This is a genomic window from Streptomyces sp. APSN-46.1 (genome assembly GCF_022815725.1).
Classification (GTDB): domain Bacteria; phylum Actinomycetota; class Actinomycetes; order Streptomycetales; family Streptomycetaceae; genus Streptomyces.
Genome location: NZ_JALGRF010000019.1, coordinates 1 through 53,722, shown reverse-complemented (window position 1 = coordinate 53,722; position 53,722 = coordinate 1). Strand labels below are relative to the sequence as shown.

Here is a 53,722-nt window from a genome sequence, read left to right as displayed (position 1 = left end):
GGGGGGGGGGGCGGCGACGGCCCGGCCCCGCCCCCCCCCCCCCCCCCCCCCCCCCCACCCCCCACCCCCCCCCCCCCCCCCCCCCCCCCCCCCCCCCCCCCCCCGGCCCGGCCCGACCCCGCCCCACCCTTCCACCGTTCCCCGGGGCTCCGCCCCGGACCCCCACGCCTCAAACGCCGGCGCGGCTGAAGTGTGCCCGCCCACCCGAACGGAGTTCACCCCATGACCCCGGCCCCCGAGGACGACGTCCTCCACCGCGTCGAGAGCGCCGTCTCGTGGATCACCCTCAACCGCCCCGAGGCCATGAACGCCGTCACCTGGGAGCAGCGCGAGCGCGTCATCGCGCTGCTCGCGGACGCGTCCGCCGATCCCGCCGTACGGGCCGTCGTACTCACCGCCACCGGCAAGGGCTTCTGCGCGGGCGCCGACCTCCGCGGGTCCCCCACCACCGGCACCGGCACCGGCGAACGCGTCGCCGGCGACGTCGCACGCGTAATCCGCCTCGGCGCACAACGCCTGATCACCGCCGTACTCGACTGCGAGAAGCCGGTCATCGCCGCCGTCAACGGCACGGCGGCCGGCATCGGCGCCCACCTGGCCCTCGCCTGCGACCTCGTCATCGCCGCCGAACCGGCCCGTTTCATCGAGGTGTTCGTGCGCCGCGGCCTGGTCCCGGACGGCGGGGGCGCGTACCTCCTGCCCCGCCTGGTCGGCCCGCAGAAGGCCAAGGAGCTGATGTTCTTCGGCGACGCCGTCCCGGCGGCGGAGGCCGAGCGCCTCGGGCTGGTCAACAAGGTGGTCCCGGCCGACGCCCTGGAGGCGACCGCCCGCGCATGGGCGGAACGCCTCGCGCAGGGTCCGACGCGCGCCCTGTGGCTGACGAAGCAGCTGGTCAACGCCTCCCTCGACAGTGACCGGGCGGCCGCACTGGCCGCCGAGGCCACCGCCCAGGAGATCAACATGACCACCGCCGACGCGAACGAGGGCGTGGCGAGCTTCGTGGAACGCCGCACGCCCAAGTACCGCGGAGCCTGAGCCGCCCGGCGGCTGCCCGGACTACCCCTGCCGCGGGTTCGGCTTCAGCAGCGCGAACACCGCCCCCGCCGGGTCCGCGAGCCAGGCGATCCGCCCGACGTCCGGCACGTCCGCCGCCGGCATCAGCACGGACCCGCCGTTCGCGTCGGCCGCCTCGACCGTGGCGTCCACGTCCGGCACGTTGAAGTACGGCACCCAGCGCGCCGACCCGGCGCCGCTCACCTCGTCGCCGAGCGGGGCGACCCCGCCGAAGGAGTTCTGCTGCTGGTCGCCGTCGGCGGTGCTCAGCACGCGGTACGTCATCCCGGGCGCCCGCATCTCCTCGTGACGCCAGCCGAAGAGCCCCTCGTAGAAGCCGATGGCCGCGCCGGGGTCCGGTACGTGGAGTTCCACCCACACCAGCGTGTTGTCGGCGGAGGTGAGCTGGAGCCCGCCCGTCTTGGCCGGCTGCCAGAGGGCGAACTCGGCGCCCTGCGGGTCGGTGGCCTGCGCCAGCCAGCCCTCGCCCATGACGTCCATGGGCTCCGTCCGGATCCTGCCGCCGCCCGCCTTGACGGCCTTGGCGGTGGCCTGGATGTCCTCGGCGTTGAAGTAGACCGTCCAGGCGGAGGTGGCCCCTTCATCGGTCAGCGGCCCGAGTGCGGCGACGGTCCTGCCGCCCAGCTGGAAGAACCCGTACCCGCCGGCCTCGGGCCCGGCGGAGACGAACCGCCAGCCGAAGAGCTCCCCGTAGAAGGCGGCGGCGGCCTCGATGTCGGGGCTTCCGAGGTCGAGCCAGTTGGGCGATCCTTGGCGGAAGTCGGTGCCGAGCATGGGGTCCTCCAGGGTGACGGGTGGATCGGGCCGCAGGCCACGATGCCGACCTCCCGCGGGGCGCCCCGCCGTACGGGCCCTGCCACCCCCGCCGTTTCACCCGTCCGGCCCAAGCCCGGGAGACCTTGGACGTTCCCACCCCTTCCCATCTGACGCACCGTCAGCTTCAATCGACGGTGTGATGGGACATGCGGGGATGGCGGCCACCGTCGTCCGGTACCTCAGGTCAGTCGGCTCCCCCACCTCCGCCGCGGCGGGGCCGGAGCCAATCGAACCCCACCCGCGGCCCGAGCTGAGGGCCGTCGGCGAGGATGAACGCGCGCCCGTCGGTCCCGCCGAATTCCGCGCCGTGCTCGGGAACTTCGCCAGCGGCGTCACGGTCATCACCGCCCCGCCCGGGGAGGGGGAAGACGGCCCGGCCGGGTTCGCCTGCCAGTCCTTCGCCTCGCTGTCCCTCGACCCGCCACTGGTGACGTTCATGGTGGCCCGTACGTCGACCACCTGGCCCCGGATCGCCCGCGCCGGAGTGTTCTGCGTCAACATACTCGGCGCCGAACAGGGCGAGCTGTGCCGGTCGTTCGCCGTCAGCGGCGCCGACAAGTTCGCCGGGGTCACCCACACCCCCGCCCCGGTGACCGGGTCACCGCAGCTCGACGCGGTGCCCGCCTGGATCGACTGCCGCATCCACGCCGTGCACACCGGCGGGGACCACCTCATCGTCGTGGGCCGCGTCGAGGCCCTGGGCGCGGCCGGCGAGGGCGGCCCGCTCCTCTTCCACAAGGGGAAGTTCGGCCGCTTCAGCGACTGAGGCCGTACCGACGCCCCAGCAGCCGCGACTGCTCGGCCTTCAGCCGGGCGAACCGGTCCCGCGTGTACTCCCGCAGTTCCCGCCCCGGGAACGGGATGAGCGACAGGTGCTCCTCGTAGTCGCCCGCCGCCCACCGCGCCGCCGTGATCTCGTAGCCGGAGACGTGCGCGCAGAGCTGGAGCAGGACCTGTGGCATCTCCTCCTCGATGAGGAGATCCGCCTTGCCGACCACCACGTCCCGCATGGCCCGGATGGTCGGGATGAAGACGGTGGTGGCCCACGTGCGCCACTGGGCGAGCTCTTCCTCGCTGGGCGGGATCTCGTGCTGGAACGGGTCCCGGCCGTCGGGCCGCGCGTACGTCGCCGAGAACGTGTCATACGTACGGCTGTTGGACTCCATCAACGCGAACAACGGCCCGTAGAAGTCGCTCAGCTGCTGGTTGACCCGTGCCAGTCGGGCCTGGCGCTGCGCGAGGCGCAGTCCGTTGAGGTACGTCGTCAGGTAGCCCAGGAAGGCCAGCACGACCGTCACGATCACTGTGGCCATGAGGGGTGATCTTAGGTCACGCCCGCCGAACCTGTCCGACTGTCTGACTGGCGGAATGGCGCAGTTCGGGAGGCGCCCGGCCGCCTCCCGCGCGGCCGGGCGCCGCCGGCGCAGGACTCAACCGGTCAGAAGGTCAGGACCCCCCGCGCCACCCGCCCGTGGTGCGCGTCGTCGGCCGCCTTCGCGAAGTCCTCGACCGGGTAGACCTCCGTCACCAGCTCGTCCAGCAGCAGCTTCCCCTGCCGGTACAGCTCCGCGTACAGCGCGATGTCGCGCTGCGGGCGCGAGGACCCGTACCGGCAGCCCATGATCGTCTTGTCCAGGTACATGGACGAGACCGTGAACGACGCTTCCTCCTTGAACCCCGGCACGCCCAGCAGGACCGCCTGCCCGTGCCGGTCCAGGAGGTCGATGGCCTGGCGGATCAGTTTCACGTTGCCCACGCACTCGAAGGCGTGGTCCGCGCCCGTCGGGAGGATCTCGCGCACCGCCGCCGAGGAGTCCGCCACCGCCGACGCGTCGATGAAGTGCGTCGCCCCGAACTGCCGGGCCACCGCCTCCTTCGCCGGGTTCGCGTCCACCGCGACGATGGTCGTCGCCCCCGCGATCCGCGCCCCCTGGAGGACGTTCAGCCCGATGCCGCCCGTGCCGATCACCACGACCGACTCCCCGCGATCGACCCGCGCCCGGTTCAGCACGGCCCCCACCCCGGTCAGGACCCCGCACCCGATCAGCGCCGCCGACGTCAGAGGGATGTCCGCCGGGATCTTCACGGCCTGCACCGCCTTGACGATCGTCCGCTCCGCGAAGGCCGAGTTGGAGGCGAACTGGAACAGCGGCTCCCCGCCCCGCGAGAACGGCTGCCCCGGCATCCCGATCGCCTTGCGGCACATGGTCGGCCGCCCCCGGTCGCAGTCCGCGCACGCCCCGCAGTTCGCGAGCGTGGACAGCGCCACATGGTCCCCCGGCGCCACGTGCGTCACGCCCGACCCGACGGCCTCCACCACCCCCGCGCCCTCGTGCCCCAGCACCACCGGGGGCGGGAACGGAATCGTCCCGTCGATCACCGAGAGGTCGCTGTGGCACAGCCCGGCCGCCGCTATCGCGACGAGCACCTCCCCCGGCCCCGGGTCCCGGATCTCCAGATCATCGACCACCTGAGCCCGCTTGCCGTCGAACACAACGCCTCTCATGCGTTCACCGCGTCTCTCTGGGCAGGCCGAGCACGCGCTCGGCGATGATGTTCCGCTGGATCTCGTCCGAGCCGCCGTAGATCGTGTCGGCGCGGGTGAACAGGAACAGGCGCTGCTCCTCGTCGAGCCCGAGTTCGTACGGGAGACCGGGCGCCCAGTCCGCCGGCCCGGCCGAGGCCGCCGCGCCGCGCACGGCCACCGCCAGTTCGCCGAGCCGCCGGTGCCACCCGCCCCACAGCAGCTTGGCGACGCTGGGAGCCCCGTCGTCGTCGCCCACCGAGCCCAGCGTCCGCAGCGCGTTCCACCGCATCGTGCGCAGCTCGGCCCACTGCCGCACGAGGCGGTCCCGCAGGACGGGGTCGTCGCGCGGGGCGGAGTCCCCCAGGCCGCCGGAGGCCCCCGCGCCGCCAGAGGCCGCGAACGCCGCCAGCACCCGCTCCAGCTCCGCCGCGAATCCGATCTGCTGGACCAGCGTCGATACGCCCCGCTCCAGGGCGAGCAGCCCCATGGCCACGGACCAGCCCTCGCCCTCGCCGCCGACGACCTCCGCCGCCACCGCCCCGTCGAAGAAGACCTCGTTGAACTCCGAGGTCCCGGACATCTGCCGGATCGGCCGGACGTCCACCCGCCCCGGCTGGTCCATCGCCACCAGCAGGAACGACAGCCCCCGGTGCCGCTTGGACCCGGCCTCCGTACGCGCCAGTACGAAGCACCAGTCGGCGTCCCGGGCGAGCGAGGTCCAGATCTTCTGCCCGGTGACCCGGAAGAGCCCGGCCGCCCCTCGACGGGACTCCCGTACCGCCACCGTACGGACCCCCGCCAGGTCGGAGCCGGCGCCCGGCTCCGAGTACCCCTGGCACCACAGTTCCTCGCCCCGCGCGATCCCGGGCAGGAAGCGGTCCCGCTGCTCCTGGCTCCCGTAGGCGATCAGCGTCGGCGCGAGGAGGTTCTCGCCGATGTGGCCGACCCGGCCGGGGGCGCGCAGCGCCGCGTACTCCTCGGCCCACACCACCTGACCGGTGAGGGAGAGCCGCTGCTGTCCGTACGCCCCGGCGGGCACCTCCCAGCCCTGTCCGATCCAGCCGCCGCGCCCGAGCTCGCGCTCCCACGCGCGCCGCGCGGCGACCCCCTCGTGCTCGCTGCCGGGCCCGCCGAGGCCGGTCGCCCGCGCGTACGGGCCCACGAGGTGCTCCGTCAGCCACGCGCGGGCACGGGCGCGCAGCTCCTCGTCCTCGGCCCCGAAGCTGAAGTCCATCCGGTTTCGCCCCCCTTACGCGTTGGGGCGGTCCTTGGCGGCCGCCGCCTTGGCCATGGCCTCCAGCTGGACCAGCATCGGCATCGGGTCCGTGCCCACCGTTCCGGGCAGGAAGTCGGCGATCTTCTCCGGGGTCCAGGAGCCCTCCGCGTACCCGGCGCGCAGCTCGCGCGGCTGCGCCCAGACGGCGATCTTCGGGCCGGCGATGGTGTACACCTGCCCGGTGATGCCCTCGGCCCGGGCGCGCTCGCTGAGCAGGTAGGTGACGAGCGCCGCGACGTCCTCGGGCTCGCCGATCTCCTTGAGCTCCATGGGCACGTTGGCCGACATGCGGGTACGGGCGACGGGGGCGACGGCGTTGGCCGTGACCCCGTACTTGTGCAGGCCGAGCGCGGCCGAGCGGACGAGGGAGATGATCCCGCCCTTGGCGGCGCTGTAGTTGGCCTGCGCGACCGAGCCCTGGTGGTTGCCGCTGGTGAAGCCGATGAGGGTGCCCGATCCCTGGCGGCGCATGACGGCGGAGGCGGCGCGGAAGACGGTGAACGTGCCCTTGAGGTGGGTGGCGACCACCGGGTCCCACTCCTCCTCGGACATGTTGAACAGCATCCGCTCGCGCAGGATGCCGGCCACGCAGACGACGCCGTCGATGCGCCCGTACCGGGCGAGGGCGGTGTCCACGATGCGCTGGCCGCCCTCCATGGTGGAGATGTCGTCGGCCACGGCGACGGCCTCGCCGCCGGCGGCGGTGATCTCCTTCACCACCGATTCGGCTATCTCGCTGGTCGGTTCCCCGCCCTCGATGCCGACGCCGTAGTCGTTGACGACGACCTTGGCCCCCTCGGCGGCGGCGGCGAGCGCCACGGCCCGGCCGATGCCCCGGCCCGCGCCGGTGACGGCGACGACCTTGCCTGTCAAGAAGTTCCCCACGTTCCCCACGTCCGGCCCCTTCCCGCATTTTCTGACGGACCGTTAGATTCTATGGGCACCTCGATACGCGAGCACAAGCCCTCGTTGCCGTTTCCACGCAAGGAGCTGTTGAGGCCCATGTCACTGCCCGCCGAGTTCCACGACATCGCCAAGCGCGTCAACAACTGGGGCCGCTGGGGCGCCGAGGACGAGATCGGCACCCTGAACCTGATCACCGACGAGGTCGTGCGCGCGGCCGCCTCCGAGATCCGCACCGGCCGCCGGATCCCGCTCGCGCTCCCGCTCAAGGAGGACGGGGTCCAGGCCGGCCTGATCCCCGGCCGGATCAACCCCCTGCACACGATGGTGCAGATCAACCAGGAGATCTTCGGCCCGGGCACGGTGGCGTGCAGCGACGACGCCGTGACGATGGGCCTCCAGGCCGCGACCCACTGGGACGCGCTGACCCACGTCTCGCACTCGGGGAAGATCTACAACGGCCGCCCGGCCGGGACCATCACGGCGCACGCGCGGGCGCGGTTCAGCGGCATCGACAAGGCCGGCCCCATCGTCTCGCGCGGCGCCCTGCTCGACGTGGCCCGCGCGAAGGGCCTGGACCGGCTCCCCGGCGGCCACGCGGTGACCCCGGAGGACCTCGCGGAAGCGGAGGAGTTCGGCGGGGTCACCGTCCGCCCCGGGGACATCGTCCTCGTCCGCACCGGCCAGATCCAGGTCTACCTGGCGGGCGACAAACACGGCTACGGCTTCCCGTCGCCCGGGCTGTCCGTCCGTACGCCCCAGTGGTTCCACGCGCGGGACGTGGCGGCCGTCGCCAACGACACCCTGACCTTCGAGATCTTCCCGCCGGAGATCGACAACCTCTGGCTGCCGGTACACGCCCTCGACCTGGTCGAGATGGGCATGCACCAGGGCCAGAACTGGGATCTCGAAAAGTTGTCCACAGCCTGTGCGGAAGAGAGCCGCTACACGTTCCTGCTCTCCGCGATGCCGGAACCCTTCGTCGGCGCGGTAGGCACCCCGGTCTCCCCGGTCGCGATCCTCTGAGACCCCTCGGAGTTTGATCGATTGCGCACAAATCCCTCGGCCTGGCGCGTTGTTGAGCTTCCCTGACAAGTCAGTGCGCTCCACCGCCGGGTACGCGTACGCCCCCGCCTGGGCGTCGCCGGGGATCGGTCGCAGCGCGTGCGCCTGGACCTCTGCGAGGCTGCATCTGAAGCTTTCATGACAGGTGCGGTTCGGTTCCTCGGCGACTCGCCCCGGAGCGGTGGAATGCAAATCTCGGCGCCTTCACTCTCCCTAACATGAACAGATCCGGCGATACCGTCTCCGTGGCGTTCAAGGGGCGGCCGACTGGCGCCCCACGTCGTACGCGACTGGGCATCGCCGTGGGCGCCGCAGTGCGGGAGAGGAGCGGTTCCGTGGATGATCGCCGCAGCTGGGAGCAATCGGGGGCGGGGAGCGGGCTGCTCGCGGCCGTGATGTTCGTGGTCGCGTTCATCATGTTCATGCTTACCGATCCCACGGGTGGCACGCCGTACCCGTCGGTCCAGAACGCGCAGACGGTAAACGACTTCTACTCCGAGAATCTGAACCATGCCAGGCTCCAGGTGTTGTTCACCACCTTGGGGATCGCGCTGTTCCTGTGGTTCCTGGGATCGTTGTGGAGGGTACTGCGGGAGGCCGAGGGCGGGCCGGCGCGGGGCGCGACGATCGCACTGGTCGGGGCGGGTGTCGGTTCGGCGTTGATGCTGGTGGCCCTCGCACTGACGTACGCGGTCCTGCTCACGACGAGCCCGGCGCAGGCCGACGCGGTCCCGGCGCTGTTCACCGCTTCAGCGGTGCTTTTCGCGCTCGGCGGCGGTGTGCTCTCGCTGTTCTTCTTCGCCGTGGGCAAGGTGATCCTGCACACCGGAGTGATGGGCCGCTGGCTGGGATGGCTCGCGCTGCTCGCCGCGGTGCTGTCGGTACTGGCGTTCATCAGCCCCTTCTGGGTGAGCGGCATCCTCAACCCCGCCACCGGGGCACTGGGCCTGTGGGCCTGGTGGGCCGCGTTCGTGGTGTGGGTGCTGCTCGCGAGCGGCGTCCTCACCCTCCAGGAATACCGCAAAACCAAGTCATCCATGGCGAGTGAGCCGGCACCGCCGCGCTCCACGACCGAGGAGGCAGGAGCATGAAGGGGTTCTGGCATCGTCTCTGGCGCGTTCTCAAGCCGGTCCTCGAAGTGGCCGTCGCCATCGCGGTCCTCGCCGTGCTCATCATCCTGCCGCTGCTGAAGGGCGCCACGCCCCAGATCAAGAACAACCTCAGCGGGTTCGCCGAGAGTCCCCTGGCGAACACAGGGCCGCTCGTGGGTGACCTGAACGCGATCCCCAAAGAGGTCGCCTGCATGAAGACCTACGCGGCCGACCCTGCCAACAACATGGCGAACTACCCGCCGGTGATCGGGGCCCCCGAGCACACCGACGCGATCCACAGCGGCGTCTACCCGTGCGCCACATGGACCGGCGACTCCAGCGGACCCAACCAGGTCCTCAGGTACAAGTCCGAGACCAACTACCCCGGCGGCATCGTCTTCGTCACCTTCGGCAGCCCCAACGACGCCTACCTGATCGCCGGGAGCAGCGGGCTGGAGGCCTACTCGCCCGGACCGTACGTGTCGAAGTTCAACCCCTCGACCGGCAGGGAGATCTGGCGTCAGCCGCTGCTGAACATCAACGTCAACGGCCAGTGGAACCCCGCCCCGAGCATGGCCGTGGGCAAGGAAGGCGTCTACGCGGCGTACGGCCCTCACGTCTACCGGCTCGACCCCGTTTCGGGGGCGATCCTCGCCCACGAGGAAGTGCCGATGCTCGACGGGCCGCAGACCGACGCCAACTTCGACGGGTTCCACATCGTGCCCGACGCGCAGGGCCACATCCTGATCAAGACCCAGAACCGCGTACCCGGATGCCGCACCTACGGCAACTTCGCGCTGGGCGCGTGCCCCGGGGCTCCCGACGCCAACCCGAAGACGACCATTGCGGTTCTCGACCCGGTCACGCTCGCGGTCGTCGACGAGATCAAGCTGAGCCAGGCCATCGTGGCCCGGACGATCGTGACGACGTACAAGGGCAAGATCTACGCCTACCTCTCCGGGACCGAGACCCTCATGCGCGTCCGCTGGGACCCGGAGACGAAGAAGCTCACCGAGGACACGTCCTGGGCACCCAAGTACCTGCTGGAGGGCCAGGGCCCGGGGGCTGCCCCCGCGGCGGTAGGCAAATGGATCATCGCCAACTCCAACGCCAACCCGTCGAAGACGGTTCCCATCTGTGCGTTCGCGGTCAGCCAGGACGACCCGAACGTCTCCGGCCGGCTGTGCCCGTGGGGCGAGAAGATGCCGGTCCGCGGCGCGAGCACGAGCAACACCCTGGCCTCCTTCTCCACCGACCCCGAGAACAGCCTGATCTTCATGCAGGACTGGCTCGTTCCGGGCATCTGGGCCGTACACATCGACCAGACAACCGGTGAGATGAAGGTCAAGTGGCAGCGCGACGACATCACCATGGGCGACTACTTCGTCACGATCGGGCCGGCCGACCAACGGGTGCTCCTCACCCAGAACGTCCTCGACAACACGCCCGCGAAGGCATTCGCCGAGGACTCCAACTACCAGGAAACCCTGATGTGGCTGGACGAGAAGACCGGTAAGACCCTCGCCCAGGGCGACGCCACCCCCGCGACGACCTCGGGAAGCCTGATCAACATCGGCTACGGCGGCCGCGTGTACATGATGGGAACCCAAGGCTCCCTCTTCATCTACCAGGTAGCCCCCTGCAGCGGCGGCGTGTACATCCCGAAGTCACTCGGCGGATCGACCTGCCCGAGCACCGCACCATCGTCGCCACCACCGTCCCCAACGCCAAGCGGCTAGCACCGGCACATCAACCTCCTGGGCCGCCACCAGTTCGACATCACCACCAGCGGGCCCGGCCGGGGCCGCGCCCGCGGGACCCGGACGCCCCCGAGGACGACGAGGAAGAGGAACCCCACGGGGCTCCGGCCGCGGCCGGGGCCCCGTGTCGCGTGCGGAGGGCAAGTGCAGCACGGATGACGGTAGGCCCCCACAAGCCCAAGAACCGCATTCCGCCCCATGACCTCGGCGCCGACCTCTTCCGTCCCGGCGGGGGCCGCGCCCCCTCAGCCGGCGAGTCTGAACCACACCAGCTTCCCGCCCTCACCTACGACCACCGACCAGTCGTCGGCGTAGGCCCCTACGAGCGCGAGCCCGCGGCCCCGCGTATCGAGCACCCCACCGCCCGGACCTTCCCGCGACAGCCGCCCGACGGGCCCGCTGTCACACACCCCAACGGTCACCTGCCCGCGCATGACGGCGACGTCGATGGCGATCAAAGCGGTTCGCGTATGCCGGTGGGCATTGGTCACCACCTCAGAGGTGCACAGCCGCGCCGCCTCCACGAGATGCTCACACCCCGCGCCCCGCAGGACCAGCGCCACCCACTCCCGCGCGATCCGAGGCGTATCGGCCCGACTGGGCGCGACCATCCGATAGCTGAGCCCTAAGTCGCTCGCGTTCATCACGTTCATCTCCCAACGCGGTCCGGATTCGCGCTGCCTGCCCTTGCGTGGCATTGGCCGCCCCCAGGTGACACCCGCCCCAAGGCGCGTGTCAGCGGCTGCACTTCGCTCGATCGGCGTGCGGCGCGGTACTGAGCACGACTGTAGCGGGATCCGTAACAACTGTTTTACGGTTTCGGATAATTGATGCGACGCAGTGGACCCCACGCGAGCCGACGCGTCACACTGGGAGCCGACAGGAGGGGACGCCGATGCCACCGAGGAAGGCTCCTACCGCGCGGCAGCGGAGGCTGGGCGCCGAGTTGCGGAAGATCCGGGAGCAGGCAGGAATCTCACTCACCGAGGCGGCGGCGCAACTCAGCACCGACCGAACCGCGATGAGCAACATCGAGAGCGGTCGGTTCGGCGTCAGCAGCGAACGCGTCCGCACCTGGGCCAGCCACTACGGGTGCCCGGACCAGGCTTACGTCGACGCACTGGCAGCCATGACCGAAGAACGCGGCCGCGGCTGGTGGGACGACTATCGCGACGACCTCTCCGCAGGGCAGCTCGACCTGTCCGAACTCGAACATCACGCCGTCGCGCTCCGCACCGTGCAGATCATGCACATGCCGGGCCTGTTGCAGACGGAGGACTACGCGCGGGCCGTCTTCGAGGAGGCCGTTCCGCCCCTGCGGCCGATAGACCTCCGCCGGCGGCTCTCACACCGGATGAAGCGCCGCGATGTCCTCGACGGTCCGGACTCCCCGGCCTGCACCTTCCTGATTCACGAGGCGGCCTTGCGCATGACGTACGGCGGCCGTGCGATCGCGTTGCAGCAACTCGACTACCTGCTGAAGCAGTCGGAACGGGACAACCTGACCGTACGGGTGATTCCCTTCCGGGTCGGAGGTTTCCCGTACGCGGGAAGCTCGACACTCTATGCGCACGGCCCGGTCCCGCAGCTCGACACGGTGCAGACGGACACCGCAACCGGCCCCGCGTTTCTTGATGCCGAGACGCGGCTCGCCAACTATCGGGCGGTCCTGGACCGGACCGAAGAGAAGTCGTACGACCCCGCACGGTCGCGTGACTTCATTCGCGAAATGGCGCAACAAGTATGAAGGCGTGGGAACAGTGGATATTCAGTGGCGCAAATCCTCGAAGTCGACGGACGCCGAAGGCAATTGCCTCGAAGTGGCCGTCGTGGGCAGCGAGGTCCTCATCCGGGAGAGCGACGACCCCGGACTGATCATCAAGACCTCGCGAGCCAAGCTCCGGGCGTTCATCGACGGAGCTGCCGCCGGCGAGTTTGACGACCTCGCCTAAGCGGTCCGCAACCCACGGCTCCCTGCCCTCTTGTGGGCGGGGAGCCGTTCTGTTGCGCGTACCACGCGTTGGCATATGCCGTCTCACTCTTTAGACGTCAAACAGTTGATACGGACCTCCGGCTGACGCTACCTTCCAAGCACGCCACCTCCGGTATCGCGCACCACGCGGCGCAGACCAGAGGCTGGCAACTCCCGCCAATCCTGCGCCAGTTGACGGGAGATCAACGCCGCCCCCTCTCGGTCGCTCGTCACGGCCCGGAGGGGGCGGCCCCGCCGCACCGGCAGGAGTGATCCGCATGCTCGCGCGACACCACACCCCGTCCGCCGCCCCGGCCCGTCCCGCCCGGGACGCCACGGCTGCGATCCGCTCCGGCTACTGGTTCGAGGCCCTCTGCTACGCCGACGCGTACGCCCAGCCCCCCGAACTCCTCGACCGCGTCATGCTGGACACCCCTGAGGAGGCCGTCCGCCTGATCCGGGTCCAGATCCGGACCACGCACCCCTTCGCCCTGTCCCCGACCGAGGTGGACCGCGCCCTCGCATGGTCCGACGGCGGCGGCCGCATCCAGGCCCTCGCGGCCCTGCACCGCGGCGAGGTCGCCGGCTTCAGCATCGTCCTGCGCAACGGGATCCGCACCGAATGGCGCGTCCGCCCCGTCGACTACCTCTCCCTGTCCATCGCGCACCCGTCGCTCTGACGTCCGCCGAGCGATGAGGCCGACGCCCTAGAGGTCGAGGGTCAGGCGGGGGGATTTTGAGCGGCCTACGCAGATCATCATCGTGGTGCCGGAGGAGCGTTCCGCGGGGGTCAGGACTGTGTCGTGGTGGTCCGGGGTGCCGGCGAGGACCTTGGTTTCGCATGTGCCGCATATGCCCTGCTCGCAGGAGGAGGGCACCGACGGGACCGCCTCGCGGACGACGTCGAGCAGGCTGCGGTCCGCCGGGACCTGAAGGACCCGGCCGGTGCGGTGCAGTTCCACCTCGAAGGCGTCCGGGGTGGGGGCGGTGGGGTCCGTGGGGGCGGTGAAGCGTTCCACGTGCAGGGTGGCGGCGGGCACGCGTCGCTCCACGGCCTCGATGAGGCCGTTCGGGCCGCAGCAGTAGACGGCGGTGGTGTCCGGCAGGCCGCTGAGCGCGTCGTCGAGGTTCAGGAGTCCGTGGGTGTCCTGGGGGGCGAAGGCGACATTGCCGCCCGCGAGGCCCGTGAGGGCTGAGAGGGCCGTGAGTTCCTCGCGGTAGGCCATGGATGCCAGGGTTCGTCCGCCGTACAGCAACTGCCACGGGGGCGAGGAGGCCGCCGCGAGTGCGCGGACCATGGGCAGGATCGGGGTGATGCCGATCCCGCCGGCGATGAAGAGGTACCCGTCGGCGGGGACGAGGGGGAAGCGGTTGACCGGGCCGCGCACGTCGAGCAGGCGTCCGACGAGGGGGGTGGTGTGGAGCTCCTCCGATCCGCCCCTCCCGTCCGGCTCGCGCAGGACGCCCAGCCGGTAGCCGCTCCGGTCCCCGGGGTCGCCGCTGAGCGAGTAGTGGCGTATCCGCCCGGACGGAAGGCGGACTTCGAGGTGGGCCCCGGGTTCCCACGGGGGGAGTTCCGTCCCCCAGGGGTCCACGAGCACGATCCCGAGGACGCCGTCGGCCTCGGGGACGGCCTCCCGGACCTTGAGTCGCAGCGAGGGAACGGCGTCGAGCATGGGAACGGGGAACCTTCCGTCGGTTTCAGATTCAGGTTTCAGGTTTCAGGAGTGGCCGGGTCGCTGGAGCTGCCCGGGTTCGGGCCATCCGAGGCACAGCAGGCCGTACACGGCGGCCGTCAGCGCGAAGGAGACGGGCAGGCTGAGATCGACGCCGCCGGTCAGCTCGGTCAGCGGCCCGACGTAGAGCGGGTTGTTGACCCACAGCGCGCCGATGACGGATCCGGCCGCGAAGGCCGCCACCGCCCGCGCGTTGACGCCGCGGGTGTACCAGTACAGCCCGCCCCCGCCGGTGGTGAAGGCCCGCAGGTCCTGGGCCCGGTAGTGGCCCCGGTGGAGGCGGTAGCCGACGGTGAGCACGGCGGCCCACGGGGCGACGACGGTCAGCAGGAGCGTCACGAAGGCACCCATGGACTCCATGGCGTCGTACGCCACGGCCCCCAGGTACAGGACGACCAGCGCCAGCAGGGCGACCGCCGCCGTCACGACGGCACGTGAAGCCCGCCAGAACATCGAGTTCGCCGACAGGCCGGCCGCGTACAGGCACACGGCGCCCTGCGGGATGGTCCCGGCGAAGCCGAAGACGACCACGACGACGGCGAACCAGCCCGGCACCGCTTCGGTGAGCCCTTGCAGCCAGGGCGCCTGCGGGCCGGAGAGCAGGGTGCTCACGTAGGCGCCCGTGCCCAGGGCGGCGACAGTGCTGACGAACATGGCCACGCCCGAGTACCGCACCAGCTTCCCCGGCGCGGTGGCGGAGGGCATGTAACGGGTGTAGTCGCCCTGGAACGTGGCGTAGGACAGGGGGACCGTCGCCGAGGCGGTCGCCGCCAGGAACCAGGTGTGGAGCGGGCTGGCCAGTGCGTACTCACCGCCCGCGTACCCGGCGTCGAACTGGGGCGAGAGCACCAGGACCGTGCCGATCAGCACGATCCCGCCGATCACCGCGGTGATCTTGTACGTGCGCACCAGTACGGTGTGCCCGCGCACCGCGACGAAGGCCACCACGCCCGCGGTGACCACCATGGCCACGGTCAGCGCGCCGGGCCCCGTCGGGGTGGAGGCCATCCGGTTGCCGGCGACCATGATGGCGGTTCCGCCGGTCCATACGGCGATGGCGAAGAATCCGAGCGCGGTGACGATCGTGATGGCGTTGCCGATGATGCGGCCGCGCACCCCGAAGTGCGCGCCGGACGCGATCGGGTCGTTGGTTCCGGTACGGGCGCCCAGGCGGGCGAGGGGAGCCAGCAGGGCGGTACCGATCGCGACTCCGACCACGATGGCGCTGATGGCGCCCCACCAGCCGAGGCCGAACATGACGGGCAGGGCGCCCATGACCACGGTGCCGAAGGAGAACTGGGCCGAAGGCCAGATCCACCCGAAGTCCGCCGGCCGGGAGGTGCGTTCCGCCTCGGGTATGGGCTCGATGCCGTCCACCGCGGGCGGGGACGGGCGGGGCGGCACCGCCGTCGGCGCCGCCCCTTCGTGGAGCGCGCTCACGTTCCGTCCCGCCCGGTCTCCGGCCCGGTCTCCGGCCCGTCCTGACCCGCCGGTACGTCGGACAGCGAGTCCAGCAAGTCCGCCGGCCAGTCGGACAGCGACTCCGGCAGCGTGTCCACGATCCGCAGCGGGTCGCACGCCGGCCCGGCGGTACGGGCGCCCGTGGCCAGGTCGAACGTGGAGTAGTGCAGCGGGCAGGTGATGGTCAGCCTGCCGCCGTCGACGCGGGCGAACTTCAGCTTGCCCTGCCGGTGCGGGCACCGGGCCGCCGCCAGGACCTTGCGGCCCGCCACCTCGACGAGCACCAGGTCCTCGCTGATCTCCCGTATCTCTCGGATCCCTCGGATCCCTCGGATCGAACCGTCGGAGCCCATCAGGAGACCTTCCGTGCCCGGGTGATGGCCGCCTCGGTGGCGTTCCCGACGATGTCACTGGCCAGCCGTACACCGGCCCAGATCTTCGCCAGATCCGGCTCCTCCAGCGACCGGATCGCGGTACGCATGTGGTTGCTGTGGTACGAGTCGATGTACAGGTGCTCGGTGTAGTAGGCGTCCCGCTGGATGCCCAGCCGCTTGGCCGCGCGGGCGAAGGACTGGAACCCGTACAGCACGCTGGTCTCGAAGTAGCCGTAGGCGCCCAGGAAGTACTGGGGTGAGCCGGCGCGGCTGGCCAGCCAGTGGAACATGTTGACGTAGGCGTAGCTCTCCGGCGACGTGCCGTCGAGGTAGCTGTCCAGCTCGGTGCTCATCTCCAGCTCGTCCAGGAGGTCGCGGTAGAGCTGGGAGTGGGACTTCTCGTCGTTGCCGCAGCCCAGTTCGTCGATGAGGACCCGGAAGACCGCCATACCCGACCGGTACGGCAGCCGGGGCACGACGGGCAGCAGGGATTCCGACTCGGTCAGCCCGTCGAGCGCGAACTCCCGCACGATCACCTTGAACTGTTCGAGGGTGGCCTCGTTCGCCAGGAACCGGTGATTGTCCGAGATATCGGCGAGCTGCGCCTCTTCCGCGGCGAGGAACTCCTTCAGCCCCTCCAGCAGCTCCGCCGTGGAGGAGAACCTCGGGGCGTCGGCCTCGTAGGCGCGGGCCATCGGCAGGATCCACTGCTCCTCGATGGCGAGCATGGTCCCGTAGCCCTCGACGTCGGGAACCTGCCGGTACAGCTCGTACAGCTCCCGCTGCGTCTTGTCCCGCTGGAGCCTTGCGGCGACGGTGGTCGGATTCATCGCAGCTCCCTGTGGACCGCGGGGGTGGCGATGATGCCGCGGGCGTGCAGCTCCTTCTTGACCCACCGGTACCAGTCGTCCTTGAACACCCCGTACTTCTCGCACGTGGCGTTGACCTCGGCCTGACGCTCCGGCGAGGGGTCGACCAGGATGGCGTTGCACAGGGCGGGTTCGAGGTTGGCCAGCGGGCCGATGAAGCCGTTGATCCCGGAGGCGGCGGAGATCAGGTTCTCCCAGCCCTCGAAGACCGGTACGCCGGTGCCCGCCTCGGCCATCTTCACGGTGAAGGACGCGTCGCCGCTGGACTCCTTGATGCCGACGATCCCGGGCATCTCGCACAGTCTCAGCAGGGTGTCGAGCTCGATCTTGTTGCCCGAGAGGGCTTCCTCGTTGTAGAGGAAGATCGGGGCGCCGGTGGCGCCGCGGATGGCCCGGTAGTGCTCGACGATGTCGTCCTGGGTGACGCCCTTGCCGAAGGGGGTGGTGACCACCACCGCGTCGGCTCCGATGTCCATCGCGCGGCGGGCGCGCTCGATGATCGTCGCCGTGTCGGGGAGCTGGATCCCGACGAGCACGGGAAGGTCGCCGGAGTGGCGGACGGTGTAGGTGACGATGTCCGTCCACTGCCGCTCGTCCAGCTTCCAGCCCTCACCGGAAGTCAGCGCCGGCATCAGCCCGTTGACCTCGGTGCGGACGTGGTCGATGAGGCGGGCCGTGCTCTGCTCGTCGACGGTGTCGTCTTCGTCGAACGGGGTGATGAGCGGGACGATCGTGCCTGAATACATGGCCGTGCTCCTCATAGCGTGTGCGATGCGACGGTCAGGACGAGGGAGTCCTGGTAGAGCTTTTCGAGGTGCTCGGGGAAGGTGTCCTCGCCCTCGCCGTCCCGCGCCGCCGGGACGGCGGCGACCGGGAGCCCGTCGCGGCCGGTCAGGCGGGTCAGTCGGGGGCTGGCGGTGTACAGCAGTCCCGAGTGGGAGATGACCTGGCCGAGGACGAGCCGTTCGTGGCTGGGCAGCCCGGCCAGCTCCGGCAGCGTGAAGGCACGGCCGGCGTCCTCTTCGGTGTAGCCGGTACGGACGATGGTCATCTCGGTGTGCAGGACGTCCATGAACGGGTAGTACGCGTCCTGGACCTCCCGGCTGTAGCCCCACACGAGGTCGTCGCAGCGGCCGACCTGCTCCCAGCTCATCGTCACGCCGCCGCCGGTGAGCCGGCCGGCGAAGAAGCGTTTGCAGGCCCTGCGGATCGCCTGGTCGTCGCTGTGCATTCCCATGAACACGGTGGCGTCGATGAAGACGCCGGAAGAGTCAGCGGGCATAGCGCTCAAGCACCTTCTTCGTACGGTCCATGGCGCCGGCGAACACCTCGGGGTTGCGGGCGAGGGCCATGCGCACGTACCGCTCACCGCGCGCCGGGGTGTTCCAGTAGAAGAAGGTGCCGGGCAGGACGTAGACCTCCTCGTCGAAGAGGACGGCCTGGAGCTCGGTGGCGGTGACCTCGTCGGAGAGGATCTTGAACCAGGCGACGGAGGTGCCGACCACCGGCTCCTGGAATTCGAGGATGGTGCCCTGCATGGCCTCGCGGGCCGCCGCGCCGTTGGTGGTGATGATCTCCTTCACCGAGCCGAAGCCGTCGGCGATGGAGTCCTCGACGTACTCGGTGACCATGTTGAGGACGAACGGCGAGACGTTCAGCAGGACGCTGGTGTGGAGGTTGTAGACCTCCTCCTGGATGTCCAGGCTGGCGGTGATCATGGCGCACTTGGCGTCCTGGATGGGCCAGGTCTTCCCGGTGTCCTCCATCACCATGTAGGTGACGCCGGACTCCTCCAGCAGCTTGTAGATGTCCACGCGGCCGATCGAGTCGTCGCACAGCGCGAAGGAGGCGAAGCAGAAGTCCATGACCAGGATCTTCTTGTGGTCGACGCAGTACCGCACGACCTCGCGGAAGCCCTCCAGCTCCTGGGCCAGGAGGGTGAATCCGGTCGGGTTGTTGGGGTCCACGAGGTAGATCGCGTCGGCCGTGACGTTCTCCACCAGCGAGTCGTAGATCTTCGCGGTCTCGTGGAGCGCCTGCTCGGGGAGCGGGGATATCGGCACCTGCATGTTGCGGAGCAGGTCGACGAGGTTGTCGAAGCACGGCTCGACCAGCGCCACCGACATCTCGCGCTTCTTCAGGTACATGCCGGCGACCATGGTGGAGACGCTGGCGGAGTACGAAAGTAAGGTGCGGCCCATGGCGCGGGCGGTGGGCTGGCGGTGCAGGCGGAAGAACGCGTCGATGAACTTGGCCTCGAAGTGGGCCTGCTGCTTGGACTCCGACTCGTACCAGAGCTCGGGGAGCCGGGCGACGATCGCGTCCTGACTGGGGGACTGGCGCTGGTGCGTGTGCGCGTCCGCCAGGTTGTACCGGGTCTTCAGCGCCTCGATCTCGTGCTGGGTGAGGTCGACGAAGGTACTGACGTCTGCCTTCCCGGAGCCGCTCTCGGACGACACGACGGTGGTCTCGTTCTCGGGCATGAGAATTCTCCCTGTGGTTTCCTGCGGAAAGTCCCGGTCGCCGGGCGGATCGAATGAACGCCTTCAGCAACGCATCGGAAACGCTACAGAAATCACTCGAAAGCATGAATCACATGGGGGTTACGAATCTGATAATCACCGTGATGTTTTACGCGCGACAAAAAGCGGCCGGGAACTCCAGAACCTGGAATTCTCGGCCGCTCTCCGAACTTCTTCTGTTGTTCGCCCGATTGGCCCCGCTCAGCCCGTTGCGGCCGCCAGGAGAAGGTCCTCGTAGATCTTCGGGTCGTCGGATTCGATCACCGGGAAGCCGATGCCGTAGGAGCCTTCCCAGCGCACGTCGATCCCGGGGTTGGCCCAGTCGGTGCCGTCGGGCAGGAACAGGTGCGGGCTGCAGCTGACCGCCTCGGTACGGGCGATCGCGGCCTGGCCGGAGAGGGTGCTGCGGGCACGGCCGTCGTCCAGGGCCTCCGCCAGCGCCGTCACGTCGACGACGCCGGTCTCCGCGGCCACGTCGAGGATGACCTTGCGGTGGCTGACGGTGCGCGACTCGGCCCAGAAGGCCTTCCGCAGGCCGAGGTCGAGCTGTTCGGACGCCGTCAGGGACTGCTCCTTGGCGGCCTGGATCGCCTCCAGCGCGGGCAGCGTGGTGGAGGGGTAGAGCCAGTCCTTGGCCTGCCAGAGCTGCCAGCCGGCGGCCGGCTCCAGACTGGCCATCCGGCCCACTTCACTGTCGGTTCCGGGGCGGGGGCTGGGCGCGTCGTTGAGCAGCTCCAGGGGGAAGGCCCGCAGGTCGAAGCTGACTTGGCTTTCGAGTCCGAGCCGCTTGCGCGTGGCGTGCAGACGGTGGATGCCGATGTGCGCGAAGGAACACCAGATGTCCGAGAAGACGGTGATGATGCCGGGCGGCGGTGTCAGGGATGCAGCGGTCAACGGGGACTCCGAGGGGTGTCGGGGAAAGAGCGGAGTGAGTGGTTCAGGCAGCTCGGCTCAGCAGTGGCTCAGGGCCGAGGGCTCAGGCAGCCAGGGCTCAGGCAGTCACGGCGGCTTGGCCGGCTTGGGCGGCTTGGGCGCCGTGCGCGTCCAGGGCGGCTTCGAGGTCGATGTCCGCGCCCGGAAGCCACGCCGGCAGGAACGGGATGCGGGCCATGGCCTCCATCAGGGAGGTGACCATCCGGCCCTCCACCGTCGGCCCGTGGGCGGACAGCAGCCGGGCCGGGGAGAGGGAGGACACCGCCCGGACGGTGCGGAGGAACTTCTCCGCGTCGACGAGGGCTGTCCACGGGGCGATCGCCCGGTTCAGGACGTCGAAGCCCTCGAAGAATTCTTTTACGTCGGCATCACCGAAGTGCTGCACGGTTTCAGGTATGACGGTGCCGAAACTGTCCGAACTGAAAAGCGTGCCGGCCTCGTGGTCGAATAGTGCGAGCGTGCCGGGCGAGTCGAACGTGGGCGGCCGGTGGAAGCTGAGAGTCCGGTCACCGATCGATATTCGGCTCCCGGGGTTCACCGTCACCACCCGCTCACGCGGGATTTCGAATTCCTCGGACAGTCGGGTGAGCGATATCCCGTTCGTGACGACCTTGGCGCCGGGAGCGCGGTCGAGTATGCGCGCCAGGCTCCCGGTGTGGTCCCGGTCGTCATGGGTGATGGCGATCCACCGCAGATCGGCGGGGTCCACCAGGGACCACAGGGCCTCTTCGAACGCGTCCCGGTCCACGGGCATGCCCGTGTCCACCAGCATCGGCTGCTCACCGCGCAGCAAGTAGGCGTTGACCGGCTGCAGGCCCAAGTCGGGTATCGGCAGTTCAGAGGGCAGCGCGTGCAGTTCGGGCCCTATGGCGTAGGTCTCCACGAGGAACAGCCTTCTCTCTCGGGTCTCTCGGGTCTCTCGGGTCTCTCAAGGTCGGACGAGCGCGAGCTCAGACGAGTTGGATGGCCAGCGAGCCGGCGAGCAGCAGGCCGAGTCCCGTCAGACGCGGCACGCTCAGCACCCGGGTCGGCAGCCGGAACATGCCCCGGTGGTCGATCAGGGCGGAGGTCAGCTGCTGGCCGGTCACGGTCAGCCCGATGGTCACCGCGGCGCCGATCTCGGGGATCAGCAGGAACGTGCCGGTGACGTAGCCCGCGGCGCAGGCTCCGCCGAGCCAGCCCCACCAGGGCATCGCCTTCAGCGGGGTCAGCTGCGGCTTGGGGGTCTTGCCCGTCAGGCGCAGCACCAGCAGGACGACGGCGATGGTGAGCGTGGCCACCGTGAAGCTGAAGGCCGCCACCGTGATCGGGGCGCCCAGACCGTGCCGGAGCTTGGCGTTGACCGCGCCCTGGATCGGGAGCACGCCGCCGGCGACGATGCCGAGGACGATCCATCCGATCCGGCCCGGCCCCGACATCGTCGGGGCTCCGGGCGGGGCGGCCGCCTGCTGTCCCCGGATGATCACGATGATGCCGGCGAGGACCGCGAGGGCGCCGAGCGCGATGCCCGGGCTCAGGCCCTTCTTCTCCAGGCCGAAGAGGCCGCCCAGGTCGAGGACGAGTGAGGAGAACATCTGCCCCGTGACGAACAGCCCGACCGAGGCCAGGGCTCCCAGCCGGGGGAAGAGCAGGATGCCACTGGTGATGTAGAGGGGGCTGGCCAGGCCGCCCAGCAGATGCCACCACTCGACGTCGGGGATCTTCCCGAGCGCGCCGAGCGAGCCGGTCACCGCCGCCAGGACCACCAGGAGTCCGGTGGCCACGCTCAGTTGGACCGTGGAGGCACCGTAGGGGGTTCCCACGGCCTTGTTCAGTTGCAGGTTGACCGACGCCTGGACGGCCAGGAGGCACCCGACCAGGAGGGCTGCCGCGAGCAGCGCAGCGTTCATCTTGTTCTCCCACACATCAAACGGACGGTCGTCTCACTTAACATAGACCTGAGTATGCCAAACGGACAAGCCGTCCACTTAAGGTTTTGGGAAGTAAGGTGACCCGCATGAGTAACGGCGACGAGCATCCCGCCCCGCCCGTAGTCCTCCGCGGTGATCTCCAGGCGGTGCCCCGGGGCGCCGCCGCACCGCGGCAGCGCGCCGACGCGGTGCGCAATCGCGCGCAGATCCTCTCCGCCGCCGAACTGCTCTTCACCACGCACGATCCGCGCACCGTCACGATGGAGCAGATCGCGAAGGCCGCGGGCGTCGGCCGCGCGACCCTCTACCGCTCGTTCCCCGACCCGTCCGCCGTCGCCACCGCCCTCCTGGACGAGCACGAACGCCGGCTACAGGGGCAGATGATCTACGGCCCGCCGCCGCTGGGGCCGGAGGCACCCCCCGCCGAACGACTGGCCGCGTTCTACCTCGCCTACCTGGACCTGCTCCAGCGGCATCTGCCCCTCGCGCTGGGCGCGGAAACGGGGCCCGCCCGCTACGTCACCGGCGCCTACGCCTTCTGGCGCCTCCATGTGCGCACCCTGCTCATCGCCGGCGGGGCCCCGGACCCCGACGCGCTCGCCGACATCGCCCTCGGCCCCCTGGCCCCGGAGCTCTACCACCATCAGCGCAACACCCTGGGCATCCCCCACGAGCGCATCGCCCAGGCCCTCTGCGTGTTCGCCCGGCGCCTCCTGGATCCCGGGCGGCCCTGAACCCGGACGGCCCGGACCCGGGCGGCCCGGACCCGGACGGCCCTGACCCCGGACGGCCCCGGCCGGACCTAGACGGCCCCGACGTACACCTGCCCGCCCAGGATGGGGAGCAGCAGGCCCCAGATCCGCTCCAGTCGCACCTGGGCCGCCCCGTCCAGTGAGCCCGCCTCCCCGAGCCAGGGCTCGTCCGCGGGCAGCGGTGCCCGCCGCATGGCCAGCTCCACGCCGCTGACCACATAGCTGACCAGCGCCGCCAGCGCCGTGGCGTCCGCCCCCGGCCGCAGCAGCCCTTCGGCCTCCACGTTCCGCGACAGCCGCGCCACCTCCCGCCGCCACGGGCACTCCTCGTCCGGGTTGCCCTGCGGTTTCAGCTCCCTCGACAACCGCTCACCGGCCCGCACCGACTCGTCGGTCTCGAAGAGGTCGATCAGCGTGCGCGTGACGGCCACCAGCTGGTCCACGACCCCCGACACCTCGTTCGCCGCCGACTCGACGGCCTTGCGCGTCACCGTCCGGGACCGCTCCCTGACCGCTTCGGCCAGAGCGGCCTTCGTACCGAAGTGGAACACCACGGCGCCTGTCGTCACCTTGGCCCGCTCGCCGATCCGGCTCAGCGAGGTGCGCTCGTAGCCGTCCTCGTCGAACGCGCCGGCCGCGGCCCGCAGGATGATCTGCTTCGTTCTCGCCGCTCGCTGCTGGATTGCCACTTGACACTCCCCCTGCGTCTGTAACGGCCAACTCGCCTTTATCTACACTGCGTTGAACGTTCCAGCGCAGCGAAGCATAGACTACGGGAATGAACTCCAGCGTCTAATGTATTGGACGAGACGTGTTGGACATGGATCAGCTCTCACAGTCGCTCGCCCGCAACCTCAAGCACTGGCGCACCCGTCGGGGCCTCACCCTCGACAGGCTCGCCGCCCGCGCCGGGCTCAGCCGCGGCATGGTCATCCAGGTCGAGCAGGCCCGCACCAACCCCAGCCTGGAGACGATGGTCAAACTCGCCGACGCCCTCGGTGTCGATATGACGGCCCTGCTCGACACCAACCAGGTGCCGCGCGTACGCCTCACTCCCCCGGAGCGGGCCATCCGCGTGTGGTCGACCGAGTCCGGGAGCTCCAGCACGCTCCTGGCCGGGAACTGCGACCAGGGCGCCTTCGAGCTGTGGACGTGGCGGCTCGAACCCGGCGACGTGAGCCTCTCGGCTCCCCATCCGCCGGGCACCACCGAACTGCTCCACGTCACCGCGGGCGAGCTCACGCTCATCGTCGACGGAGAGATCCACCCCATGCCGACCGGCTACTCGGCGACACTCTCCACCGACGTCTCCCACGGGTACCGCAACGACGGCGACATCACCGTCGAGATGACCCTCGCCGCCTACATCCCCAGCGCGCGGCCTTCCGATTAGGCCCGACGCCGGCCACGCGCAGACTCCTCCCCCTCGGGAGGAGGATGCTGCGGGTGGCGGCGTGCCTCCGTGCGCGCCCCGAGCGCGGCACGGCAGCCGCCACCCCACGACCCGCACTCGTCAAGGCAAGGACCCTTGGCGTCCCCTCGCGACGAATCGTTCACCACCAGGGTGATCAACACATGACGGTCCGTCAACACCTCGTTAGAGGTACACGCGCGGTTCCCGGATCGGCCCACAACTTTCCGACGCCTCGTCAGGACGACTCGCCGCGCAGTCGACCGCGCAGTCCGACGCCCAGTCCCCGGCGCGGTCCGCGGCCTTCTCCGCGCGGTCGACCTCGCACCAGATCCGTTTGCCCGCGCCCTCGTGCTGCCACCCCCAGCGGTCCGCCAGGCCGTCCACCAGCTCCAGCCCGCGCCCGCCCGTGTCGTCCCCGGCGGCCTGCCGCCGGGCCGGCGCCCGGTCGCTCGCGTCGGCGACCTCGACCCGCACCCCCGGCCCCCCGAACAGCATCCGCAGCACGGCCGGACAGCCCGTGTGCACGACCGCGTTCGTGACCAGCTCGGAGATCAGCAGGATCAGCGTCTCGGCGAGCGGTTCGTCATCCCCTATGCCGGATCCCGCCAGCCGGGAGCGCGCCCATCGGCGGGCCCGGCCGACCTCGGCGGGGTCCGGTCCTACCTCCAGCTGAACCTGAAGCACCTGCACCGCTCACACCATCCGACCCGGCGGACACTTCGCCTCACGAAGGTACGGGATCACGATCCGTGACCCCCTTGCGAAGCAGCATGGTTGACATACAGTCACCACAACAAGCGCTTCGGGCATATTCCAGCGCGAAGGAGTAGGCGTGGTGCATACTGCGCGACGCACGCGCCGCTGGGCCGCTCGCATTCCCGGGAGCGTACCCGAGCAGGCCCCCGACTCCGGGCCGCAATGAGTCGGGCGTAGGACACAAACCGATATCAACTCTCTGCAATCGGACATGCGTCCCACACCCTCCCTCCCCTCACCGTCAGCGACCGCCCTCAGGCCCGCCCGCAGCCCGCCCCGCTACCGCGCATCAGGACCGGTCGCGCTCAGCAACAGCTCCGCCGCCAGCAGTTCCTCCGCCTCCGCCGCCGTCCGCCACTGCTCGGCCCGCACCCACGCCCGCTTGAGGTGCAGGTGCACGTCCGCCTCCCAGGTGAACCCCATCCCGCCGTAGACCTGGAGGCAGTCCCGGGCATTGCCCACGGCGGCCTCGTCGGCCAGCAGCTTCGCCGCCGCGATCTCCCCGGCGTCAGCCGTGACCGCCGCCGCGTACACCGCCGTACGGGCCACCTCGGCCCGCACCAGCATCCCCGCGCACAGGTGCTTGACCGCCTGGAACGCCCCGATCGGCTGCCCGAACTGCTCGCGCTCCCCCGCGTACCGCACCGCCAGCTCCACCGTCCGCAGCGCGCTCCCGAGCTGGAGCGCGGCCGTCAGCAGCGCCCCCGTCTCCCGGTACGCCGAGACGTCCCCGGCCGAGGCCACCCGGTGCAGCGGAGTCAGCGGGTCCGCCGAGCGCACCGGCTCACCCGAAGGGAGTAACGGCGCGCCGAGCACCGCGTCCGCCTCCCCCAGGTACGCCACCAGCGACCCGCCGCGCCCGCCCAGGCCGCCCCGCCCGCCCCGCCCGCCCAGGTCCCCCAGGTCGCCCAGCTCCCCCAGGTCGAAGGCCGTCACCACGGCCGTCCCGGCCGCCGCGCCCGGGACCACCCCGGCGGCCAGGTGCGTGGCCACCAGCGGTCCCGGCAGCAGCGCCCGCCCGGCCTCCTCGAAGAGGAGCGCCGCCTCCGGCAGCCCCAGCCCGACCCCGCCCTCGGCCTCGGGCAGGCGCAGCGCGAAGAACCCGGCCGCGCCGAGCTCCCGCCACAGGTCCCGGTCCACGGCGGTCCCGCTCTCGACGGCCGCCCGCAGCGCCTCGCGCCCGTACCGCCGCGCGAGCAGCTCGCGTACGCCCGCCCGCAGGTCCCGCTGGTCCCGCGTCGGCTGGAAGTCCACGGCCGCTCACCGCCCCTTCGGGAGGCCGAGGACGCGCTCGGCGACGATGTTGCGCTGGATCTGCGAGGTGCCCGCCGCGATCGTGTACGAGAGGGACGAGAGCCGGTCCGGCATCCACTCCTCGTCCAGTGAGAGCGAGCCCGCGCCCAGCACCTCGGCGGCGGTGTCGTACAGCTCCTGCCGCGCGTGCGAGTACGCGAGCTTGAAGACGCTGCCACCCGCGCCCGGGACCCCGCCGGAGCTCTCCGACGCGCTGACGTTCCACTGCGTCAGCCTCCAGAGGGCGCCGAACTCCCCGTGCAGGCGTCCCAGTTTCCGACGTAGCACGGGATCGTCCCAGCGGCCGTTGGCCTTGGCCGTGCGCGCCAGCCCGGCGAGGGTCCGCCGGCAGGCGACGACCTCGCCGACGAAGGCGGTGCCCCGCTCGAACGACAGGGTCACCATGGTGACGCGCCAGCCGTCGTTCTCGTCCCCGACCCGGTTCGCGACGGGCACCCGGACCTCGTCGAGGAACATCTCCGCGAACTCGGTCGATCCCGCGAGGGTGCGCAGGGGCCGGATCGTGACCCCGGGCGCGTCCATCGGCATGGCCAGCCAGGAGATCCCGCGGTGCTTCGGGCCTCGCGCGTCGGTCCGCACGAGCAGCTCGCACCAGTCGGCGACCTCCGCGTGCGAGGTCCAGATCTTCGACCCGGTGACCACGTACGCGTCGCCGTCCCGCACCGCGCGCGTACGCAGCGCGGCCAGGTCGGAGCCGGCGTCCGGCTCGCTGAACCCCTGGCACCACACCTCGTCCCCGCGCAGTACGGGCGGCAGCCAGCGGGCCCGCTGGCCGGCGGTGCCCTCGGCGGCGATCGTCGGCCCGGCGTGCAGCAGCCCGACGAAGTTCGCGCCGACGTACGGGGCGCCCGCGCGCTCGGTCTCCTCCAGGAAGATCAGGTGCTGGGTCGGGGTGGCGCCGCGCCCGCCCGCGTCCACGGGCCAGTGCAGTCCGGCGTACCCGGCGTCGTACAGCCTGCGCTGCCAGCCGAGGTCGTAGGCGCGGCGGCCGGGCCAGTCGTCGGGGGAGGGCTTGGCGGGCAGTTCGGGCAGCACCTTGCCGAGCCAGGCGCGCAGCCCGGCCCGGAACTCCCGCTCCTCCTCGGTGTACGTGAGGTCCATCAGGTCAGGTCCAGGCCCAGCATCCGGATGGCGTTGCCGCGCATCAGTTTGTAGACCGTCTCGTCGTCCAGGCCCTTCACGTGGTCGAGGGCGACCTCCTTGGTGTGCGGGAAGGTCGAGTCCACGTGCGGGTAGTCGGTCTCGAAGGTGGCGTTGTCGCGGCCGACGACGTCGAGCGAGGCGATCCCGTGCTTGTCGCGGAAGAAGCAGCAGAACATCTGCCGGTAGTAGTAGGTGGACGGCGGCTCGGGGATCAGGTCGCGCACCCCGCCCCACGCGCGGTGCTCCTCCCACACGTCGTCCGCGCGCTCCAGGGCGTACGGGATCCAGCCCATCTGCCCTTCGCTGTAGGCCAGCTTCAGGGTCGGGAACTTCACCAGCACCCCGCTGAACAGGAAGTCCATCATCGAGGCCATCGCGTTGTTGAAGCTGAGCGAGGCCTGTACGGCGGGCGGCGCGTCGGGCGAGGCGGCGGGCATCTGCGAGCTGGACCCGATGTGCATGTTGACGACGGTGCCGGTCTCCTGGCAGACGGCGAAGAAGGGGTCCCAGTACCCGGAGTGGATCGAGGGCAGCCCGAGGTGGGTCGGGATCTCGGAGAAGGTCACCGCGCGCACCCCGCGCGCGGCGTTGCGGCGGATCTCGGCGACCGCCAGGCCGATGTCCCAGAGCGGGATGACGCACAGCGGGATCAGCCGGCCGCCGCTGTCGCCGCACCACTCCTCGACCATCCAGTCGTTGTACGCGCGGACGCACGCGAGGGCGACCTCCTTGTCCCGCGCCTCGGCGAAGGTCTGCCCGCAGAAGCGCGGGAACGTCGGGAAGCAGAGGGACGCCTCGACGTGGTTGAGGTCCATGTCGGCGAGGCGCGCCTTGGGGTCCCAGCAGCCGCGCCGCATCTCCTCGCGGGTGATGCCCTCCAGGGTCATGTCGTCGCGGTCGAAGCCGACGGCGGCGATGTTGCGCTTGTACGGGAACTTCAGGTCCTCGTAGATCCACCAGTCGGTCGGCGGGCCGTCCGGGTCCATGGTGATCACGTACTTGCCGCCGGTGTAGGCGAGCTCGCCGATGCCGGCGGTGAGCGGCTTGGGCCCGCGGTCCCGGTATTTCGCGGGCAGCCACACGTCGAAGAGGTGCGCGGGCTCGATCACGTGGTCGTCCACGCTGATGATCCGAGGCAGTTCCATGGTGTCCCCTCGCCGCAAATCTGATGGATCGTCAGAAACAAAGCTAGCTCCGCCACCCCTGGACCGACAAGCGTCCGCGTTCTACGCTCTGCGCTTGATCTGACTAGTCGTCAGCTATGGGGAGGCCGGGATGTCGGACGCGACGGACACCGCGAGGGAACTGGGCGAGTCCCCCACCCTGTGGGAGCTGATCGCCCGGCGCGCGGCGCTGACCCCCGACGCCCCGGTGCTCATCGAGGCGGCCGAGGACCCCGCCCGGGACCGCACCCTCACCTTCGGCGAACTCCGGGACCGCTCGGAACGGGTCGCGGCGGGCCTGTACGACATGGGCGTCCGCCCGGGCACGGTCGTCGCCTGGCAGCTCCCGACCCGGATCGAGACGGTCCTGCTCTCCCTCGCCCTGGCCCGGATCGGCGCCGTCCAGTCACCGGTCATCCCCTTCTACCGGGACCGCGAGACCGGCTTCGCGCTGCGCGAGTCGAAGGCCGAGTTCTTCGCCGTGCCCGGCGTCTGGCGCGGCTTCGACCACACCGCGATGGCACGGCGGCTCGGCGCCCGGGGCGTCTTCGAGGCCTACGACTCGCTCCCCGCCGGGGATCCCTCCGTACTCCCCGCACCCCCCGCCTCGGGGACCTCCGTACGGTGGATCTACTGGACCTCCGGCACCACCTCGGACCCCAAGGGCGTCCTGCACACCGACCGCTCCCTGATCGCCGGCGGCTCCTGCCTCGCCCACGCGCTGCGCCTCGGCCCGGCGGACGTCGGCTCGATGGCGTTCCCCTTCGCGCACATCGCCGGCCCGGACTACACGGTGATGCTGCTCCTCTACGGCTTCCCGGCGGTCCTGTTCGAGAAGTTCGCGATGCCGGACGCGCTCGACGGCTACCGGCGCCACGGGGTGACGGTGGCCGGCGGCTCCACGGCGTTCTACTCCATGTTCCTGACGGAGCAGCGCAAGGCGCCGGGGTCGAGACTCATCCCCACCCTCCGCCTCCTGGCGGGCGGCGGCGCCCCCAAGCCGCCGGAGATCTACCACGCGGTGGTCCGCGAACTCGGCTGCCAACTCACACACGGCTACGGCATGACCGAAGTCCCGATGATCACGATGGGCGACCCGGACGACACCCCGGAGAACCTGGCCACCACGGAGGGCCGCCCCCCGGCCGGCATGACGATCCGCATCACGTCACCGGACGGCACACCGCTGCCCCCCGGCGCGGACGGGGAGGTCCGCCTGCGCGGCGAGGCGGTCTGCCAGGGGTACCTCGGCCAGGACCGGAACGCCGACGTGTTCGACGCCGACGGATTCCTGATCACCGGCGACCTCGGCCACCTCACCCGGACCGGCCACCTGGTCCTGACGGGCCGCAGCAAGGACGTCATCATCCGCAAGGGCGAGAACATCTCGGCGAAGGAGATCGAGGACCTCCTCCACCGGCTCCCGGGCATCGCCGACGTGGCCGTCATAGGCCTCCCGGACCCCGACCGCGGCGAACGCGTCTGCGCGGTGGTCGAACAGCCCTCCGGAGCCGCCCCGCTGACCCTGCCGCAGCTGACTGCGCACCTGCGCGCCCAGGGCCTGTCCCCCCACAAACTCCCGGAGCAACTGGAACTGGTCGACGCCCTGCCCCGCAACGACGCCCTGCGCAAGGTCTTGAAGTACAAACTCCGCGAACGCTTCGCGGACACCCGCCGCCCGGACGGGGCCTGAGCGGCTCCGATACCGCTTGGCGGCCGTACGGTGGGCAGCCGCGGCGGCGTGCCCACCCCCGGCCGGGCGCGACGGACTACGCGTCCGGGGCCTCCACGCCGCAGTAGCCGGCGAAGGCCGCCAGGATCTCGTCCAGCGAGACGCGGCCGTCGCCGTCGGCGTCCAGCGCCGTCGCCACCTGGCCGGCCGGCTCGGCCGGAATGCCCAGGACGCGCAGCACACGGGCCACCGCCTCCGGGGTCGCGCCCGCGCCGGACGCGCCGTCGGAAGCCACCGCGACCACCGCCCGCAGGAACGGCCGCGCGATCTCCGCGAACCGCTCCGGGCTGTCCCGCAGCCGCTTCGCCGCGCCCGTGATGAACTCCTCGCGGGACACCCGCTGGTCCCCGTCCACGTCCGCGATCCCGGCCATCCCCTGCCAGAACGCCTCGGCACCCGCGAAGACGGCCTGCCCCTTGTCCGACCGTGCCGCGACGCCGAACTCGGCCAGCACCGAGCGCGCCGCCGCGCTGAAGTCCTCCCGGTCGATGGAGCCGTTCCCGTCCTGGTCGAAGGTGGCGAATCGGGAGGCGATCTTGCGCTCGTACTCTGCGCTGTCCATATTCGAAGTTCCGCCTTCACTGATGCGGTGGGGTGCAGTTCAAGACAAGGCAGGAGCGTAAGCCCTCAGTGGCCTGCGCGTTAAGCGAAGCGGACAAGCAGATGGCCGCATCGAACCAGCGCACGGGAAGCGCGGCGGGGCGCGTACGCGTGTGCCCATGTCCCGCCGCCGCGGGGGCCGTCCGGCCACGCGCGACGGTCTCCGGGGGACGCCCCCTAGCACGGAGGCCACACTTCCAGGCGGGATTCTCCCAAAACGGGCGCGCTGCGCCGTGTGGCCATTACATTCGATGAGTCGACACACGGCTGGGGGCAGTATGCCGAAGGACGTACCACCGCGCTGGGACCGCCGCATGCAGCAGCGCCTCGCCCGCGGCGAGGCCGCCGCGCTCGGGGAGCTGTACGACCGCTTCGCCTCGCTCGTGCACAGCCTGGCGCACCGGGTCCTGGGCGACGAGAAGGCCGCGGACCGGATCACCCGCGAGGTCTTCGGCTACATCTGGGAGAACCCGGACGCCTACGATCCCAAACAGGGCTCCATGCGTTCGTGGGTCGCCCGGATCACGCAGGGCCAGGCGGTGGCCCGGCTGCGCCAGGCCGAGCTGGGGCGCGGCTCCCGCGAGGAGCTGGAGCGCAAGGTGGCCACCGCCAACGCGGCCGCCCGCGCGGACTTCATCGTCACCTCCATGCCCGCGCCGCTGCGGGCCGCCCTGGAACTCGCGTACTTCAAGCGCCGCGACTACCGCCAGGCCGCCGCCGACCTCCAGATCAGCGAGGACGAGGCGCGGCGCCGGCTGCGGCTCGGGCTGCAGTTGCTGTCGACCGCCAACGCCCTCCCCCGGGAGGACACCGCCCCGCCCGGATATGGAACGCCCCGATGACCGGCCCCTCCGACCCGCCCGACGACGGATACCGGCCCGGCGGCGGGGCCCGGATACCGGGTCCGCGCGGAGCCGCCGACGACCTCGACCCGCGGCACGCGCCACCGCCGCCGGCCGCGCCGCCCTCGCACACGGTGCTGAAGTCCCTGCTCGGCGCGTGGGCGCTGGCCGCGTGTTCCGCGGAGGAGACCCAGGCCGTGGAGGACCACCTCACCGAGTGCGCGCCCTGCGCCGAGGAGGCGCTGCGGCTGCGCGACGCGGTGGGGCTGCTGCACCCCGAGGAGAACCTCGACCTGAAACCGCTGCTGCGGTCGCGGGTGTTGGAGGACTGCCTGGGCAAGCGGCCGGCCCGGATCCCGGTGCCGGCGTGGGCGAACCCGTACGACACGGAGACGGCGCGGCTCGACGCGCTGCTCCAGGACTTCGGCGATTCGGAGTGGCACACGCCGGTACGGCTGAAGTGGTTCGAGGGGGAGCGGCGGCAGTCGCGCCGGACGACGGTGGCCGGGGTGATCGGGCATCTGCTGACGGTGGACGGCCTGGTCGCGGCGGCGCTGGGACTGGACGACCCGCTGGGCCCGGACGCGCCGTCGCGCAGCCCCGCGAAGCGTACGGAGTACTTCTGGAACACCGCGCACCCGACCACGCGGCAGGTCCGCGAGCCGTGGCGGGAGCAGGGGCACACGCTGGTCCGCACGGTGTCGTTCGCGGGGCGCGGGGTGGCGGAACTGGCCGTCGACTACGGGAGCTTCGCGCTCCCCCTCGGGGACGCGTTCCTGGAGCGGGCCTTCGAGTGCTGGGTCCACGCGTGGGACATCGCGGAGGCGGTGGACTACCCGTACGACCCGCCGTCCGGGCCGGATCTGCACCGCATGATCGACCTGGCGGCGCGGCTGTTGCCGAGTACGCTCGCGCACCGGCGGCGGTCGGGTCTCGCGGCTCCGGCGCGCGGGCTGGTCGCGGCGGGTGCGCCGGGGCGGACCCTGCACCTGGAGATCGAGGGCTCGGGCGGCGGGAGCTGGGACATCGCCCTGGACTCGCCGGCGGCGAAACCGTCGCCGGACCACCGGGTGGCGCACATCGCGCTGGACAGGGGCGAGTTCTGCCAGCTGGCCGCCGGCCACATCTCCCCGGAGGAAGCGGCGGCGGGCCAACAGGGCGACCGCGAGGCAATCCGCGACGTCCTCTTCGCCGCCGCCTCCCTCAGCCGCCTGTAGCCTCCGGCGGAACCTGGACCACCGCCGCCCGGGGGCCAGAGGAGCCCCTCCAAGGGACCGCCCGGCGCTGGGCCCAGCCCGAAAGAGCCATGGCCGGAGCCCGCGACCTCGGGCACAGCCCGTAAAGGGCGGCACGGGGGCAACCCGGGAACGGGTCCGGGCGCAGCCCGGGGGTCCGGGCGCAGCCCGGGGGTCCGGGCGCAGCCCGGGGGTCCGGGCGCAGCCCGGGGGTCCGGGGAGGGGGCGCGCCCGGGGGCGGATCTCGTTGCGGCCCGGGGGTCGGAGACACGCAGGGCTAGGCGAAGACGACCGTGCGGGAGCCGTTCAGGAGGACGCGGTGTTCGCTGTGCCACTTCACGGCCCGCGCCAGCGCCTGGCACTCCACGTCGCGCCCGATCGCCACCAGCTGGTCCGGCGTCACCTCGTGGCCCACCCGCTCGACCTCCTGCTCGATGATCGGGCCCTCGTCCAGGTCGGCCGTCACATAGTGCGCCGTCGCGCCGATCAGCTTCACGCCCCGCGCGTGCGCCTGGTGGTACGGCTTGGCGCCCTTGAAGCTCGGCAGGAACGAGTGGTGGATGTTGATGATCCGCCCGCTCAGCTCCTTGCACAGGGTGTCCGACAGCACCTGCATGTAGCGGGCGAGGACGACGAGCTCGACGTTCTCGGAGCGCACCAGCTCCAGCAGCCGCGCCTCCGCCTCCGCCTTCGTGTCCTTCGTCACCGGAATGTGCACGAACGGGATGTCGTACGAGCCGACCAGTTCCTTGAAGTCCGTGTGGTTGGAGACGACCGCCGCGATCTCCACCGGCAGCGCGCCGATCCGCGCGCGGAACAGCAGGTCGTTCAGGCAGTGGCCGAACTTCGACACCATCAGCACGATCCGCATCCGCTCGTCGGAGCGGTGGATCTGCCAGTCCATCCTGAACGAGTCGCCGATCGCGGCGAAGCTCGCGCGCAGCTTCTCGACCGTAACCGTCGGCTCGGCCTCGAAGTGCACCCGCATGAAGAACAGCCCGGTGCCCCGGTCTCCGTACTGCTGGCTGTCCACGATGTTGCAGCCGGTCATGAAGAGATAACTGGACACGGCGTGGACGATGCCCTGCTTGTCGGGGCAGGAGACGGTAAGGACGTACTGGGGCTGGGCCTGGGCCTCGTGCTGCGGGTCGCTCATGACCGCACAGCCTTTCACACCGCGCGGGTGAGGATCCTCAACGCTTCCAGCGACCGCGGCCGCACGTCCGGCTCCTCCCCGTCCGCCACCGCCATCCGCAGGTGCGCCTCGCGCGCCGCCCGTACCGCCTCGGGCCACGCGTGGTGCTCCAGGTACGTGGACACGGGCGCGTCCGGACCCACCTGGTGCAGGATCCGCAGCACCCGCAGGACCGCGAGGTCGACGAGGGCCGCCTCCTGCGAATCCCGGAAGATCGTGCCGACGTACTTCTCGGCGGACCAACTGTCGAGCCAGGTGTCCTCGACGAGCCGGTACACGGCGTCGGTGACGTCCCCGTACCCCTCGGCGCCGGCCAGCCAGGTGTCCTCCTGGAACTCCGGATCGGAAAGCATGTGCAGCGCCGAGCGCACGTTGCTGCGCCAGCGCCACCACGGCATGTCATTCAGGGGCATGCCGCCCATGGTGGAGGAGCGGCCGCCGCGACGGGAAGAGTTCTTCGAACCTTGGGCGATTGTCACGCTTTCGATCGTACGTTCCTTCTATTCCGGATCTTGAGGCAGCTCTGCGTAACCGGCCCCGGCAATTCACCTGCACGTCACCGAATGTTGTGTACACCTCACACCCCAGTTCCCCGGGGAGCGGAATGGTGCATGGACATGACCGATCGGCGACGCGCAGCATCCTTCTCCCGCACCTTCCTGGCCACGGCGATGGGCGCGTGTCTCGTCGCCGGCTGCGGGGTGATCCCCGGGGGCTCGGGGGGCCCCGGGGACACCATCACCGTCATGACCTTCGCCCCGCAGGGCACGAAGGCGACCAACATGCCCGGAATGCCCGCCATGGCCAAGGCGTACGAGCGCTGGGCCAACTCCAAGGGCGGCATCAACGGGCGCAAGCTCCGGGTGCTGACCTGCAACGAGCAGAACACCCCCGCCGGCGCCGCCGACTGCGCCCGCAAGGCCATCGCCGAGAAGGCGGTGGCGGTCGTCGGCTCGTACAGCCAGCACGGCCGCGCCTTCATGGCACCGCTGGAGGCCGAGGGAATCCCCTTCATCGGCGGCTACGGGGTCTCCTCCGAGGAGTTCCAGAGCACCCTCTCCTACCCCGTCAACGGCGGTCAGCCGGTGCTCCTCGCCGGTGCCGGCCACCAGCTCGGCCGCGCCTGCGGCCAGGTGGCCCTGGTCCGGCCCGACACCCTCGCCGGGGACTCGATGCCCGTGCTGCTCAACGCCGGGCTGAAGGCCAACAACATGGGCGAGGCCTCCGACATCCGCGCGGCCGAGGACAGCGCCGACTTCTCCCCCCAGGCGCGCGAGGCGCTGGCCGATACCGCCGGGGCCGCGTCCGCGTCCAAGGAGTCCGCGTCCAAGGAGAAGGAAAAGGAAAAGGCGAAGGAGAAGGAGAAGGGCTGCGTGACCGCCGTGCTCGGCGAGCGCACCGAGACGTTCTTCGACGCCTTCCGCCGCGCCGACGACAAGCACAAGCCGCAGATCTCCTCGGTCCTGGGCAGTGTCAGCCAGTCCCTGGTGGACCGGACCGGCGGTAAGGAGAGCCCGTTCGAGGGCGCGTACGTCACCAGTTGGTACCCCGTCTCGTCCGATCCGCTGTGGGAGCCGATGCGGAAGGTGATCTCCGAGCACTCCTTCGGCGACGGCGGCGTGGACGCGGACGACAGCGGGGCGCAGACCACGTGGATCGCGTACACGGTGCTGAGCGAGATCGTGAAGCGGTTCAAGGCGGAGGAGAACATCACGGCGCGGAAGGTCGCGCGCGTGCTGAACCAGTCGGAGAGCGTCAGGACCGGCGGGCTGACCCCGGATCTGTCCTGGCGCTACCAGGACATGCGCGCCGTCGCCGGATTCCCGCGCATCGTGAACGGGCGGGTCACCTTCCAGATCGTCCAGTCGGGCCGACTGGTGGCACAGCCGGGCGAGCAGAGCATGGACATGACCCCGACCCTGGAGCAGGCCCCGCGCGCGGCCTGATCTGGCGTGATCCGGCGTGATCCGCCGGGGCCCGGCGGGGGCGTCAGAGCTGGGACTTGTCCCGCTTGGTGAGGCTGTACTTGGCCGCGATCGCGTTCCACATGGTCGCGGCCGACTCCTTGGCCTTGGTCGCCTCGCCGCTGGCCCGGTTGCCCGCGGCCGCGTTGCCGGTGCTCTTGGCCTGCCCGTCCTTGCAGTTCTTCTTGCCGTCGTCCACGTCGTCCGCCCAGGCCGCGTAGCTGTTGTCGGCGGCCGCCGAGGACTTCCAGGCCTTGGTGAGGGCCGCGGAGAGCTTGGCGTGGTCGGGGAGCAGGTCCAGCTTGAGCTCCTGGAGCCGGGTGACGAGCTCGTCGCGCTGGCGGGCGGCGTCGCGCAGGTCGTCGGCCGCCTGGTCCAGGTTGCGGCAGCCCTTGATGTCGTCGACGGCCTTGATCACCGAGGCGCGGCTGTCGTTGCTGTCCGCGAGCAGTTTGTCGAGCTGGACGGCCTGGGGGCGCGCCGGGTCCACGGGAGCTTCGCCGACGGCCGCGGCCGAGCCGCCGGAGCCGGTGGGTACGGGGGCCACGGCGCCGGGGTCGGTGTTCTGCGGCTTGTTGTCGCTGAGCAGCGCGCCGACGCCGAGCCCGACCACGGCCAGCCCGATGACGACGGCGGCGATGATCGCGGGCGAGACCCTCCGCGCGGGCTCGGCCGGCACGGGCGGCGCCGCCTGGAACTGCTGCGGGGGCGGGGCGTACTGCTGGGATCCGGGCTGCTGGGACCCGGGCTGCTGGGGCCCGGACTGCTGCGGCCGTACGGGGCCCTGCCCGCGCGGCGGATACGGGCGCGGCGGCGACTGCCGGAGCACCGGCTCCTGGATCGGCGGGAGGTGCTGGGTGTGCCCGGCGGAGTCGTCGCCCCGGAACAGCCCGTCAAACCCCTCGGCGGCATTGGGCATCGGCCCGGCGGGCACGGGCGGGATGTACTGCGTCGCCGCCTCGTCCTGCGCGGGTGCGGCCGGCACGGGCGGGATGTACTGCGTCGCCGCTTCGCCGTGCGCGGGCCCGGCCGGGATCGGCGGGATGTACTGGGTCGCGGCCTCGCCGTGCGCGGGCCCGGCCGGGATCGGCGGGATGTACTGCGTCACCGCCTCGGGCAGCGGCGGATACCCGTACCCGTGCGGATCCCCGGGCCCCTCGAACCCGGGCCCCACGACGTGCCCGACCGGCGGCTGCGCCGCCGGGTAGCCGGGCTGCGGGTACCCGTACGAGGCCTCCGCCTGCGGCGGGTACCCGTACGCGGGCTGCCCGGGCTGGTGCGGGGGCGCGGGATAGCCGTACTCGGGCTGGGGCTGGTGCTGGGCCTGGTCCTGGTGCTGGGGCTGAAACTCGGGCTCGGGCTCGGGCTGGGGCTGCTGCCCCGCCTGCTCCCCCCACGGCGCCCCGGACTGCGGCACGCCCGGCTGCGCCGGGTACCCGGGCTGCGGGGCGCCCTGGTAGCCGCTCCCCTGTCCGTTCTCCGTCACCGGGACTCCTTCTCCGACTCGCCCGCACCTACGGAACCGTCGGCTCACGCTACCCGGTCACCCACCGCCACCGGCAGGCCCCCGGATATCGCGGCCCGGCGGGACCCGCGTTTCGCCCGTGCGGGCGTGGCACGCCCTGACCTGCGGCACGTTATGGAATGGTCGCTTCCGCCCGAATGGCGGCGGTGAGTCCCGAGGTGGCGCGGATGTCCATGCCCCGCGGCGACGCATACGGCGCGCGGTTCTACGAAGGTCAGCAGGACGGCTCCGCGCGGTCCGCCGAGCGCGTCCTGCCGCTGGTGTTCCTGGCTGGCCGTCGCGCACCGGCTCGGCGCGGAAACGAACCTCGGCGTGGACGGGAGCCGGGTCACCGAGTCCGCCCCTGCGCATTCCGCCGGACCGCTTCCTCGGCCAGGACCTGTCCCGCCCCCTTCGTCTGGACGGCCGCCGGTTCGACCTGGCCATGTCCCTGGAGGCCGCCCGGCAGCGACCACCGCAACGAGCAGTGGCCGGCCTACTGGCGCGACCGCTTCGGCCGGTGGGGCTACGTACTCGTCGACTGCCTGCGCTCCCGCTCGTGGGACGACCCGGAGGTCGAACCCTGGTACGCGTAGAACGCGTACCTCACCCGAGTGGGCGCCCGCGTTGGGCCGAAACGCTGAGAGTCGGGCGAGGCGGCGGAGGCCCGGACGGGTGCGGTCCGCAGGATGACTACGAATAACTAGACATTACGGTCATCAGCCGATCGGATTTTCCCAAGGAGCGGCACATGCGTCCTGAGGACAGGACCAGATCCACCCTGGGCCCGCTACCCAGACGTTCCGCCCGCCGGCTCACCGGCGGAACCCTCGCCTCCATCGCCCTGGTACTGGTGGGGATCGCCTCCCCTGCCGTGGCGGCGGTGCCGGCGGCCGCCCAGGCGAAGGCAGTCGAGACGGCCACGGCGAACCCGGCCGGCGGCATCGGGGCCCCCTGCAAGACCTCCAAGACTCGGCCGAAGCCGAAGCCGAAGGCCGATCCGGCCGGCGGCCAGGACGCGTGCCGGGGCCCGCGGGGCCCTCGCGGCCACAAGGGCGACACCGGCCCCGAGGGCCCCGAGGGCCTTCAGGGACCGCAGGGCGAAACGGGACCGGCGGGCGAGACCGGCGCTCCGGGCGCCAAAGGCACCCCAGGTGCGGCGGGCACTCCGGGCGCCACCGGCGCACCCGGCGACACAGGCCCGCAGGGCGACACCGGGCCACGGGGCAACACGGGACCTGCGGGCAAGACCGGCGCACCCGGCGACACGGGACCGCAGGGCGACACGGGTCCGGCGGGCGAGACCGGTGCTCGGGGCGCCACGGGCGCTCCCGGCGCAACGGGCGCCCCGGGCGCCACCGGCACACCAGGCGCCACCGGCACACCAGGGGCGGCCGGCGCCACCGGCCCCTGTATCGACATCGACAGCTACTCGCCCTCCAACAGCGAGTCCTTCAGCGCCGCCCTCAGGAACAACAGCGCCTACGGCGGCCGCGCCCCGAACACCGGCGCCGCGGTGGTCTGGCAGAACCTCTCCGGCATCACCGGCTACCCCAACAGAGCCGCCACGGGGTTCCCCTGCGGCATCTCGATCGAGGCCCAGGGAGCGTTCGCGTACATCAAGATCCTGACCACCACCGGCCGGGTCTACCAGCTGCAAATCGCGGTCAACGGGACCAACTTCACGCCCAACACGCTGGTGGGCTGGGTCGACCAGACCCCGGTGGCCCCCTTGCGCCGCGAGCAGAACGTCCCGTTCAAGGGCGACATGTCGCACGGCACCGAACCGAGCAGGAACTGACGGACAGCCGCGGAAGGGCGCCCGGGTGCCGACCGCACCCGGGCGCTCCCGCGCCCCACCGGGCCGCCGGGGGGAACCCGGCTACGCCGCCGACACCTCCAGCCGCGCCCCGAACTCCCGTACCGCCGCCTCCTCCCGGTACGGCTCCAGCCGGGTGCGGAAGTCGTCCAGGTACTCCGCCCCCCGCCGCGAGCGCAGTGACCCCAGCAGCTCCGCCGCCCGCGTCGCCGTCTGGCACGCCTGCTCCACCTCCCGCTGCTGCACCAGCGCCGTCGCCAGCAGCAGCAGCCCGATCGCCCGCCGCCGCGCCTTCGTCTCCGGCAGCCCCCGCAGCGCCTCCTGCGCGCGCGTGGCCGCCGCCTCCGCCTGCCCCAGGTCCCGATGGCAGTGCGCCAGCTCATCGGCCAGGTACGCCTGGTCGAAGTGCCGGATCCACACCGGGTCGTCCCCCGACTCCGGCTCCGCCCGCTCCAGCGCCGTCACCGCCCGCCCCGACAGCACGGCCGTCGCCCGGGTGTCCCCCAGCAACGCGTGCCCCCGCGCCTCGGCGGCGTAGTACATGGCCTCCACTCTCGGCGTGACCTGCCCCCGCGTCCCCTCCTGCGCGGCCCGCGCCAGCTGCGCGATCTCCCGGGGGTTGCCCAGTTCCGCCGCGAGGTGGCTCATGGACGCCGCCAGCACGTACCCCCCGTACGCCCGGTCCCCCGCCGCCTGCGCGAGCCGCAACGCCTGGATGTAGTACCGCTGCGCCAGCCCCGGCTGGCCCGTGTCCACGGCCATGTAGCCGGCCAGCTCCGTCAGCCGGGCCACCGCCGCGAACAGCGCCCGCCCCACCGGTTCCCGGTACGAGCCGCCGATCAGCCCGGACACCACGGAGTTGAGGTAGTGCACGACGACGGGCCGGACGTGCCCGCTGCCGAACCGGTGGTCGAGGTCCTTGAGCGCCTCGGTGGTGGCCATGACGGCCTCCACGTCGGACATCCCGACGCGCGCGCCCCCGCTGCGCGCCACCTGCGCGTCGGCCCCGGTGATCAGCCAGTCGCGGCTCGGCTCGACGAGCGCGGACGAGGCCACGCTCGACCCGGTCAGGAAGTCGCGCCGTCCCACGTCGCTGCGCCACAGCTCGCTGACCTGCTCGATGGCACCGATGACGGTCGGGGAGAACTGCAGGCCGACGCCGGAGGCGAGGTTCTTGCCGTTGGCCATGCCGATCTCGTCGATGGTGACGGTCCGGCCGAGTTTGCGCCCGAGGGCCTCGGCGATGATGCCCGGTGCCCGGCCGCGCGGCTGCTGGCCGCGCAGCCAGCGGGCCACGGAGGTCTTGTCGTAGCGGAGATCGAGGCCGTGCTCGGCCCCGCACATGTTCACGCGCCGAGCGAGCCCGGCGTTGGAGCACCCGGCTTCCTGAATCAGCGCCTGCAGCCGTTCGTTCGGCTGGCGGGCGACGAGAGGCCTGGCTGCCATGAAAACCCCCTGCTGGCCGCGGGTGATCGTTGGAATGATCACTTCCCGCCTGATGTGCGGAGAATCTTCCCCTCTGCGTCGTGTCGCTACCCACGCCCGGCGCCCCGTCCTCCCACGCGCCCCCGTCCATGCATCGATGCGCCCCGCGTGCAGGATCGATGCACCGCCCACCGGCCGGTTTACCCCCGTAACCCCCGGTGACCGCGAGAGTTGTGAAGAGCGTGGAAGAGACCATCGGAGTCACGGAGACCGCACCCATCCCCAAGCAGCGCGGCGAGCAGCTGCTGGACCATGCCGTGCGGTACGCGGAAGAACGGCACTGGGATGTCTTCGCCGGCACCTGGCTGGAGCCGGGCGACGGGCGGGAGCTGTGTTCCTGCGGGGTGGAGGACTGCCCCGCGCCGGGCGCGCACCCCGCCGTGAAGGACTGGCAGGGGCTGGCCTCGGGCAGCGCGGTGCAGGTCCGGCGGATCTGGGGGAAGCAGCCCAACGCCTCGATCCTGCTGCCGACCGGCCGGACCTTCGACGCGATCGACGTACCCGACTCCGCCGGGTTCCTGGCGCTGGCGCGGCTGCACCGGATGAACCGCACCGTCGGGCCCGTCACCCTCACGCCCGACCACCGGATGCTGTTCTTCGTCCTGCCGGGCGCCGGGGCGAAACTGCCGGATCTGGTACGCAAGCTCGGCTGGCCGTCGTCCTCGCTCGATCTGTCCGCGCGCAGCGAGGGGCAGTACGTCGCCGCTCCGCCGACGCGCTTCGGCGGCCGGGGCTCGGTCCAGTGGGCGCAGGCGCCGACGGCCGCGAACCGGTGGCTGCCGGATGTGGAGGAGCTGGTCGACGGGCTCGCCTACGCGTGCGGGCGCGACGCGGCGGAGGCGCGGAGCCGCAAGCCGGCGTAGTTCATGACATTCGTAACTGCTGCCGCCCCTCTCCCTCCTCCTATCGTGAGGAACGTACGACCGTACGACCGTACGACCTACGGGGACTGAGGGAGAGGCAGGCGCATGCCGGACCAGGGTGATGCGGCGGGCTGGACGGACGGGACGGGTGGGGCGGGCGGGGCACGAACGGCGCCGCCCACCGCCCCCGCCGTGCGGGTCGAGGGGCTGTGGAAGCGGTTCGGCGAGCAGGTGGCCGTCGCGGGGATCGATCTGGAGCTGCCGGCCGGACAGTTCATCGGGCTCGTCGGGCCGAACGGCGCCGGCAAGACGACCACGCTGTCGATGGTGACCGGGCTGCTGCGCCCGGACATGGGGCGGGTCTTCGTCGCCGGCCACGACGTGTGGGCGGACCCGGCCGAGGTGAAGTCCCGGATCGGCGTGCTACCGGAGGGCCTGCGGCTCTTCGAGCGGCTGTCGGGGCGGGAACTGCTCGGCTACATGGGGCGGTTGCGCGGGCTGCCGGGCGAGGAGACCGACAAGCGGGCCACGCAGCTGCTGGACGTCCTGGACCTCGCGGGCTCGCAGCACAAGCTGGTCGTGGACTACTCGACGGGCATGCGGAAGAAGATCGGCCTGGCGGCCGCGCTGCTGCACAACCCCGAAGTGCTCTTCCTGGACGAGCCGTTCGAGGGTGTGGACCCGGTCTCGGCGCAGACCATCCGCGGGGTGCTGGAACGTTACACCGCGTCCGGCGCCACGGTCGTCTTCTCCTCCCACGTGATGGAGCTCGTCGAGTCGCTGTGCGACTGGGTCGCCGTCATGGCGGCCGGCCGGATCCGCGCCGCGGGCCCGCTGGCCGAGGTACGGGGCGACGCGCCCTCGTTGCAGGCCGCCTTCCTCCAGCTGGTCGGCGCGCAGGGCCGGGACTCGGGCGCCTCCCTGGAGTGGCTCGGCGGCGGGGCGGGTGCTCGATGAGCACCGGGACCCAGTCCCTGACCCCGGTCTTCGTCCGCCTCAAGCTCTCGCTGCTGAAGAACGGGCTGAAGGGCTCCTCGAAGCGCAAGGCCGCCTACCTGCTCACGCTCGCCTTCGCGCTGGTGGTCGGCTTCTTCGTCACGCTCGGCCTGGCCATGCTGCACGGGAACGCCCGAGCGGGGACGGTCGTTGTCCTGCTGGCGGCGGTCCTCGCGCTCGGCTGGTCGTTCATGCCCCTGTTCTTCCCGTCGGGGGACGAGACGCTCGACCCGAGCCGGCTGGTCATGCTGCCGCTGCGCCCGCGCCCGCTGGTGCGCGCCCTGCTCGCCTCCTCGCTGGTCGGCATCGGCCCGCTGTTCACCCTGTGCCTGGCGACCGGCTCGGCGATAGCGGTGGCCCGGGGGGCGGCCGGCGCGGTGGCGGCGGTCCTGGCCGTGCCGCTGCTCCTGCTGGGCTGCGTCGCCCTGGCGCGGGCGGTGGCCACGGCGAACGTCCGGCTGCTGACCAGCCGCAAGGGGCGTGACCTCGCGCTGCTCAGCGGCCTGCTGATCGCGGTGGGCGGCCAGCTGGCGAACTTCGCCACCCAGCGGCTGTTCGAGGACGGCGGTCTGGCGCGGCTGGAACCCGTCGAGGAGGTGGTGCGCTGGCTGCCGCCCGCGACCGCCGTCGGCATGGTGGACTCGGCGAGCGAGGGCTCGTACGGCATCGCGGCGGCCCAACTGGTGCTCTCGCTGGCGGCGCCGGCCCTGCTCCTGTGGTTCTGGGAGCGCAGCCTGACCAAGCTGATGGTCAGCCCGGACGGCTCGACGATCGCGGCGGCCGAGCCCGGCAAGGACCGGGCGCCCGGGACCGGCCTCTGGTCCCTGCTGCCGGGCGGCCGCACGGGCGCCGCGATGCAGCGCACGCTGCGGTACGTGGTGCGCGACCCGAAGACCAAGTCGGCGTGGGTGACCGCGCTGGCGATCGGCCTGATCGTCCCGGTGTTCAACGCCCTCCAGGGCACGGGCTCGGTGTACCTGGCCTGCTTCGGCGCGAGCATGCTCGGCGTGCAGATGTACAACCAGTTCGGGCAGGACACCTCGGCGTTCTGGATGGTCGCGCAGACCATCTCGACCCCGCGCGAGGCGTACGAGGAGCTGCGCGCCCGGGCGTACGCGCTGGCGCTGGTCACCGTCCCGTACACGCTGCTGATCACGCTGGTCACGGCCCGGCTCGTCGGCAACTGGGTGGACTTCCCGGCGGCGACGGGCCTGGCGCTGGCGCTGCTCGGCTCGATGCTGTGCACGGGTGCGCTGACGTCGGCCCGCTTCCCGTACTCCATTCCGACGGACGGCGCCTTCAAGAACGTGGCGCCGGGCCAGGGCGGTCTCGCCTGGGGAGGCATCGTCGGCGGCATGCTGGCGTCGGCGGTGATCAGCGCGCCGGTGATCGCGCTGACGGTGTACGCCGATGTCACGGACAAGGAGTCCGTCGCGTGGCTCCTGCTTCCCCTGGGCGCCTGCTGGGGCGCCCTGGCCGCCTGGTCCGGGCTGCGGCTGGCGGCCCCGACGGTGGCGCGGAAGCTGCCGGAGATCCTCCAGGCGGTCAGCAAGGGCTGACGCCCGCGAGAGGCGTTGCGGGAGCGGCAGGAGCTCAGTAGAGAGCCCGCCCCAGGGAAACCGGGGGCGGGCTCTTTGGCTTCAGGGGCTCACCTTGACCCCGTCCAGGAACGGCTCCAGCGCCGCGCGCCACGCGCTGGGCTGGTCGTAGTGCAGGTAGTGCCCGGCGTCGGGGATCTCGGCGTACTGGCCCGCCGGGAGGACCCGGACCATCTCCTGGGCCTCCGCGCGGCCGAGCTCGCCGTCCAGCCCCCGGACGACCAGCGTCGGGCAGCCGACCTGCGCGAGCTCCTCCCAGTGCGCGTCGTGGACCCAGGTCTCGCGGGCGGTCAGCATCTGGCGGCGGGAGAAGAGCGGGCGCCAGCCGTCCTGGGCCTGGTGCATGACATCGGCGAAGAAGGCGCCGCGGCCCGGGTCGGGGCGCTCCACCCGGGGATCGTCCTCCCCGAACCAGCGGCGGGCGGCGTCCTGAGTGGGGAAGGGCAGCGGCCAGCGGTGGAACCAGTCCTCCCATTCCTGCTGCGAGGCCTCACCGAGGGCGGAGGCCCGCATGTCGCAGATCACCAGGGCCCGCACCAGGTCGGGACGGCGGGCGGCGAGCTGCCAGGCGGTGAGGGCGCCCATGGAGTGGCCGATCAGGGTCACGGGGGCGAGGCCGAGCTGCTCGACGACGGCCTCCGCGTCGGCCACGAACGCCTCGCGGCCCAAGGCGGTCCGCAGGTCCGGACCGGCCGCCGGGCGGTCGCTCTGGCCGTGCCCGCGCTGGTCGAGGGCCACGACACGGTGGCGCTCGGCGAGCCAGCGGGCGGTGCCCGTCCAGTGGAAGGCGTGGCCCATCAGGCCGTGGAGTAACAGCACGGCGGGCCGCTCCGGTTCCGCCTCGCGGACGGCGGCGGCTTCCGGGGCACTCGCGGTCGGTTCCCGGAACTCCCAGGCGGCCAGACGGACTCCGTCGGCCCCTGTCACATCGATGCGCTGTACCACCGCGGATGCACCCCCTTCGCTCCCGGCCAGACTATCGAACCCGTATTCGAAAACGCCCTTCTCGCCGCCAACACCGCTCTTTCGAGTGACCTTCCTCAAGGATTGGCCGCCGCTGCCGAGGGGATCTTTTCAACAGGGAGGGCGGGCCGCTCGGGGAAGACGGTCCGAGGGGATGACCTTGAGAGCTCGGGGCTCCAGGTCACCAGGGGAGGACCGGCCCCGGCGCCGTGAGGCGCCGGGGCCGTCCACATGTGCGGGCACGCCGCCTGTGCGGGTACGCCGCCGGATGGTCAGCGGACGGTGGTCAGCTGTCGGTCAGCGCTTCGCCACGAACACGTGGGAGGCGATGTCCGCGTCCAGCTCGGCGGCCTCGCCGCCACTGCCGACCAGGACCCCGCCCGGGGACTCGGTCACGCTCACCACCGAGCCGGGCTGCACGCCCGCCCGCCGCAGCGTGTACATCAGCTGGGCGTCCGTCTGGATCGGCTCCCCGATCCGGCGCACGACGACGGTCTTGCCCTCGGCGCCCGGGTCGAGCTCGTTCAGGCTGACCATGCCGTCCTCCAGGAACGGATCGGCCTCGGCCTTCTCCCCCAGCTCCTCCAGCCCCGGGATCGGGTTCCCGTACGGCGACTCGGTCGGGTGGCGCAGGAGCTCCAGCACCCGCCGCTCCACCGCCTCGCTCATGACGTGCTCCCAGCGGCAGGCCTCGGCGTGCACCTGCTCCCACTCCAGGCCGATGACGTCGACGAGCAGGCACTCGGCGAGCCGGTGCTTGCGCATCACGCGCGTCGCCAGCCGCCGGCCCTCGTCGGTCAGCTCAAGGTGCCGGTCGCTCGCGACCCCGACCAGCCCGTCCCGCTCCATGCGCGCCACCGTCTGGCTCACCGTCGGACCGCTCTGGTCGAGCCGTTCGGCGATACGGGCACGCATGGGGACCACACCTTCTTCTTCCAGCTCCAGGATGGTGCGGAGATACATCTCCGTGGTATCGATCAGTCCGGACATTCGTGCCCCTCGGATTGCGTGCGCTGGCCCTGCCCCCAATTCTGACGCATCGGGCCCACAACCGTCCCGTATCGAGCGTCAAGGCCAGTCCTGGACATCCGGCGGCCGTATTGACACGCCCTTGGTCCAGACCGCACGGTGAGCGGCGGAGACGGGCACGACCCAGGCGCACCCCCACCGCATCCCACCTCGGAAAGGGCCATCGGCGTATGAGCGAGAGCAAGCTGGCCGGGCAGTTCTTCGACGCCGCCATCGGCCTGCTGGAGCGGGTGCGGGACGAGGAGTCCGAACGGATGACCGAGGCGGGCACCGTCATCGCCGAGGCCGTGGCGGCCGGAAACCGGCTTTTCGCCTTCGGCGCCGGCCACTCCTCGCTGCCCGCCCAGGACGTGGTCTACCGGGCGGGCGGGCTCGCCCTGGTGAACTTCCTCGCCGTCCCCGGCACCGTCGGCATCGACGTCATGCCCGCCACGCTCGGCAGCGCCCTGGAGCGGGTGGACGGCCTCGCCGGGGCGGTCCTGGACAGCAGCCCGGCCGCCGCGGGCGACGTCCTCGTGATCATCTCCCTCTCCGGGCGCAACGCCCTGCCGGTCGAGATGGCCATGAACGCCCGCGCCATCGGCCTCAAGGTCATCGGCGTCACCTCGGTGGCGTACGCGACGGAGACCAAGTCGCGGCACGTCTCCGGGACCTTCCTCAAGGACCACTGCGACATCGTCCTCGACAGCAAGATCGCGGTCGGCGACGCCGAGCTCAGCCTGGACGGCATCGACGCGCCGTTCGCCCCCGCCTCCACCGTCGTGACCAGCGCGATCATGCAGGCCGTGATGGCGGCGGCGGCCGGCGAGCTCGCCGCGCGCGGCGTGGAACCGCCGCTGCTGCGCTCGGGCAACGTGGACGGCGGCCACGAGTGGAACGGCCGCGTGATGCGGGAGTACGGAGACCGCATCTTCTACCGCCACTGACGGGTCCGCGCGGTCCGCGCGTCCGCGCCCGGCGGGCTGAGGCGAGCTGACGGCCGGCTGCGGGCGTGCGCGCTGCTGGCTTGCTGGCTGCCGTCTGCGGGCGTGCGGGCTGCGGGCTGCCGGCAGCCCGCTGCGCGGCCGTCAGCCCCGCCAGCCCCGTCAGCCGCGGCCGGCCAGGTCCAGGTCCGCCGCGACCCGGGCCGCGACCTCCTCCGCGTACAGGGCGTCCGCGCGCTCGAACGCGGCCCGCGAGGGCCCCCGCAGGAAGGTGAGCGCTCCCAGGGTCCGACCCCGGCTGCGCAGCACCGTGCACAGCGCGTGCGCCGCGCCCTCCGGCCACTGCCGGGCCCGCGCCCAGTCCGCGTCCGCCTCACCGCGCGGGGAGCTGGTGCGCACCGGGCCGACCCGGTCCAGCGCCTGGAACGCCGGGTGCCCGGCCCCGTACCGTACGGGGATCGCGCCCGGCCCCGGCAGCAGCAGCGTCATCCCGGACGGCGACACGGCCGACCGTACGAGCCTCGGCCGCGCGGAATCGAGACCGTCCCGCCGCTCCCGTCCGGCCAGTCCGTCGAGTACGTCCACCAGCGCGTGCTCCGCGAACCCCGCGAGCGCGAAGTCCAGCCGTACGGCGGCCGCCTCCGCCGGATCCTCGCACTCGGCGGCGGCCCGCCCCGCGCGGTAGAGCTGGTTGGCCCGGAACCGCAGCTGCCCGGTGTCCAGCTCGGCCTGCCGGGCCTCGGTGACGTCCTGGAACAGCAGCCCGACGCCGAGCGGCACCGGCTCCTCGGCCAGCGGCGAGCCCAGCCGCAGGAACCCGCACCGCCAGCACCGCCGCCGCACCCCCTCCGCGGTGCGCACCGACACCCACAGCTCCACCGGGGACGGCGGCGCCCCCTCGGCGAGCACGTGCTGGAGGGCGCCCTCCAGTTCCTCCACACCCTGGGTGAGCAGCTCCCCGAGCGGCCGCCCCAGCAGCGCGGTACGCCCGCTGCCGAAGGCGCGGGCGGCGTGGGTGTTGACCACGGCCGGGCGCAGGTCCACATCGACGAGGACCACACCCCAGTTCAGGGCCGAGGCGTCGTCCATCAGCGCCTCGCTGAGCGCGATGGACCGCTCCAGGTCGATCTGCGCGTGCACCTCGCTGAACGCGCAGTACACCCCGGCGGGTTTTCCGTCCGCGCCGGGCACCGCGGCGGACTGGGTCCGTACGAGGACGCGCCCGCCGTCCTTGGTCAGCAGGGCGAACTCGTGCACCTGCCGGCCCGGCGCGTCCTGGACGGCCATCAGCCGGTCCTCCACGTCGTGGGCGTCGGCGGCCCGTACGGCCCACCCGGCGAACCCCCGCCGCCCCACCGCCTCGCCGGCGGACCAGCCCAGGATGCGCTCGGCCTCCCGGTTCCAGTGGGTGATCACACCGTCGGCGTCGAACGCGCACAAGGCGGCGTCCATCCCGTCCAACAGCGCTGCGAGCAGATCGTCGGCGGTCTCACTACGCCCGAAAGCACTCACCTGGCACCCCCCGCAGGTGTTCGCGTGTGCGGCACGTCAGATCATTGAACTCGAACGTGACGCAGCCCACACCGCGTTCCCCGAATCGCCCCGAAATAAATCAGTTCTGGGTGGCCCTGGCGACGGCGCGCAGGATGGCGATCTCGCGGCCGACGGTGACGTGTACGTCGTCGAGGTGGACGAGCAGTACGCGGCGGCCCTCGGCGGTGCGGGCGTAGGCGAGGACCTCCGGCATGAACCCGCCCCTGGCGCCGTCCGGGACGTGCTCGGCCTCGAAGTCCTGGACGTCCGCCCACGCCAGCCGACGCGTCCGGAACAGGCCCCGGACCCGGATCCCTTCGCGGTCCACGAAGGTGGCACGGTGCCGTAGGGCGACGGCGAACACACCGATGAACGCCGGCATCAACACGCTCACCAGCAGCTTCACCCACTCCGGGACGGACTTCATGTCCCACACCTGGGTCAGCGCGCCGATCGCGAAGAGGCTCATCAAGCCCACCGCCCGGGTCGTCCGCCCCGACTTGATCCGGTACTCGCGCGGTAGCGCTCGTTCAGCCACATCCACCCCTCTCCCCGGCCGCTCACTGTAGGCGTGGGCAGGTGCGGGAAATATTTGCTTGTGGGTCGGACGGGAGGCTCCTAGGCTCTGCTTTACACGAGAAGGGAGGTGGTTCCCGAAATGTACGGAAACCGGACGCGTGAGGTGGCTGCGGGCTAAGCGCCCGTCGTCGCACGCACCCAGTGCGGTGCCCGGCGGAATCGCCTGGCGCCAATCCCAAGCAGTCACCCGACCCGCGGGCTCGCCGGTACGTCCGGCCGGCTTCTCTCACTGCAGGAGAGAAACCAGAGCCCGCGGGTCGCCTGCGTTCCCCGTCCCGCTAAAGGCGTTCACCGCCGCACGGCTACGGGCAGAGGCGCTGCAGTTTCCACTGGTCGGCCTCGCGGGCGTAGCGCAGGCGGTCGTGGAGGCGGTTTTCGTGGCCCTGCCAGAATTCCACCGCGTCCGGGACGACGCGGTAGCCGCCCCATTCCGGCGGGACCGGGACCTGCTCGCCCTCCGGGTAGCGCTCCTCCAGCTCCGCGTAGCGGCGGTCCAGCTCGGCGCGGGAGGCGATCACCCGCGACTGGGCGCTGGCCCAGGCGCCCAGCTGGGAGCCGTGCGGGCGGGAGCGGAAGTACGCCGCCGTCTCGTCGCGGCCGGTACGGGTGGCCTTGCCGGTGACGATGACCTGGCGGGAGATGGGGTGCCAGGGGAACAGCAGGGAGATGTACGGGTTCTCCGCCAGTTCGCGGCCCTTGCGGGAGCCGTAGTTGGTGTAGAAGACGAATCCCCGGTCGTCGAACTGCTTCAGCAGCACCGTGCGGGAGCTGGGACGGCCCTCCGCGGACGCGGTCGAGACGACCATCGCGTTCGGTTCGAAGACGTGCGCGTTGGCCGCCTGCTGGAACCACCTGGCGAATTGCCGCATGGGGTCGTCGGCGAGGCTTTCCTCGGTGACGACTTCCGAGCGGTACTGCTTGCGCATGAGGGCGGGATCAAGGTCCTGATGGGTCACGCCGATCATCCTGCCGCAGGGCGCCGCCCGGCGGTGTGCCGTATGTCACGCTTCCGCACGCCATCCGGAACCGCCAAAATCTTGGGGCCGGTCCGTGGGGCCCCGCAGGGGTGACCGACGGCCGTGCCGGGCATCAACGGGGATGACCGCGCCGGACCGCGAATCACGCCGGGAGCCGCGCGTGTTCGCACTATCTGAGGAGCCGCCTGATGTCCGACTTCGTACCCGGGCTCGAAGGGGTCGTCGCGTTCGAAACGGAGATCGCCGAACCGGACAAGGAAGGCGGATCGCTTCGCTACCGCGGGGTGGACATCGAGGACCTGGTCGGGCACGTGTCCTTCGGGAACGTGTGGGGCCTGCTGGTCGACGGTGCGTTCAACCCGGGCCTGCCCGCCGCCGAGCCGTTCCCGATCCCCGTCCACTCCGGTGACATCCGTGTGGACGTGCAGTCCGCGCTCGCCATGCTCGCCCCCGTGTGGGGCCTGAAACCGCTGCTCGACATCGACGAGCGGACCGCCCGCGACGACCTGGCGCGCGCGGCCGTGATGGCGCTGTCGTACGTCGCCCAGTCCGCCCGCGGGCAGGGCCTGCCGATGGTGCCGCAGAAGGAGATCGACAAGGCCGAGTCCGTCGTCGAGCGGTTCATGATCCGCTGGCGGGGCGAGCCGGACCCGAAGCACGTCAAGGCCGTCGACGCGTACTGGACCTCGGCCGCCGAGCACGGGATGAACGCCTCGACGTTCACGGCCCGGGTGATCGCCTCGACCGGTGCGGATGTCGCCGCCGCCCTCTCGGGTGCCGTCGGCGCCATGTCCGGGCCGCTGCACGGCGGTGCGCCGTCGCGCGTCCTCGGCATGATCGAGGAGATCGAGCGCACCGGCGACGCCGTGGCGTACGTGAAGAAGGCCCTGGACAAGGGTGAGCGGCTGATGGGCTTCGGGCACCGCGTGTACCGCGCCGAGGACCCCCGCGCGCGCGTCCTGCGGCGAACGGCCAAGGAGCTGGACGCACCGCGCTACGAGGTGGCCGCCGCGTTGGAGAAGGCCGCGCTGGAGGAACTGCACGCGCGCCGTCCCGACCGGGTGCTCGCGACGAACGTGGAGTTCTGGGCCGCGATCATGCTGGACTTCGCGGAGGTCCCGGCGCACATGTTCACCTCGATGTTCACGTGCGCGCGTACGGCCGGCTGGTCGGCGCACATCCTGGAGCAGAAGCGCACGGGCCGCCTGGTGCGGCCGTCGGCCCGCTACATCGGCCCGGGCGCGCGTGACCCGCGCGCGATCGAGGGCTACGACGACATCGCGGCGACGGCCTGACCCTGCCGGTGGTGGGTCCCGCCGGTGGGTCCTGGCGCCGCATCCCGTACGGGGTGCGGCGCCTTTCGCGTTCCCGCGTTCCCGCGTTTCCGCGTTCCCGCGTTCAGGACAGGGCGGCGTCCAGGATGCGGGACCACTGTGCGACCACGCGGGCGCGGCGGGCCGTGTCGTCGGTGAGGACGTTGGCCAGGCCGAGGCCGCGGGCCATGTCGAGGAGGCCCTGCACGGTCTCCCGTACGCCGGGTACGGACTCGTCCGCGCCGAGGAGTTCCACGGCGATGCGGTGGGTCTCGCGGCCGACGCGGGACTCCAGTTCGGTGACCTGGGGGCGCAGTTGGTCCTCGTTGGAGGCGGCGACCCACAGTTGCAGGGCGGCGCGGAAGAGGGAGCCGGTATAGAGGTCGACCACGGCCTCGACGACCGCCGGGCGCGGGACGGGGCCTGCGTGGGTGAGCTCGCGCAGGGCGGCGGAGCGTTCCTCGGCGACGAAGGCGACGGCGGCGGTGAAGAGGTCCTCGCGGGTCGGGAAGTGGTACTGGGCGGCCCCGCGCGAGACGCCGGCGCGCTCGGCGACGACGGCGACGGTGGAGCCGGCCCATCCCTGTTCGGCGAGGCAGGAGACGGCCGCCTCCAGGAGGTGGTGGCGGGTGACCCGGCTGCGGGCCTGCTTGGGGCCGGGTGCCGGTTTGGGTGTGGGTGTGGGTGCGGGTTCCGGTGCGGGTTCCGGGGCCGGGGCGGGTTCCGGTGCCGGTGCCGGTGCCGCTGCCGGTGCGGGTGCCGGTGCCGGTTCCGCTGCCGGTGCGGGTGCCGGTGCCGCTGCCGGTGCGGGTGCGGGCGCCGGGGCGGGTGCGGGTTCCCGGGCCGGGGCGGGGCGGCCGGTTACAGCGCCCATGACGGGTCCCGGCGCTCGAAGCGGGCGGTGATGCCCTCGCGGGCCTCGTCGGAGGCGAAGAGTCCTGCGGACAGCCGGGTGAGGGCGGCGCCGTCCTGGGCGAGGGCCGCCCGGACCGGGGCGGTGACCAGCCGTTTGGTTGTGGCGAGGGCCTGCGGGCCCGCTTTGAGCAGGCCCGCGAGGACGGGTTCGAGGGCCTTGTCGACGTCGTCGGCGTGCAGGGTGAGCAGGCCGATCCGGGTCGCCTCGGGGGCGTCGAAGGCCTCGGCGGTCAGGAAGTAGCGGGCGGCGGCGCGCGGGTCCAGGCGCGGCAGCAGTGGCGCGGAGATGACGGCGGGGGCGAGGCCCAGGTGGGTCTCGGTGAAGGCGTACGAGGACTGCGGCCCGGCGGCGGCGATGTCGCAGGCGCCGAGCAGGCCGAGGCCGCCCGCGCGGACGTGGCCGGTGACGCGGGCGACGACCGGCTTGGGGAGTTCGGCGATCTCGCGGAGCAGGGCCAGGAAGTCGGCGGGGTCGCAGGGGGACTTGAGGTCGGCGCCGGCGCAGAACGTGGTGCCGGTGTGGGTGAGGACGGCCGCCCGGACCGCCGGGTCCGCGCCCACTGCCGCGAGGGCCGCGCGCAGCTCGCTGACCAGGGCCGCGGAGAGCGCGTTGCGGTTGGCCGGGGAGTCCAGCGTGAGGGTGGTGACGCCGGGCGCTTGCGCGGCATGCACGAGTGGGGCCATGTCTCCTCCGGAGCGGTGTATCGGGCGGGATCCCCTCGGGGGAGGGTATGCGGGGGGCCGGTGCCGGGGGTGGGGGGGGGGGGGGGGGGGGGGGGGGGGGGGGGGGGGGGGGGGGGGGGGGGGGGGGGGGGGGGGGGGGGGG

Annotated in this window: 53 protein-coding genes and 1 pseudogene; 21 read left to right on the top strand and 33 right to left on the bottom strand. The window is 71.7% G+C overall.

What is annotated here, in order from left to right; genetic code table 11:
- The first annotated feature begins 222 nt into the window (after positions 1 to 222).
- Positions 223 to 1,035 (top strand): enoyl-CoA hydratase/isomerase family protein, encoded by an 813-nt coding sequence (locus MTF65_RS30020; RefSeq protein WP_243632150.1) that lies wholly within the window; start codon positions 223 to 225, stop codon positions 1,033 to 1,035.
- A 21-nt stretch (positions 1,036 to 1,056) separates the two neighbouring features.
- Here MTF65_RS30020 and MTF65_RS30015 read toward each other — a convergent pair whose 3' ends face one another.
- Positions 1,057 to 1,848, bottom strand: coding sequence for a VOC family protein (locus tag MTF65_RS30015; RefSeq protein ID WP_243632149.1), 792 nt, complete (start codon positions 1,846 to 1,848; stop codon positions 1,057 to 1,059).
- A gap of 196 nt (positions 1,849 to 2,044) precedes the next feature.
- On the opposite strand from MTF65_RS30015, the gene MTF65_RS30010 reads away from it, so the two are divergent.
- Positions 2,045 to 2,656 (top strand): flavin reductase family protein, encoded by a 612-nt coding sequence (locus MTF65_RS30010; protein ID WP_243632153.1) that lies wholly within the window; start codon positions 2,045 to 2,047, stop codon positions 2,654 to 2,656.
- Here the strand turns inward: MTF65_RS30010 and MTF65_RS30005 are convergent.
- The 4 genes from MTF65_RS30005 to MTF65_RS29990 form a co-directional block, all read right to left on the bottom strand.
- On the bottom strand, positions 2,646 to 3,203 hold the full coding sequence (locus MTF65_RS30005) for a hypothetical protein (protein WP_243632148.1): 558 nt from the start codon (positions 3,201 to 3,203) through the stop codon (positions 2,646 to 2,648). The two genes, MTF65_RS30010 and MTF65_RS30005, sit on opposite strands and share 11 nt — an antisense overlap.
- 125 nt (positions 3,204 to 3,328) lie before the next feature.
- A complete protein-coding gene (locus MTF65_RS30000; RefSeq protein ID WP_243632147.1) occupies positions 3,329 to 4,396 on the bottom strand; it encodes a Zn-dependent alcohol dehydrogenase in 1,068 nt (355 codons plus the stop codon).
- A gap of 4 nt (positions 4,397 to 4,400) precedes the next feature.
- Positions 4,401 to 5,651 (bottom strand): acyl-CoA dehydrogenase family protein, encoded by a 1,251-nt coding sequence (locus tag MTF65_RS29995; protein WP_243632146.1) that lies wholly within the window; start codon positions 5,649 to 5,651, stop codon positions 4,401 to 4,403.
- 15 nt (positions 5,652 to 5,666) lie between these two features.
- Complete coding sequence (locus tag MTF65_RS29990; RefSeq protein ID WP_243632152.1) at positions 5,667 to 6,578, bottom strand: SDR family oxidoreductase; 912 nt, start codon at positions 6,576 to 6,578, stop codon at positions 5,667 to 5,669.
- A 117-nt stretch (positions 6,579 to 6,695) separates the two neighbouring features.
- Here MTF65_RS29990 and MTF65_RS29985 point away from each other — a divergent pair, with 117 nt between their 5' ends.
- The 3 genes from MTF65_RS29985 (at position 6,696) to MTF65_RS29975 (ending at position 10,491) form a co-directional block, all read left to right on the top strand.
- Complete coding sequence (locus tag MTF65_RS29985) at positions 6,696 to 7,622, top strand: cyclase family protein (protein ID WP_243632145.1); 927 nt, start codon at positions 6,696 to 6,698, stop codon at positions 7,620 to 7,622.
- 374 nt (positions 7,623 to 7,996) lie between these two features.
- The gene (locus tag MTF65_RS29980) at positions 7,997 to 8,752 is read left to right on the top strand and encodes a hypothetical protein (protein WP_243632144.1); all 756 of its coding nucleotides are present in this window, start codon (positions 7,997 to 7,999) and stop codon (positions 8,750 to 8,752) included.
- On the top strand, positions 8,749 to 10,491 hold the full coding sequence (locus tag MTF65_RS29975) for a hypothetical protein (RefSeq protein WP_243632143.1): 1,743 nt from the start codon (positions 8,749 to 8,751) through the stop codon (positions 10,489 to 10,491). The genes MTF65_RS29980 and MTF65_RS29975 overlap by 4 nt, the downstream gene beginning before the upstream one ends.
- Before the next feature lie 266 nt (positions 10,492 to 10,757).
- Here MTF65_RS29975 and MTF65_RS29970 read toward each other — a convergent pair whose 3' ends face one another.
- Complete coding sequence (locus tag MTF65_RS29970) at positions 10,758 to 11,165, bottom strand: ATP-binding protein (protein ID WP_243632142.1); 408 nt, start codon at positions 11,163 to 11,165, stop codon at positions 10,758 to 10,760.
- A gap of 242 nt (positions 11,166 to 11,407) precedes the next feature.
- Here MTF65_RS29970 and MTF65_RS29965 point away from each other — a divergent pair, with 242 nt between their 5' ends.
- The 3 genes from MTF65_RS29965 (at position 11,408) to MTF65_RS29955 (ending at position 13,164) form a co-directional block, all read left to right on the top strand.
- Positions 11,408 to 12,259, top strand: coding sequence for a Scr1 family TA system antitoxin-like transcriptional regulator (locus MTF65_RS29965; protein ID WP_243632141.1), 852 nt, complete (start codon positions 11,408 to 11,410; stop codon positions 12,257 to 12,259).
- A 13-nt stretch (positions 12,260 to 12,272) separates the two neighbouring features.
- Positions 12,273 to 12,464, top strand: a complete 192-nt coding sequence (locus MTF65_RS29960; protein WP_243632140.1) for a DUF397 domain-containing protein — start codon at positions 12,273 to 12,275, stop codon at positions 12,462 to 12,464.
- A gap of 298 nt (positions 12,465 to 12,762) precedes the next feature.
- Positions 12,763 to 13,164 (top strand): hypothetical protein, encoded by a 402-nt coding sequence (locus MTF65_RS29955; protein ID WP_243632139.1) that lies wholly within the window; start codon positions 12,763 to 12,765, stop codon positions 13,162 to 13,164.
- A 27-nt stretch (positions 13,165 to 13,191) separates the two neighbouring features.
- Here the strand turns inward: MTF65_RS29955 and MTF65_RS29950 are convergent, their stop codons facing one another.
- From MTF65_RS29950 to MTF65_RS29905, 10 genes are all read right to left on the bottom strand, one after another.
- Positions 13,192 to 14,160, bottom strand: a complete 969-nt coding sequence (locus MTF65_RS29950; RefSeq protein WP_243632138.1) for a PDR/VanB family oxidoreductase — start codon at positions 14,158 to 14,160, stop codon at positions 13,192 to 13,194.
- Positions 14,161 to 14,205: 45 nt separating this feature from the next.
- Positions 14,206 to 15,660: a cytosine permease gene (locus MTF65_RS29945; protein WP_243632137.1), complete on the bottom strand. Its 1,455-nt coding sequence runs from the start codon at positions 15,658 to 15,660 to the stop codon at positions 14,206 to 14,208.
- A complete protein-coding gene (locus MTF65_RS29940) occupies positions 15,657 to 16,034 on the bottom strand; it encodes a Rieske (2Fe-2S) protein (RefSeq protein WP_243632136.1) in 378 nt (125 codons plus the stop codon). The genes MTF65_RS29945 and MTF65_RS29940 overlap by 4 nt, the downstream gene beginning before the upstream one ends.
- Positions 16,034 to 16,885: an iron-containing redox enzyme family protein gene (locus MTF65_RS29935; protein ID WP_243632135.1), complete on the bottom strand. Its 852-nt coding sequence runs from the start codon at positions 16,883 to 16,885 to the stop codon at positions 16,034 to 16,036. The genes MTF65_RS29940 and MTF65_RS29935 overlap by 1 nt, the downstream gene beginning before the upstream one ends.
- Entirely contained in the window at positions 16,882 to 17,670 is a 789-nt protein-coding gene (locus tag MTF65_RS29930) for a dihydrodipicolinate synthase family protein (protein ID WP_243632134.1), read from the bottom strand. Before MTF65_RS29930 ends, MTF65_RS29935 begins: the two co-directional genes overlap by 4 nt.
- Positions 17,671 to 17,681: 11 nt before the next feature.
- Positions 17,682 to 18,206: a DUF6190 family protein gene (locus MTF65_RS29925; protein WP_243632133.1), complete on the bottom strand. Its 525-nt coding sequence runs from the start codon at positions 18,204 to 18,206 to the stop codon at positions 17,682 to 17,684.
- Positions 18,196 to 19,407, bottom strand: coding sequence for an aminotransferase class I/II-fold pyridoxal phosphate-dependent enzyme (locus MTF65_RS29920; protein WP_243632132.1), 1,212 nt, complete (start codon positions 19,405 to 19,407; stop codon positions 18,196 to 18,198). The genes MTF65_RS29925 and MTF65_RS29920 overlap by 11 nt, the downstream gene beginning before the upstream one ends.
- 240 nt (positions 19,408 to 19,647) lie before the next feature.
- Positions 19,648 to 20,340: a DsbA family protein gene (locus MTF65_RS29915; protein ID WP_243632131.1), complete on the bottom strand. Its 693-nt coding sequence runs from the start codon at positions 20,338 to 20,340 to the stop codon at positions 19,648 to 19,650.
- 97 nt (positions 20,341 to 20,437) lie between these two features.
- Positions 20,438 to 21,262, bottom strand: coding sequence for an MBL fold metallo-hydrolase (locus tag MTF65_RS29910; protein ID WP_243632130.1), 825 nt, complete (start codon positions 21,260 to 21,262; stop codon positions 20,438 to 20,440).
- Positions 21,263 to 21,329: 67 nt separating this feature from the next.
- Positions 21,330 to 22,268, bottom strand: a complete 939-nt coding sequence (locus MTF65_RS29905) for a DMT family transporter (protein WP_243632129.1) — start codon at positions 22,266 to 22,268, stop codon at positions 21,330 to 21,332.
- Positions 22,269 to 22,375: 107 nt separating this feature from the next.
- Here MTF65_RS29905 and MTF65_RS29900 point away from each other — a divergent pair, with 107 nt between their 5' ends.
- A complete protein-coding gene (locus tag MTF65_RS29900) occupies positions 22,376 to 23,023 on the top strand; it encodes a TetR/AcrR family transcriptional regulator (RefSeq protein WP_243632128.1) in 648 nt (215 codons plus the stop codon).
- A 68-nt stretch (positions 23,024 to 23,091) separates the two neighbouring features.
- On the opposite strand, the gene MTF65_RS29895 is transcribed toward MTF65_RS29900, so the two are convergent.
- The gene (locus MTF65_RS29895; RefSeq protein WP_243632127.1) at positions 23,092 to 23,730 is read right to left on the bottom strand and encodes a TetR/AcrR family transcriptional regulator; all 639 of its coding nucleotides are present in this window, start codon (positions 23,728 to 23,730) and stop codon (positions 23,092 to 23,094) included.
- A 131-nt stretch (positions 23,731 to 23,861) separates the two neighbouring features.
- On the opposite strand from MTF65_RS29895, the gene MTF65_RS29890 reads away from it, so the two are divergent.
- Positions 23,862 to 24,434 carry an XRE family transcriptional regulator gene (locus MTF65_RS29890; RefSeq protein ID WP_279399702.1) on the top strand — a complete coding sequence of 191 codons (573 nt, stop codon included), beginning with the start codon at positions 23,862 to 23,864 and terminating at the stop codon, positions 24,432 to 24,434.
- A gap of 204 nt (positions 24,435 to 24,638) precedes the next feature.
- Here the strand turns inward: MTF65_RS29890 and MTF65_RS29885 are convergent, their stop codons facing one another.
- The 4 genes from MTF65_RS29885 to MTF65_RS29870 form a co-directional block, all read right to left on the bottom strand.
- Positions 24,639 to 25,145, bottom strand: coding sequence for an ATP-binding protein (locus tag MTF65_RS29885; protein WP_243632125.1), 507 nt, complete (start codon positions 25,143 to 25,145; stop codon positions 24,639 to 24,641).
- A 345-nt stretch (positions 25,146 to 25,490) separates the two neighbouring features.
- On the bottom strand, positions 25,491 to 26,465 hold the full coding sequence (locus tag MTF65_RS29880; protein ID WP_243632124.1) for an acyl-CoA dehydrogenase family protein: 975 nt from the start codon (positions 26,463 to 26,465) through the stop codon (positions 25,491 to 25,493).
- A 6-nt stretch (positions 26,466 to 26,471) separates the two neighbouring features.
- Complete coding sequence (locus tag MTF65_RS29875; RefSeq protein ID WP_243632123.1) at positions 26,472 to 27,626, bottom strand: acyl-CoA dehydrogenase; 1,155 nt, start codon at positions 27,624 to 27,626, stop codon at positions 26,472 to 26,474.
- Positions 27,626 to 28,813 carry an amidohydrolase family protein gene (locus MTF65_RS29870; RefSeq protein ID WP_243632122.1) on the bottom strand — a complete coding sequence of 396 codons (1,188 nt, stop codon included), beginning with the start codon at positions 28,811 to 28,813 and terminating at the stop codon, positions 27,626 to 27,628. Before MTF65_RS29870 ends, MTF65_RS29875 begins: the two co-directional genes overlap by 1 nt.
- A 130-nt stretch (positions 28,814 to 28,943) precedes the next feature.
- Between MTF65_RS29870 and MTF65_RS29865 the strand changes: the two genes are divergently transcribed.
- Positions 28,944 to 30,524 (top strand): class I adenylate-forming enzyme family protein, encoded by a 1,581-nt coding sequence (locus MTF65_RS29865; protein WP_243632121.1) that lies wholly within the window; start codon positions 28,944 to 28,946, stop codon positions 30,522 to 30,524.
- Between the two features lie 76 nt (positions 30,525 to 30,600).
- Here the strand turns inward: MTF65_RS29865 and MTF65_RS29860 are convergent, their stop codons facing one another.
- Positions 30,601 to 31,125 carry an EF-hand domain-containing protein gene (locus MTF65_RS29860; RefSeq protein WP_243632120.1) on the bottom strand — a complete coding sequence of 175 codons (525 nt, stop codon included), beginning with the start codon at positions 31,123 to 31,125 and terminating at the stop codon, positions 30,601 to 30,603.
- Between the two features lie 316 nt (positions 31,126 to 31,441).
- Here MTF65_RS29860 and MTF65_RS29855 point away from each other — a divergent pair, with 316 nt between their 5' ends.
- Together MTF65_RS29855 and MTF65_RS29850 are read left to right on the top strand one after the other, a co-directional pair.
- Positions 31,442 to 32,005: a sigma factor gene (locus MTF65_RS29855; protein ID WP_243632119.1), complete on the top strand. Its 564-nt coding sequence runs from the start codon at positions 31,442 to 31,444 to the stop codon at positions 32,003 to 32,005.
- Complete coding sequence (locus MTF65_RS29850) at positions 32,002 to 33,222, top strand: maleylpyruvate isomerase N-terminal domain-containing protein (protein WP_243632118.1); 1,221 nt, start codon at positions 32,002 to 32,004, stop codon at positions 33,220 to 33,222. The genes MTF65_RS29855 and MTF65_RS29850 overlap by 4 nt, the downstream gene beginning before the upstream one ends.
- A gap of 295 nt (positions 33,223 to 33,517) precedes the next feature.
- On the opposite strand, the gene purU is transcribed toward MTF65_RS29850, so the two are convergent.
- The gene (gene purU / locus MTF65_RS29845) at positions 33,518 to 34,396 is read right to left on the bottom strand and encodes a formyltetrahydrofolate deformylase (RefSeq protein WP_243632117.1); all 879 of its coding nucleotides are present in this window, start codon (positions 34,394 to 34,396) and stop codon (positions 33,518 to 33,520) included.
- A gap of 14 nt (positions 34,397 to 34,410) precedes the next feature.
- The gene (locus MTF65_RS29840) at positions 34,411 to 34,857 is read right to left on the bottom strand and encodes an SCO4402 family protein (protein ID WP_243632151.1); all 447 of its coding nucleotides are present in this window, start codon (positions 34,855 to 34,857) and stop codon (positions 34,411 to 34,413) included.
- A gap of 195 nt (positions 34,858 to 35,052) precedes the next feature.
- Between MTF65_RS29840 and MTF65_RS29835 the strand changes: the two genes are divergently transcribed.
- A complete protein-coding gene (locus tag MTF65_RS29835) occupies positions 35,053 to 36,381 on the top strand; it encodes an ABC transporter substrate-binding protein (protein WP_243632116.1) in 1,329 nt (442 codons plus the stop codon).
- Positions 36,382 to 36,424: 43 nt separating this feature from the next.
- Here MTF65_RS29835 and MTF65_RS29830 read toward each other — a convergent pair whose 3' ends face one another.
- Positions 36,425 to 37,885 (bottom strand): hypothetical protein, encoded by a 1,461-nt coding sequence (locus tag MTF65_RS29830; RefSeq protein ID WP_243632115.1) that lies wholly within the window; start codon positions 37,883 to 37,885, stop codon positions 36,425 to 36,427.
- Positions 37,886 to 38,091: 206 nt separating this feature from the next.
- Here MTF65_RS29830 and MTF65_RS29825 point away from each other — a divergent pair, with 206 nt between their 5' ends.
- Positions 38,092 to 38,499 carry a hypothetical protein gene (locus MTF65_RS29825; RefSeq protein ID WP_243632114.1) on the top strand — a complete coding sequence of 136 codons (408 nt, stop codon included), beginning with the start codon at positions 38,092 to 38,094 and terminating at the stop codon, positions 38,497 to 38,499.
- A gap of 155 nt (positions 38,500 to 38,654) precedes the next feature.
- Positions 38,655 to 39,704, top strand: coding sequence for a hypothetical protein (locus MTF65_RS30395; RefSeq protein ID WP_279399701.1), 1,050 nt, complete (start codon positions 38,655 to 38,657; stop codon positions 39,702 to 39,704).
- Positions 39,705 to 39,785: 81 nt separating this feature from the next.
- Here the strand turns inward: MTF65_RS30395 and MTF65_RS29815 are convergent, their stop codons facing one another.
- Positions 39,786 to 41,168 carry a transcriptional regulator gene (locus tag MTF65_RS29815; RefSeq protein WP_243632113.1) on the bottom strand — a complete coding sequence of 461 codons (1,383 nt, stop codon included), beginning with the start codon at positions 41,166 to 41,168 and terminating at the stop codon, positions 39,786 to 39,788.
- A gap of 221 nt (positions 41,169 to 41,389) precedes the next feature.
- Between MTF65_RS29815 and MTF65_RS29810 the strand changes: the two genes are divergently transcribed.
- From MTF65_RS29810 to MTF65_RS29800, 3 genes are all read left to right on the top strand, one after another.
- Positions 41,390 to 42,070, top strand: coding sequence for a bifunctional DNA primase/polymerase (locus MTF65_RS29810; protein WP_243632112.1), 681 nt, complete (start codon positions 41,390 to 41,392; stop codon positions 42,068 to 42,070).
- 105 nt (positions 42,071 to 42,175) lie between these two features.
- Positions 42,176 to 43,027 carry an ABC transporter ATP-binding protein gene (locus MTF65_RS29805; RefSeq protein WP_243632111.1) on the top strand — a complete coding sequence of 284 codons (852 nt, stop codon included), beginning with the start codon at positions 42,176 to 42,178 and terminating at the stop codon, positions 43,025 to 43,027.
- On the top strand, positions 43,024 to 44,625 hold the full coding sequence (locus MTF65_RS29800) for a transporter (RefSeq protein WP_243632110.1): 1,602 nt from the start codon (positions 43,024 to 43,026) through the stop codon (positions 44,623 to 44,625). Before MTF65_RS29805 ends, MTF65_RS29800 begins: the two co-directional genes overlap by 4 nt.
- 81 nt (positions 44,626 to 44,706) lie before the next feature.
- On the opposite strand, the gene MTF65_RS29795 is transcribed toward MTF65_RS29800, so the two are convergent.
- Positions 44,707 to 45,609, bottom strand: a complete 903-nt coding sequence (locus tag MTF65_RS29795; RefSeq protein WP_243632109.1) for an alpha/beta fold hydrolase — start codon at positions 45,607 to 45,609, stop codon at positions 44,707 to 44,709.
- A gap of 315 nt (positions 45,610 to 45,924) precedes the next feature.
- Complete coding sequence (locus MTF65_RS29790; RefSeq protein ID WP_243632108.1) at positions 45,925 to 46,617, bottom strand: metal-dependent transcriptional regulator; 693 nt, start codon at positions 46,615 to 46,617, stop codon at positions 45,925 to 45,927.
- Between the two features lie 209 nt (positions 46,618 to 46,826).
- Here MTF65_RS29790 and MTF65_RS29785 point away from each other — a divergent pair, with 209 nt between their 5' ends.
- Positions 46,827 to 47,582, top strand: coding sequence for an SIS domain-containing protein (locus MTF65_RS29785; protein WP_243632107.1), 756 nt, complete (start codon positions 46,827 to 46,829; stop codon positions 47,580 to 47,582).
- A 159-nt stretch (positions 47,583 to 47,741) separates the two neighbouring features.
- On the opposite strand, the gene MTF65_RS29780 is transcribed toward MTF65_RS29785, so the two are convergent.
- From MTF65_RS29780 to pdxH, 3 genes are all read right to left on the bottom strand, one after another.
- On the bottom strand, positions 47,742 to 49,091 hold the full coding sequence (locus tag MTF65_RS29780) for a PAS domain-containing protein (RefSeq protein WP_243632106.1): 1,350 nt from the start codon (positions 49,089 to 49,091) through the stop codon (positions 47,742 to 47,744).
- A gap of 100 nt (positions 49,092 to 49,191) precedes the next feature.
- A complete protein-coding gene (locus MTF65_RS29775; RefSeq protein ID WP_243632105.1) occupies positions 49,192 to 49,650 on the bottom strand; it encodes a PH domain-containing protein in 459 nt (152 codons plus the stop codon).
- A 343-nt stretch (positions 49,651 to 49,993) separates the two neighbouring features.
- Positions 49,994 to 50,656: a pyridoxamine 5'-phosphate oxidase gene (gene pdxH, locus MTF65_RS29770; protein ID WP_243632104.1), complete on the bottom strand. Its 663-nt coding sequence runs from the start codon at positions 50,654 to 50,656 to the stop codon at positions 49,994 to 49,996.
- A gap of 200 nt (positions 50,657 to 50,856) precedes the next feature.
- Here pdxH and MTF65_RS29765 point away from each other — a divergent pair, with 200 nt between their 5' ends.
- Positions 50,857 to 51,963: a citrate synthase 2 gene (locus MTF65_RS29765; protein WP_243632103.1), complete on the top strand. Its 1,107-nt coding sequence runs from the start codon at positions 50,857 to 50,859 to the stop codon at positions 51,961 to 51,963.
- Positions 51,964 to 52,066: 103 nt separating this feature from the next.
- On the opposite strand, the pseudogene MTF65_RS29760 reads toward MTF65_RS29765, so the two are convergent.
- Together MTF65_RS29760 and MTF65_RS29755 are read right to left on the bottom strand one after the other, a co-directional pair.
- Positions 52,067 to 52,645: pseudogene (locus tag MTF65_RS29760) on the bottom strand (TetR/AcrR family transcriptional regulator); the annotation flags it as partial.
- 197 nt (positions 52,646 to 52,842) lie between these two features.
- A complete protein-coding gene (locus MTF65_RS29755; protein WP_243632102.1) occupies positions 52,843 to 53,580 on the bottom strand; it encodes an enoyl-CoA hydratase family protein in 738 nt (245 codons plus the stop codon).
- Between the last annotated feature and the right edge of the window lie 142 nt (positions 53,581 to 53,722).

Excerpts from the sequence above, each read along its gene's own strand:
- MTF65_RS29940 (WP_243632136.1), bottom strand. The coding sequence starts at position 16,034 with ATGGGCTCCGACGGTTCGATCCGAGGGATCCGAGGGATCCGAGAGATA.
- MTF65_RS30010 (WP_243632153.1), top strand. The coding sequence starts at position 2,045 with ATGGCGGCCACCGTCGTCCGGTACCTCAGGTCAGTCGGCTCCCCCACC.
- MTF65_RS29985 (WP_243632145.1), top strand. The coding sequence starts at position 6,696 with ATGTCACTGCCCGCCGAGTTCCACGACATCGCCAAGCGCGTCAACAAC.
- MTF65_RS29875 (WP_243632123.1), bottom strand. The coding sequence starts at position 27,626 with ATGGACCTCACGTACACCGAGGAGGAGCGGGAGTTCCGGGCCGGGCTG.
- MTF65_RS29950 (WP_243632138.1), bottom strand. The coding sequence starts at position 14,160 with ATGCTCGACGCCGTTCCCTCGCTGCGACTCAAGGTCCGGGAGGCCGTC.
- MTF65_RS30020 (WP_243632150.1), top strand. The coding sequence starts at position 223 with ATGACCCCGGCCCCCGAGGACGACGTCCTCCACCGCGTCGAGAGCGCC.
- MTF65_RS29790 (WP_243632108.1), bottom strand. The coding sequence starts at position 46,617 with ATGTCCGGACTGATCGATACCACGGAGATGTATCTCCGCACCATCCTG.
- MTF65_RS30015 (WP_243632149.1), bottom strand. The coding sequence starts at position 1,848 with ATGCTCGGCACCGACTTCCGCCAAGGATCGCCCAACTGGCTCGACCTC.
- MTF65_RS29975 (WP_243632143.1), top strand. The coding sequence starts at position 8,749 with ATGAAGGGGTTCTGGCATCGTCTCTGGCGCGTTCTCAAGCCGGTCCTC.
- MTF65_RS29840 (WP_243632151.1), bottom strand. The coding sequence starts at position 34,857 with ATGGGCGGCATGCCCCTGAATGACATGCCGTGGTGGCGCTGGCGCAGC.
- MTF65_RS29965 (WP_243632141.1), top strand. The coding sequence starts at position 11,408 with ATGCCACCGAGGAAGGCTCCTACCGCGCGGCAGCGGAGGCTGGGCGCC.
- MTF65_RS29835 (WP_243632116.1), top strand. The coding sequence starts at position 35,053 with ATGACCGATCGGCGACGCGCAGCATCCTTCTCCCGCACCTTCCTGGCC.
- MTF65_RS29765 (WP_243632103.1), top strand. The coding sequence starts at position 50,857 with ATGTCCGACTTCGTACCCGGGCTCGAAGGGGTCGTCGCGTTCGAAACG.
- MTF65_RS29900 (WP_243632128.1), top strand. The coding sequence starts at position 22,376 with ATGAGTAACGGCGACGAGCATCCCGCCCCGCCCGTAGTCCTCCGCGGT.
- MTF65_RS29970 (WP_243632142.1), bottom strand. The coding sequence starts at position 11,165 with ATGAACGTGATGAACGCGAGCGACTTAGGGCTCAGCTATCGGATGGTC.
- MTF65_RS30395 (WP_279399701.1), top strand. The coding sequence starts at position 38,655 with ATGCGTCCTGAGGACAGGACCAGATCCACCCTGGGCCCGCTACCCAGA.
- MTF65_RS29800 (WP_243632110.1), top strand. The coding sequence starts at position 43,024 with ATGAGCACCGGGACCCAGTCCCTGACCCCGGTCTTCGTCCGCCTCAAG.
- MTF65_RS29805 (WP_243632111.1), top strand. The coding sequence starts at position 42,176 with ATGCCGGACCAGGGTGATGCGGCGGGCTGGACGGACGGGACGGGTGGG.
- MTF65_RS30000 (WP_243632147.1), bottom strand. The coding sequence starts at position 4,396 with ATGAGAGGCGTTGTGTTCGACGGCAAGCGGGCTCAGGTGGTCGATGAT.
- MTF65_RS29890 (WP_279399702.1), top strand. The coding sequence starts at position 23,862 with ATGGATCAGCTCTCACAGTCGCTCGCCCGCAACCTCAAGCACTGGCGC.
- MTF65_RS29930 (WP_243632134.1), bottom strand. The coding sequence starts at position 17,670 with ATGTATTCAGGCACGATCGTCCCGCTCATCACCCCGTTCGACGAAGAC.
- MTF65_RS29865 (WP_243632121.1), top strand. The coding sequence starts at position 28,944 with ATGTCGGACGCGACGGACACCGCGAGGGAACTGGGCGAGTCCCCCACC.
- MTF65_RS29825 (WP_243632114.1), top strand. The coding sequence starts at position 38,092 with ATGTCCATGCCCCGCGGCGACGCATACGGCGCGCGGTTCTACGAAGGT.
- MTF65_RS29815 (WP_243632113.1), bottom strand. The coding sequence starts at position 41,168 with ATGGCAGCCAGGCCTCTCGTCGCCCGCCAGCCGAACGAACGGCTGCAG.
- MTF65_RS29860 (WP_243632120.1), bottom strand. The coding sequence starts at position 31,125 with ATGGACAGCGCAGAGTACGAGCGCAAGATCGCCTCCCGATTCGCCACC.
- MTF65_RS29920 (WP_243632132.1), bottom strand. The coding sequence starts at position 19,407 with ATGCCCGAGAACGAGACCACCGTCGTGTCGTCCGAGAGCGGCTCCGGG.
- MTF65_RS29905 (WP_243632129.1), bottom strand. The coding sequence starts at position 22,268 with ATGAACGCTGCGCTGCTCGCGGCAGCCCTCCTGGTCGGGTGCCTCCTG.
- MTF65_RS29755 (WP_243632102.1), bottom strand. The coding sequence starts at position 53,580 with ATGGCCCCACTCGTGCATGCCGCGCAAGCGCCCGGCGTCACCACCCTC.
- purU (WP_243632117.1), bottom strand. The coding sequence starts at position 34,396 with ATGAGCGACCCGCAGCACGAGGCCCAGGCCCAGCCCCAGTACGTCCTT.
- MTF65_RS29925 (WP_243632133.1), bottom strand. The coding sequence starts at position 18,206 with ATGCCCGCTGACTCTTCCGGCGTCTTCATCGACGCCACCGTGTTCATG.
- MTF65_RS29855 (WP_243632119.1), top strand. The coding sequence starts at position 31,442 with ATGCCGAAGGACGTACCACCGCGCTGGGACCGCCGCATGCAGCAGCGC.
- MTF65_RS29850 (WP_243632118.1), top strand. The coding sequence starts at position 32,002 with ATGACCGGCCCCTCCGACCCGCCCGACGACGGATACCGGCCCGGCGGC.
- pdxH (WP_243632104.1), bottom strand. The coding sequence starts at position 50,656 with ATGATCGGCGTGACCCATCAGGACCTTGATCCCGCCCTCATGCGCAAG.
- MTF65_RS29995 (WP_243632146.1), bottom strand. The coding sequence starts at position 5,651 with ATGGACTTCAGCTTCGGGGCCGAGGACGAGGAGCTGCGCGCCCGTGCC.
- MTF65_RS29785 (WP_243632107.1), top strand. The coding sequence starts at position 46,827 with ATGAGCGAGAGCAAGCTGGCCGGGCAGTTCTTCGACGCCGCCATCGGC.
- MTF65_RS29955 (WP_243632139.1), top strand. The coding sequence starts at position 12,763 with ATGCTCGCGCGACACCACACCCCGTCCGCCGCCCCGGCCCGTCCCGCC.
- MTF65_RS29935 (WP_243632135.1), bottom strand. The coding sequence starts at position 16,885 with ATGAATCCGACCACCGTCGCCGCAAGGCTCCAGCGGGACAAGACGCAG.
- MTF65_RS30005 (WP_243632148.1), bottom strand. The coding sequence starts at position 3,203 with ATGGCCACAGTGATCGTGACGGTCGTGCTGGCCTTCCTGGGCTACCTG.
- MTF65_RS29870 (WP_243632122.1), bottom strand. The coding sequence starts at position 28,813 with ATGGAACTGCCTCGGATCATCAGCGTGGACGACCACGTGATCGAGCCC.